General features: G+C 52.5%; 58 protein-coding genes and 3 pseudogenes. 44 read left to right on the plus strand and 17 right to left on the minus strand.

What is annotated here, in order from left to right; genetic code table 11:
• From QJ48_RS01710 to QJ48_RS01755, 10 genes are all read left to right on the plus strand, one after another.
• Positions 1-534 (plus strand): glycosyltransferase (locus QJ48_RS01710; RefSeq protein ID WP_157261471.1); only part of this gene is annotated, 534 nt, incomplete at its 5' end.
• A gap of 46 nt (positions 535-580) precedes the next feature.
• The gene (locus tag QJ48_RS01715) at positions 581-1,744 is read left to right on the plus strand and encodes a glycosyltransferase (protein WP_082420294.1); all 1,164 of its coding nucleotides are present in this window, start codon (positions 581-583) and stop codon (positions 1,742-1,744) included.
• A gap of 107 nt (positions 1,745-1,851) precedes the next feature.
• The gene (locus QJ48_RS01720; protein WP_054971941.1) at positions 1,852-2,115 is read left to right on the plus strand and encodes a hypothetical protein; all 264 of its coding nucleotides are present in this window, start codon (positions 1,852-1,854) and stop codon (positions 2,113-2,115) included.
• Between the two features lie 213 nt (positions 2,116-2,328).
• Positions 2,329-3,243, plus strand: a complete 915-nt coding sequence (locus tag QJ48_RS01725) for an SDR family oxidoreductase (protein WP_237762774.1) — start codon at positions 2,329-2,331, stop codon at positions 3,241-3,243.
• 66 nt (positions 3,244-3,309) lie between these two features.
• Positions 3,310-4,113 (plus strand): glycosyltransferase, encoded by an 804-nt coding sequence (locus tag QJ48_RS01730; RefSeq protein WP_054971942.1) that lies wholly within the window; start codon positions 3,310-3,312, stop codon positions 4,111-4,113.
• 8 nt (positions 4,114-4,121) lie between these two features.
• Positions 4,122-5,309, plus strand: coding sequence for a glycosyltransferase family A protein (locus tag QJ48_RS01735; protein ID WP_054971943.1), 1,188 nt, complete (start codon positions 4,122-4,124; stop codon positions 5,307-5,309).
• Positions 5,309-6,037 (plus strand): glycosyltransferase family 2 protein, encoded by a 729-nt coding sequence (locus QJ48_RS01740; RefSeq protein ID WP_054971944.1) that lies wholly within the window; start codon positions 5,309-5,311, stop codon positions 6,035-6,037. The genes QJ48_RS01735 and QJ48_RS01740 overlap by 1 nt, the downstream gene beginning before the upstream one ends.
• 96 nt (positions 6,038-6,133) lie before the next feature.
• Positions 6,134-6,424, plus strand: coding sequence for a hypothetical protein (locus QJ48_RS01745; RefSeq protein WP_054971945.1), 291 nt, complete (start codon positions 6,134-6,136; stop codon positions 6,422-6,424).
• Positions 6,425-6,461: 37 nt separating this feature from the next.
• Complete coding sequence (locus tag QJ48_RS01750; protein WP_054971946.1) at positions 6,462-6,785, plus strand: hypothetical protein; 324 nt, start codon at positions 6,462-6,464, stop codon at positions 6,783-6,785.
• Between the two features lie 17 nt (positions 6,786-6,802).
• Complete coding sequence (locus QJ48_RS01755) at positions 6,803-7,099, plus strand: hypothetical protein (protein ID WP_054971947.1); 297 nt, start codon at positions 6,803-6,805, stop codon at positions 7,097-7,099.
• Between the two features lie 36 nt (positions 7,100-7,135).
• Here the strand turns inward: QJ48_RS01755 and QJ48_RS01760 are convergent, their stop codons facing one another.
• Complete coding sequence (locus tag QJ48_RS01760; protein ID WP_054971948.1) at positions 7,136-8,173, minus strand: ketoacyl-ACP synthase III; 1,038 nt, start codon at positions 8,171-8,173, stop codon at positions 7,136-7,138.
• 113 nt (positions 8,174-8,286) lie between these two features.
• Between QJ48_RS01760 and QJ48_RS35485 the strand changes: the two are divergent.
• Positions 8,287-8,605: pseudogene (locus QJ48_RS35485) on the plus strand (amino acid permease); the annotation flags it as partial.
• 212 nt (positions 8,606-8,817) lie between these two features.
• Here QJ48_RS35485 and QJ48_RS37285 read toward each other — a convergent pair.
• Positions 8,818-9,396 (minus strand): hypothetical protein, encoded by a 579-nt coding sequence (locus tag QJ48_RS37285; RefSeq protein WP_054971949.1) that lies wholly within the window; start codon positions 9,394-9,396, stop codon positions 8,818-8,820.
• 248 nt (positions 9,397-9,644) lie between these two features.
• On the opposite strand from QJ48_RS37285, the gene QJ48_RS01770 reads away from it, so the two are divergent.
• From QJ48_RS01770 to QJ48_RS01780, 3 genes and pseudogenes are all read left to right on the plus strand, one after another.
• The gene (locus tag QJ48_RS01770) at positions 9,645-10,760 is read left to right on the plus strand and encodes a DegT/DnrJ/EryC1/StrS aminotransferase family protein (protein ID WP_193394377.1); all 1,116 of its coding nucleotides are present in this window, start codon (positions 9,645-9,647) and stop codon (positions 10,758-10,760) included.
• A gap of 232 nt (positions 10,761-10,992) precedes the next feature.
• Positions 10,993-11,470, plus strand: a pseudogene (locus QJ48_RS01775) (HAD family hydrolase).
• A 191-nt stretch (positions 11,471-11,661) separates the two neighbouring features.
• A complete protein-coding gene (locus tag QJ48_RS01780; RefSeq protein ID WP_054971951.1) occupies positions 11,662-12,171 on the plus strand; it encodes a hypothetical protein in 510 nt (169 codons plus the stop codon).
• A 93-nt stretch (positions 12,172-12,264) separates the two neighbouring features.
• Here the strand turns inward: QJ48_RS01780 and QJ48_RS01785 are convergent, their stop codons facing one another.
• On the minus strand, positions 12,265-13,626 hold the full coding sequence (locus QJ48_RS01785; RefSeq protein WP_054971952.1) for a hypothetical protein: 1,362 nt from the start codon (positions 13,624-13,626) through the stop codon (positions 12,265-12,267).
• A gap of 879 nt (positions 13,627-14,505) precedes the next feature.
• Between QJ48_RS01785 and QJ48_RS01790 the strand changes: the two genes are divergently transcribed.
• From QJ48_RS01790 to QJ48_RS01800, 3 genes are all read left to right on the plus strand, one after another.
• Positions 14,506-15,297 carry a DUF6973 domain-containing protein gene (locus QJ48_RS01790; RefSeq protein ID WP_054971953.1) on the plus strand — a complete coding sequence of 264 codons (792 nt, stop codon included), beginning with the start codon at positions 14,506-14,508 and terminating at the stop codon, positions 15,295-15,297.
• A 122-nt stretch (positions 15,298-15,419) separates the two neighbouring features.
• The gene (locus QJ48_RS01795; RefSeq protein WP_054971954.1) at positions 15,420-15,872 is read left to right on the plus strand and encodes a hypothetical protein; all 453 of its coding nucleotides are present in this window, start codon (positions 15,420-15,422) and stop codon (positions 15,870-15,872) included.
• Positions 15,873-16,236: 364 nt separating this feature from the next.
• On the plus strand, positions 16,237-17,286 hold the full coding sequence (locus QJ48_RS01800) for a hypothetical protein (RefSeq protein WP_054971955.1): 1,050 nt from the start codon (positions 16,237-16,239) through the stop codon (positions 17,284-17,286).
• Positions 17,287-17,587: 301 nt separating this feature from the next.
• On the opposite strand, the gene neuC is transcribed toward QJ48_RS01800, so the two are convergent.
• Positions 17,588-18,730 (minus strand): UDP-N-acetylglucosamine 2-epimerase, encoded by a 1,143-nt coding sequence (gene neuC / locus QJ48_RS01805; RefSeq protein WP_054971956.1) that lies wholly within the window; start codon positions 18,728-18,730, stop codon positions 17,588-17,590.
• Positions 18,731-18,738: 8 nt separating this feature from the next.
• Positions 18,739-19,851, minus strand: a complete 1,113-nt coding sequence (locus QJ48_RS01810) for a DegT/DnrJ/EryC1/StrS aminotransferase family protein (RefSeq protein WP_054971957.1) — start codon at positions 19,849-19,851, stop codon at positions 18,739-18,741.
• A gap of 168 nt (positions 19,852-20,019) precedes the next feature.
• Here QJ48_RS01810 and QJ48_RS01815 point away from each other — a divergent pair, with 168 nt between their 5' ends.
• The 8 genes from QJ48_RS01815 (at position 20,020) to QJ48_RS01850 (ending at position 29,910) form a co-directional block, all read left to right on the plus strand.
• Positions 20,020-21,072, plus strand: a complete 1,053-nt coding sequence (locus QJ48_RS01815) for a polysaccharide biosynthesis protein (protein ID WP_054971958.1) — start codon at positions 20,020-20,022, stop codon at positions 21,070-21,072.
• Positions 21,069-22,385 carry a glutamate-1-semialdehyde 2,1-aminomutase gene (locus tag QJ48_RS01820; RefSeq protein ID WP_054971959.1) on the plus strand — a complete coding sequence of 439 codons (1,317 nt, stop codon included), beginning with the start codon at positions 21,069-21,071 and terminating at the stop codon, positions 22,383-22,385. Before QJ48_RS01815 ends, QJ48_RS01820 begins: the two co-directional genes overlap by 4 nt.
• Positions 22,386-22,400: 15 nt before the next feature.
• Positions 22,401-23,372, plus strand: a complete 972-nt coding sequence (locus QJ48_RS01825; protein WP_063857997.1) for a Gfo/Idh/MocA family protein — start codon at positions 22,401-22,403, stop codon at positions 23,370-23,372.
• Between the two features lie 13 nt (positions 23,373-23,385).
• On the plus strand, positions 23,386-24,198 hold the full coding sequence (locus QJ48_RS01830; RefSeq protein ID WP_054971961.1) for a cytidylyltransferase domain-containing protein: 813 nt from the start codon (positions 23,386-23,388) through the stop codon (positions 24,196-24,198).
• A complete protein-coding gene (locus QJ48_RS01835) occupies positions 24,198-25,247 on the plus strand; it encodes an N-acetylneuraminate synthase family protein (RefSeq protein ID WP_054971962.1) in 1,050 nt (349 codons plus the stop codon). Before QJ48_RS01830 ends, QJ48_RS01835 begins: the two co-directional genes overlap by 1 nt.
• A gap of 51 nt (positions 25,248-25,298) precedes the next feature.
• A complete protein-coding gene (locus QJ48_RS01840) occupies positions 25,299-27,071 on the plus strand; it encodes a glycosyltransferase (RefSeq protein WP_054971963.1) in 1,773 nt (590 codons plus the stop codon).
• Positions 27,072-27,254: 183 nt separating this feature from the next.
• A complete protein-coding gene (locus QJ48_RS01845; RefSeq protein WP_054971964.1) occupies positions 27,255-28,766 on the plus strand; it encodes a hypothetical protein in 1,512 nt (503 codons plus the stop codon).
• Between the two features lie 136 nt (positions 28,767-28,902).
• Positions 28,903-29,910, plus strand: a complete 1,008-nt coding sequence (locus QJ48_RS01850; RefSeq protein WP_054971965.1) for an N-acetylneuraminate synthase family protein — start codon at positions 28,903-28,905, stop codon at positions 29,908-29,910.
• A gap of 5 nt (positions 29,911-29,915) precedes the next feature.
• On the opposite strand, the gene QJ48_RS01855 is transcribed toward QJ48_RS01850, so the two are convergent.
• Positions 29,916-31,403: a hypothetical protein gene (locus tag QJ48_RS01855; RefSeq protein WP_054971966.1), complete on the minus strand. Its 1,488-nt coding sequence runs from the start codon at positions 31,401-31,403 to the stop codon at positions 29,916-29,918.
• A gap of 245 nt (positions 31,404-31,648) precedes the next feature.
• Here QJ48_RS01855 and QJ48_RS01860 point away from each other — a divergent pair, with 245 nt between their 5' ends.
• The 11 genes and pseudogenes from QJ48_RS01860 (at position 31,649) to arsC (ending at position 39,579) form a co-directional block, all read left to right on the plus strand.
• The gene (locus QJ48_RS01860) at positions 31,649-31,834 is read left to right on the plus strand and encodes a hypothetical protein (protein WP_054971967.1); all 186 of its coding nucleotides are present in this window, start codon (positions 31,649-31,651) and stop codon (positions 31,832-31,834) included.
• A 104-nt stretch (positions 31,835-31,938) separates the two neighbouring features.
• Positions 31,939-32,745, plus strand: a complete 807-nt coding sequence (locus QJ48_RS01865) for a DUF2935 domain-containing protein (RefSeq protein WP_082420295.1) — start codon at positions 31,939-31,941, stop codon at positions 32,743-32,745.
• A gap of 339 nt (positions 32,746-33,084) precedes the next feature.
• Positions 33,085-33,696 (plus strand): DUF4304 domain-containing protein, encoded by a 612-nt coding sequence (locus tag QJ48_RS01870; protein ID WP_054971993.1) that lies wholly within the window; start codon positions 33,085-33,087, stop codon positions 33,694-33,696.
• 929 nt (positions 33,697-34,625) lie between these two features.
• Positions 34,626-34,724: a dihydroorotate dehydrogenase gene (locus QJ48_RS38430; protein WP_082420296.1), complete on the plus strand. Its 99-nt coding sequence runs from the start codon at positions 34,626-34,628 to the stop codon at positions 34,722-34,724.
• Between the two features lie 219 nt (positions 34,725-34,943).
• Positions 34,944-35,651: a thiamine pyrophosphate-binding protein gene (locus QJ48_RS01875; protein ID WP_237762775.1), complete on the plus strand. Its 708-nt coding sequence runs from the start codon at positions 34,944-34,946 to the stop codon at positions 35,649-35,651.
• Positions 35,652-35,663: 12 nt separating this feature from the next.
• A pseudogene (locus tag QJ48_RS01880) lies at positions 35,664-36,819 on the plus strand (2-aminoethylphosphonate aminotransferase).
• Entirely contained in the window at positions 36,800-36,958 is a 159-nt protein-coding gene (locus QJ48_RS38435) for a YheC/YheD family protein (RefSeq protein WP_237762779.1), read from the plus strand. Before QJ48_RS01880 ends, QJ48_RS38435 begins: the two are co-directional and overlap by 20 nt.
• Complete coding sequence (locus QJ48_RS38440; RefSeq protein ID WP_054971968.1) at positions 36,955-37,260, plus strand: YheC/YheD family protein; 306 nt, start codon at positions 36,955-36,957, stop codon at positions 37,258-37,260. Before QJ48_RS38435 ends, QJ48_RS38440 begins: the two co-directional genes overlap by 4 nt.
• Before the next feature lie 130 nt (positions 37,261-37,390).
• Positions 37,391-37,702, plus strand: coding sequence for a metalloregulator ArsR/SmtB family transcription factor (locus QJ48_RS01890; protein WP_054971969.1), 312 nt, complete (start codon positions 37,391-37,393; stop codon positions 37,700-37,702).
• A 13-nt stretch (positions 37,703-37,715) separates the two neighbouring features.
• A complete protein-coding gene (locus QJ48_RS01895) occupies positions 37,716-39,128 on the plus strand; it encodes an arsenic transporter (protein ID WP_054971970.1) in 1,413 nt (470 codons plus the stop codon).
• A 25-nt stretch (positions 39,129-39,153) separates the two neighbouring features.
• A complete protein-coding gene (gene arsC, locus QJ48_RS01900; RefSeq protein WP_054971971.1) occupies positions 39,154-39,579 on the plus strand; it encodes an arsenate reductase (thioredoxin) in 426 nt (141 codons plus the stop codon).
• Between the two features lie 62 nt (positions 39,580-39,641).
• On the opposite strand, the gene QJ48_RS36555 is transcribed toward arsC, so the two are convergent.
• The 3 genes from QJ48_RS36555 to QJ48_RS01905 all read right to left on the minus strand — a co-directional run bounded on the left by QJ48_RS36555 (position 39,642) and on the right by QJ48_RS01905 (position 40,379).
• Complete coding sequence (locus tag QJ48_RS36555) at positions 39,642-39,806, minus strand: hypothetical protein (RefSeq protein WP_157261472.1); 165 nt, start codon at positions 39,804-39,806, stop codon at positions 39,642-39,644.
• 34 nt (positions 39,807-39,840) lie between these two features.
• Positions 39,841-40,011: a hypothetical protein gene (locus tag QJ48_RS36560; RefSeq protein ID WP_157261473.1), complete on the minus strand. Its 171-nt coding sequence runs from the start codon at positions 40,009-40,011 to the stop codon at positions 39,841-39,843.
• Positions 40,012-40,097: 86 nt separating this feature from the next.
• Positions 40,098-40,379 carry a hypothetical protein gene (locus tag QJ48_RS01905; RefSeq protein ID WP_054971972.1) on the minus strand — a complete coding sequence of 94 codons (282 nt, stop codon included), beginning with the start codon at positions 40,377-40,379 and terminating at the stop codon, positions 40,098-40,100.
• A 235-nt stretch (positions 40,380-40,614) separates the two neighbouring features.
• Between QJ48_RS01905 and QJ48_RS36565 the strand changes: the two genes are divergently transcribed.
• Positions 40,615-40,761 (plus strand): hypothetical protein, encoded by a 147-nt coding sequence (locus QJ48_RS36565; RefSeq protein ID WP_157261474.1) that lies wholly within the window; start codon positions 40,615-40,617, stop codon positions 40,759-40,761.
• Positions 40,762-40,996: 235 nt separating this feature from the next.
• Here the strand turns inward: QJ48_RS36565 and QJ48_RS01910 are convergent, their stop codons facing one another.
• The 8 genes from QJ48_RS01910 to QJ48_RS01945 all read right to left on the minus strand — a co-directional run bounded on the left by QJ48_RS01910 (position 40,997) and on the right by QJ48_RS01945 (position 50,087).
• Positions 40,997-41,623, minus strand: coding sequence for a class I SAM-dependent methyltransferase (locus QJ48_RS01910; RefSeq protein WP_082420297.1), 627 nt, complete (start codon positions 41,621-41,623; stop codon positions 40,997-40,999).
• A 116-nt stretch (positions 41,624-41,739) separates the two neighbouring features.
• Entirely contained in the window at positions 41,740-42,378 is a 639-nt protein-coding gene (locus QJ48_RS01915; RefSeq protein ID WP_054971973.1) for an acetyltransferase, read from the minus strand.
• A gap of 32 nt (positions 42,379-42,410) precedes the next feature.
• Positions 42,411-44,123, minus strand: a complete 1,713-nt coding sequence (locus tag QJ48_RS01920) for a DUF4214 domain-containing protein (protein ID WP_054971974.1) — start codon at positions 44,121-44,123, stop codon at positions 42,411-42,413.
• A gap of 34 nt (positions 44,124-44,157) precedes the next feature.
• Positions 44,158-45,495, minus strand: a complete 1,338-nt coding sequence (locus QJ48_RS01925) for a glycosyltransferase family 4 protein (protein ID WP_054971975.1) — start codon at positions 45,493-45,495, stop codon at positions 44,158-44,160.
• A gap of 42 nt (positions 45,496-45,537) precedes the next feature.
• Complete coding sequence (locus QJ48_RS01930) at positions 45,538-46,491, minus strand: GDP-mannose 4,6-dehydratase (RefSeq protein WP_054971976.1); 954 nt, start codon at positions 46,489-46,491, stop codon at positions 45,538-45,540.
• Positions 46,492-46,514: 23 nt separating this feature from the next.
• The gene (locus QJ48_RS01935; RefSeq protein ID WP_054971977.1) at positions 46,515-47,522 is read right to left on the minus strand and encodes a mannose-1-phosphate guanylyltransferase; all 1,008 of its coding nucleotides are present in this window, start codon (positions 47,520-47,522) and stop codon (positions 46,515-46,517) included.
• A 103-nt stretch (positions 47,523-47,625) separates the two neighbouring features.
• Positions 47,626-48,792 (minus strand): glycosyltransferase family 1 protein, encoded by a 1,167-nt coding sequence (locus QJ48_RS01940; protein WP_054971978.1) that lies wholly within the window; start codon positions 48,790-48,792, stop codon positions 47,626-47,628.
• A gap of 254 nt (positions 48,793-49,046) precedes the next feature.
• A complete protein-coding gene (locus QJ48_RS01945; protein WP_054971979.1) occupies positions 49,047-50,087 on the minus strand; it encodes a YheC/YheD family protein in 1,041 nt (346 codons plus the stop codon).
• A 207-nt stretch (positions 50,088-50,294) separates the two neighbouring features.
• Between QJ48_RS01945 and QJ48_RS01950 the strand changes: the two genes are divergently transcribed.
• The 7 genes from QJ48_RS01950 to rbsB all read left to right on the plus strand — a co-directional run bounded on the left by QJ48_RS01950 (position 50,295) and on the right by rbsB (position 56,904).
• On the plus strand, positions 50,295-50,828 hold the full coding sequence (locus QJ48_RS01950; RefSeq protein ID WP_054971980.1) for a hypothetical protein: 534 nt from the start codon (positions 50,295-50,297) through the stop codon (positions 50,826-50,828).
• 306 nt (positions 50,829-51,134) lie between these two features.
• Positions 51,135-52,148 (plus strand): LacI family DNA-binding transcriptional regulator, encoded by a 1,014-nt coding sequence (locus tag QJ48_RS01955; protein WP_054971981.1) that lies wholly within the window; start codon positions 51,135-51,137, stop codon positions 52,146-52,148.
• The gene (gene rbsK / locus QJ48_RS01960; protein ID WP_054971982.1) at positions 52,135-53,049 is read left to right on the plus strand and encodes a ribokinase; all 915 of its coding nucleotides are present in this window, start codon (positions 52,135-52,137) and stop codon (positions 53,047-53,049) included. Before QJ48_RS01955 ends, rbsK begins: the two co-directional genes overlap by 14 nt.
• A gap of 17 nt (positions 53,050-53,066) precedes the next feature.
• Complete coding sequence (gene rbsD / locus QJ48_RS01965) at positions 53,067-53,462, plus strand: D-ribose pyranase (RefSeq protein ID WP_054971983.1); 396 nt, start codon at positions 53,067-53,069, stop codon at positions 53,460-53,462.
• Between the two features lie 16 nt (positions 53,463-53,478).
• Positions 53,479-55,005, plus strand: coding sequence for a sugar ABC transporter ATP-binding protein (locus QJ48_RS01970; protein WP_054971984.1), 1,527 nt, complete (start codon positions 53,479-53,481; stop codon positions 55,003-55,005).
• Positions 54,977-55,930: an ABC transporter permease gene (locus QJ48_RS01975; protein WP_054971985.1), complete on the plus strand. Its 954-nt coding sequence runs from the start codon at positions 54,977-54,979 to the stop codon at positions 55,928-55,930. Before QJ48_RS01970 ends, QJ48_RS01975 begins: the two co-directional genes overlap by 29 nt.
• A gap of 23 nt (positions 55,931-55,953) precedes the next feature.
• Positions 55,954-56,904, plus strand: a complete 951-nt coding sequence (gene rbsB / locus QJ48_RS01980; protein ID WP_054971986.1) for a ribose ABC transporter substrate-binding protein RbsB — start codon at positions 55,954-55,956, stop codon at positions 56,902-56,904.
• Positions 56,905-57,154: the final 250 nt, after the last annotated feature.

Raw genomic sequence — 57,154 nt, forward strand, 5'->3', positions numbered from 1 at the left:
ATTTGCTTTATCGGCATGGCGTTCTGGAACCGCGTCGAGCTGTTCGATCAAATCGCCGGGTACTTATCGGGCAAAAAGGTGATCGTCGGCGGCGGATTGTGGGAACGGATGCGGCTTTACCGGCTGATCAAGCCGAGCGTCCGCGCCGGATGGATTCCGATCGACGAAACGGTACGCTATTACAACGGAGCGAAGATCGTCATCAATCTGCACCGCGGCTGCCGACATCACGGAAGCGATAACCGCAACGTCCGGGGCCTCCCCGGTCAATCGATCAACCCGCGCACCTATGAAATGGCCGCATGCGGAACGATGCAGCTTACCGACATTCGCGACGATCTGACCCGTTATTATACGCCTGGCGTGGAGCTTGACGTCTTCCGGTCGGCAGGAGAGCTGATCGATAAGCTGGATTATTATTTGAAGCACGGTGCCGAGCGGCAGAGGATCGCATTGAACGGCTTGCGGCGGACGATGCAGGAGCATTCGTTCGTGACGCGGATCGGCCAGCTGCTAGGCTTGCTCGGCTACTGAAGGCGGCAAGCATCAAGCGGCCAAGCACAAGAAAGGAGGCAGGAGCATGGCCAGAAAAACAGCGCGTTTCAACGTAAAGCGTGCGGTAAAGCGGGTGCCGCGGGCCCGCCGCCGCACAGCTTGGCACAGCGGCTGGGAGAATGGGTTCCGGTTCGGCATGAGCGGCGGCTATCATTACGGCCGGTGCGATGCCGTCATGCGGCTGCTGCCGAACGAGCCGCTCGGCCGATGGGACGTCCGGGTCATGTATGTGACCTCGGGCAAAGGCGTCCCGTATTCCCCGCTTGACGAAGCGGTAATCGTTGCGCTGCAAGGGCTGGTGCGCGAGCTGATCGTCCTGCAGCCGACCCACGATTTGAAGACCGCGGCCGTCAAGATGCGGCCCGATATCGTGCTCGTGCTGGAAGGGTTGAACATTCCCGGCGAACGGATTGACGAGCTGCGGGCCGAAGGAATCCGCACGGCCATCTGGCTGACGGACGATCCGTATTATACCGATCTGACGGCGTCTCTCGTCATGCATTATGACGTCGTATTTACGCTGGAGCTTGCCTGCGTGGAGTTTTACCGCCGGCTCGGCTGCAAGCAGGTTCACTACCTGCCTTTTGGCTCCAACCCGGCGATCTTCCGGCCGAAGCCGGTTCCGAGCCAATTCCGGCACGATATCAGCTTCATCGGCTCCGCGTATTGGAACCGGGTTGCCTTTTTCAATCAGATGACGCCTTATTTGGCAAAGAGGGATACGTACATCGCGGGCATCTGGTGGGAGCGGCTGCGCCAGTTTCAAATGCTCAGGCCGAAGATTGCCCTGAACAATTGGATGGGGCCGGAGGAAACGGCCACGCATTACAACGGGACGAAAATCGTAATCAATTTGCACCGGGCAACGGACGATCCGAGCTATAACTTCAACAGCCATCAGGTCGGAGCCGTATCGCCGAATCCGCGCACGTTCGAGATTGCAGGCTGCGGGACGCTGCTGCTCACCGATGTCCGCAGCGACATTACCCGTTTCTATACGCCGGGACTGGAGATCGTCACCTATGCTTCGCCAAGCGAGCTGATGCACAAAATCGATTATTACCTGCACCATGAAGAAGAACGGCGGTTTATCGCGCTTAATGCGCTGCGTCGCACGATGCTGGAGCACACGTATCCCCACCGGATGGCGCAGATGATGCGCATTTTGTTCGAAGGCGCCACCGGCTGATGCGTTGACTTGACGTCCGCCGCGAAATAGGCGCTTTCGCTTCGTCCGTTTCCGCCGCCATCCGCATATGGTATAGGGACGTAAGCGGATGGGAGGAGGGACGGAGGATGGCCAGACGCACTGCGCGCAAGCGGGCGGGCCGAACCAGGCTGCGCCAGGTACGGAGGAGGAAACGAGGCATTCGGCCGCTCCGCAACCGGCGGCGGACCAGACGCCGTACGCTGAAGACGGGACGGCGGCGGAGGGTCGTAAGGCCAAGGCCGCGCGGCTACAAGCAGATTTATAATGACGCATTCGACAAAGCGTACAACGAAGGCTTTGCAGCGGGCTTTGCCAAAGGGCTCCAAGACGGCGGAGCGCCGCAAGGCTGAGCGGAAAACCGCAGGGGTCACTTGCCGAGGATTTCTCAAAGAGGAATGTCCCGGCATTCCGCTCTCGCGAAACCGGACAAGCCCTTCAAGGATGGGGACAAGCATGGAGCCGGTTCTTTAGGCGGCAGAATGGGTAAATGTCGTGCCGGACTGGTTATTTCCCTAATATATTATAAAGACCTGAGAGGATTGCAATCGGGGAGGCGGCAAAAGGTGGTGAGGCACCACGATGAGGAAAGGTGGCCGTACGGAGAGCGCGAGCCGATGAAAGTGCTCGTGATTGGCGGCGATGGAATGGCGGGACATATGCTGCTGCGGTATTTGGCGGCTAATACTTCGTATGAGGTGTTCTATACGACGGAGCATGGAAAAACAGACTGCGGGCGATCTTGGCCGCTCCCTGGGGCGGGTCTTTGCCTGGACGCGTCGGATAGCGTGATGGTCGATAAGCTGGTGGAGGCCGTGCGCCCCGATCTGATCGTCAATGCCCTCGGGATCATGTACGATGCGGCCCGGCTCAGAGAGCTTGAGGCCGTCCGGATTAACGGCCTGCTGCCCCACCAACTGGCTGATCTGGCTGACCGGCTGCGCGCCCGGCTCATCCAGATCAGCACGGACAGCGTGTTTCTGGGAGATCGCGGCCGCTACGAAGAACGCCACGTGCCCGACGGGACGACGGCGTATGCCAGAACGAAGGCGCTTGGCGAAGTGGTGCGGGCCCCCCATCTGACGATTCGCGCGTCGTTGATCGGACCGGAGCTGCAGGAGGAAGGCAGCGGGCTGCTTCCTTGGTTCCTGAGGCAGCGCGGGGAGGTCCGGGGATTCGTCCGCGTGCCGTGGAACGGGGTGACGACGTTGGAGCTGGCAAGATTTATCCATTATGCGGCGGAGCGGGGAAGCCGGTTAAGCGGCATCGTTCATTTGACCGCCGCGGAGAGCGTCAGCAAATACGAGCTGCTGGAGCGAATGAGGCGGATCTTCGATAAGCGCGATGTCCGAATCCGGCCCGACGATACCGTCGCGCTGGACCGTACGCTGCGCTCGACCCGCCCCGAGCTTGATTTCGCCGTTCCCGGCTACGACCGTATGCTTGAAGAACTGCGCGAATGGATGGAAGCGGCCCTGTAACGGAGAGGCGGCGGTTTTCTTTGGCGGGGGCATTGCGGAATCGTTTCATGGAGAGGAGGGAGACCTATGCGGCATATTCGCAAGTCTCGTCATCGGAGAGGCAGCGCCTTGGGGGGGGCTGCGGTGCGGGCGGCGAACGTCTCGGTCATTATTCCGGTCATCAACGAGCGGAGAAAGCTGCCTTCCGTGCTCCGGGAAGTGAGGAAGATCGGTGCGGGGAAGCTGGAAATCATCGTTGTGGCCAACGGCTCGACGGACGGCTCGAAGCAAATCGCCGAATCGATGGGCGCGAGGGTCGTCAGCTTCGCGGAGCCGCTCGGCCACGACGTCGGACGCAGCATCGGAGCCGGTCTTGCGAACGGGGAAATCCTGCTGTTCCTTGACGGCGATATGGTGATTCCCGCGCGCGATCTGAGGCGGTTCGTTCATGCGGTGCACAGCGGGGTGGATGTGGCTTTGAACCGCTATCTGGGACCGATCCGGACACGAAACGTCCATCCGGTCGTGCTGGCGAAGCATGCGCTGAACGCGGCGCTCGGCCGGACCGATCTACAGGGGACCTCAATGACGACGATTCCCCATGCGATCAGCCGCAGGGCGCTCGCAGCGGTCGGAGCGGGGGCGCTTGCGGTTCCCCCCAAGGCGCACGCGATGGCCGTGCAGAAAGGGCTTGTCGTGCGTCCGGTCCATCTCGTGCCGGTCGGACGCTTGAATCCGCGGCGCAAACGGCGCTGGACAACGCATGGCACCGATACGGTCGGTCAATTAATCGTAGGAGACCATCTGGAGGCAATTCGCTGGCTGACCGCGACGACGGGCGAGCGAGGAAGCCATACCGATTTGATGCGAAACCGCAACATGGCGAGGTGAATGGATCGATGAGGCAGCAACAGGCGATGTTGTTCGAGAAACCGGCGGTTCGTGGCCGTCTGGTCCGCAAGCCGCTGCCGGAAGAAGACGGCAAGGCGGTCATTGCGGCTGCGCCTGCGCGGAAGAAGCCTGCAGCGGCGGTCAAGCGCGCCCGGAAACGTGCCGCCGCCGCCCCTCGGCTGTTTCTGCCCAAGAAGCGGGCGGCGTCCAGGGCTTACGGCGGGGCCGCCTATCGGCTCGGCCTGCAGCTTGGCCGCGCGGACACCCCGTCTGAGCCGCGGGAGGGCGAGAGCGAGCAGCGGCGGCTGCTGAACCGCCGCTGGACGGCGAGGGTGAAGGAGCGGGGCTTGGCCGGTTATCCATGGACCCGCTATTATACTGCGGCAGCCGGTTATGTCCGCGGCTTCTTCGCAGGCATGGGCCGGCCGGCGCCGAACTGGATTCCGCTTCCGACGGAGCGTTCGGTGGCCGTTATCGTGACGGCCAAGAACGAGGAGCGCACGATCGCCGCCGTGCTGAAGGAGGCGGGCCGGCTGACGGACGAGACGTATGTCATCGTCAACGGCTCGAGCGACGAGACGTTCCGGCAAGCCAGAGCGGCTTCACGGGCTATCGTGCTGTCTTATCCGCAGGCGCTCGGTCACGACGTAGGAAGATCGGTCGGCGCCAAGCTGGCCCGGGCCGACATCCTGCTTTTCACGGACGGGGATATGCCGCTTCCCGCGGAGCAGCTCGTGCCCTTCGTTCACGGCATCGAACAAGGACTCGATGTGGCGCTCAACGACATTTATCCATATCTGGGGTCATTCGGCCGGCAGGATACCGTCACGATCATGAAGCGATTTTTAAACATGGCGCTGGACCGGCCGGATCTGAAGGCCAGCTCGCTCACGGCCGTACCGCACGCTTTGTCGCGGCGCGCGGTAGAGACGCTGGGCCTTGAACTGCTGTCGGTCCCGCCGAAAGCGCAGGCGCTTGCCTTGCTCCTGAAGCTCCGGGTCGGCAATGCGGGACAGGTTAACGTCATCCGGGGCAACAAGCGGCGCAAGCTGAACAGCGGGCGCGGCAATCCGGTGGCTTCCATGATCGTGGGAGACCATCTGGAAGCGTTGAAGCTGGCCGGCGACCGGATGGGCGAGCGGCTCGCGTATCCGGACGTGCTGCGCAAACGACGCTATATCGGAGGCGATGCCTGATGCAGACTGTCAGTATCATTATTCCGAATTATAACGGAGCCGAGTGGCTGGCTTTATGCCTGGAATCGATCCGCCGGCACGTCACCGTGCCTCACGAAGTGATTGTGGTCGATAACGGCTCCGCCGATTCGTCGCTGCGGCTGTGCCTGAAGCATGAAGTCAAGCTCGTCTCGCTGCCCGAGAACCGCGGTTTCCCCGCTGCGTGCAACTTCGGGCTGCGGCTCTCTTCAGGCGATGCGCTGATGCTGCTTAACAATGATACGCGGCTGACGGCCGGCGCGCTGGACAATATGATGCGCTGCCTGTACAGCAGCGGCGATGTCGGCATCGTCGGTCCCATGACGAACTATGCCAGCGGCAAGCAGCAGATCGAGGGGCCATTCACCTCGATCGCCGATATGGCGGCGCGGATGAACCGGCCGGACAGCGGAAAATGGCGGCAGGCGGAACGGATCGTCGGATTGTGCTTCCTGTTCAAGCGGGAGCTGATGGATCGAATAGGAGAGCTTGACGAGCGCTTTTCGCCGGGACATTTTGAAGACGACGACTACTGCTACCGCGCCCGGCAAGCGGGGTACCGGCTGCTGATCGCGGGGGATGCCTTCATCTATCACGAAGGCAGCGCAAGCTTCCGGTTCGAAAACGAGCACAAAATCAAAGCCCTGCTGGCAACGAACCGCCAGAAGTTCATCGACAAATGGGGCATCGATCCGCATTCTTTTATATGAACCGCTTGGGCGGATGCCGTGGACCAAGGGGCTGCGGACGCATAGGATACTAGAAAAGCGGAGCGCATACGGCCGGCGGGGGAGGTGGAGGGAACGATGCATCGGCAAGTGACCAGGATGATCCGGCATATGGCGGCGTCCCAGCAGGAAATGGCCAACATACTCGAAGCCAATCGGCATGTGGCCGTGCGCATGGCCCAATTGGTTCACGACATTCCGCCCAACAACCCTTCCTTTCGGGATATCGAGTCGCTGACGGAGCATTCCTTGAATGTCTCGAAAAGCATTGCGGTTTATTTAAGCGGGCTCGCCGATCTGGAGGAGGCGCTGGCGGAGCATATGGCGGTCATTGTCAAAATCGTTGAAATCCCGGACGACGAGGAGTGAATCCGCATCCCGTTGTCCGAAGGAAGAGGGGTTATACGTGAGCAGAATCGAAAGCTACCATAAAATGCTGCAAGCCGCTTCCCAATTCCAATACAACATCGCATTGATTCTGGAAGCCAAAGCGCTGGAGGCTGCGCGTTCGTGCCAATGGATATCCGGACATTTGTCCGGCGCCCACTTCGAGGACCATGGCGACCAAGTGAAGAAATTGCTGGAAGTGCACGATCAGATGATCGAAGTGATCGAAGGCATGACGAAGATGGAGATGGCGCTTGCCAAGCATCTGCACATCCTGCTCGTAGGCAGCGAGGCGGGTGGAACGGGCTCGGTAAATGGGGACGGAGGAAATTATTATTCGTGAGAAAGCGGCGACTCCCAATGAATTGGCATGAAGAGGAAAATAAAGTAAAGCTCCATATTCTTCATTCGCTCGCCCGCAGCCAGCGTGCGTTGGCCCGCATGATCGAAAGCATGGCCGATGTCGTGGAAGGCTCCGAGGAAGCGGCTCGCAGGCTTTTGGTGCATATTGAGACGATCAGCCGGTATCAGCGCCAAATCGCCGTGAAAATGGCCGGAGTTCGCATACGCCGCCGCTTGCGGCGCGGAATTCCGGGCAAGCCTTGGCTTGGCGAAGCGGTGAAGAAGACCGTCGTAAGAAAGAGAGTCCGTACCTAACCTCAAGGAGGAAGGACGGACTCTTTTTTTGCGTGTTTAGGCTATCGGAGACAGCGCCTTCCAGCGGAGCAGCAGCCCGCCGTAAACGAGCCCTCCGCCGAAGCCGAACAACAGAACGGTATCGCCGTCCTTCAGCTTCTGTTCCCGGGTAGCTTCTTCAAGCGCAAGCGGAATCGTCGCCGCGGACGTATTGCCGTACTTCTCGATCGTGTGCAGCGTTCGCTCCATAGGAATCCCCATCTTCTCGCATACGGAATCGATGATGCGGAGGTTGGCGCTATGCGGGACGAACCAGTCGATCCGATCGGTGGACAAGCCGGTTTGGCTCAGCAGGTCGTTAACGCCTTTCGGAATCGTTTGAACGGCGAATTTGTACACCTCGCGGCCGTTCTGGACAAGCTTGCCGTTCGCGTTCACCGGGTTCCCTTCCATATGATCGGCAAGCAGGGAGCGATAAATGTGCGCCCCGCCGGTACCGTCGGTACCGCCCGTATAGGCAATAAACTGAGGGCTGGAAGCGTCCGACTCGTCCCGTTCGAGCAGGACCGCTCCGGCACCGTCGCCGAACAGCACGCACGTCGTACGGTCCGTATAGTCGACGATCTTGGACAGGGCGTCGGCGCCGATGACGAGCGCCTTGCGGTGCAGGCCGGAAGCGATCATCCCGTTAGCCAGATGCAGGCCGTATACGAACCCGGCGCAGGCCGCGCTTAAATCGAAGGAGGTCGTCTGCTTCATGCCGAAATGCGCCTGAATCCGGCAGGCAGTGGCAGGGAAAGCGAAATCCGGCGTGCTGGTGCCGACGATCAGCAGATCGACATCCTCCAGCACGGCGCCGTAGCGGTCAACAAGCTGCTGTACCGCTCCGATGCACAAGTGGCTCGTATACTCTTCCGGCGCGCTGATGCGCCGTTCGCGGATGCCGGTGCGCTGCACGATCCATTCGTCGTTGGTCTCGACCATGCGCTCCAGATCGGCATTCGTCAGACGGCGTTCGGGAACGTAGCTGCCGATGGCGGTAATCCGGGAGCGGTAAAGGGTCGAAGAGGAAGCAGGTTGAACAGATGATTCCATTCGGGTTCACCTCGTTAAATGTAATGTAAAATAAATTGTCTGATATCAAGAGTTAGTATTAGTACCTGGTATTAAAAATAATACTTCGATTTCTAGCTTCTGTCAATTGGGCGCTACTTAATCTAAGAGGGGTGACCGAATCGGCTTCGATCTTGGCTTATCCGCCTCGGGCAGCTCTGCCTTAACGGGAGTGGAGGCATATCGAATGCCATTCCTAACTTCAAAGACCCGGCACCGAACAATGCGGCGAAAACGTTAATCGCAATGGGCTCCTTGCTGGCTTTGCTATTTTCGGGAATCGTCTGCCTGGCTTACTATTATGGAGTTGTCCTGCGGCCGGAAGTTACCGTCGTCTCGCAAATCGCCGAACAGACCTTCGGCCGAAATGTTATGTATTTTTTCATTCAAGGGACAACGGCCCTGTTACGGTTGTGATCCCACAGTTCTTCCCCAAGAAGGGATGGCATAATATTCTGCATAACCAGTCAAGCCTGCTGATTCGAGCACACCTGCTCTTTCGAAAAGATGTCATTGTTACGACCGTACCGTATCACTTGAAGAAATAGTACCACAAGCGCCAAATAAACACCCGCATCCATTCGGACGCGGGTGTTTGCGCTGCAAAGCAGGTGAACAGTTTTCGGTTAAGTGCCGACTACGGCGCTCAGTGCTCTGTAGTTTGCAGTCATCGTAACCCCGACGCCGAGAAGCGTGGTAGGGGTCACTCGAAGTGTATAGGAATGTGTACCGAGCGCAGGAGTATCTGTAAAGAGGATGCTTCCGGTGACATGACTCGGGCCTAAAAGGGCCGATACGGCGTCCAAGCTTGCGGTAATCGATACCGTCGCCAGCAAAGTTTGGTCTACTGTGCCGAAGTCCCTGTACAAGTTCACGGTGTACAGAGTGTTAAATGCGACGAGAGCCGTTGTTGCGATGCTAAAGTTGCCATTCACTTGCGCCGTATCGTTAAGCGCTGTAAATGTAACGCCGGGCAGCGTAATCAGGGTCGTTTCAACTCCGGCGGGAAGCCCCAGCGGAGCCGCAGTTTGAACGCCAGCCACATCCGTTGCCGGTCCAGCAAGTCCAGTAGGCCCCGTAGGTCCCGTAGGGCCCGTAGGTCCAGTAGGCCCGGTAGGCCCAGTAGGTCCGGTAGGTCCCGTAGGTCCAGTTTGGCCTGTTACACCAGTCAACCCGGTCAGGCCGGTCAGTCCTGTTTCACCCACGTGAATCACTCCTTTTCTGTAAGATACTAAATCATATGAGTGGACAATAGAAACCGCCACGGTACATGCCTTAGAGATAACTGCGTAATTATTGCTCTGAACTCTTGTCCTCCCTCCTCTACGAAAACCGTTTCTTCCTACCGCCTCCCATAGGTTTCCGTACAGGCGTTCCGAAGAGGAGTGCATATGATGAACAAATGGATATGCCGTGGTTTAGCACCATACCATCATTGAAGGAGGAAATCAATGTGGATAAATTTTATCCTGTTGCGCTGCCTGTCTTGAACGGCAATGAGAAGAAATACGTAATGGATTGCCTGGATTCGACGTGGATCTCCTCTAACGGATCATATATCAAGCGTTTCGAAGAAGAATTCGCCGCCTTCTGCCAGGTGAAGCACGCTATCGCCTGCAGCAACGGAACGACGGCGCTGCATCTGGCTTTGCTCGCGCACGGTGTGGGGCCGGGCGACGAGATTATCATCCCTACGTTAACATTCGTCGCCACGGCCAATGCCGTCACCTATTGCGGAGCGAAGCCGGTGTTCGTCGATTCGGAGCCGGAGACCTGGAACATCGATCCGAAGCGGATTGAAGAACGGATTACGCCGAGAACGAAAGGCATCGTCGCAGTCCATCTCTACGGGCATCCTGCCGACATGGACCCGATTCGGCAGCTTGCGCAGCAGTACGGCTTATTCGTCATGGAAGATGCGGCTGAAGCGTTGGGTGCCGAGTATAAGGGACAGCGTACTGGGGGACTGGGGGACAGCGCGATCTTCAGCTTGTTCGGCAACAAGATCATTACGACGGGCGAAGGCGGGGTATTGACGACGAACGACGCTGCGCTTGCGGAGCGGGCCCGGCTGCTTCGGGGACAGGGGATGGACCCGCAACGACGTTATTTCCACACCGTCATTGGGTACAATTACCGGATGACCAACATTCAAGCGGCCATCGGTTGTGCTCAGTTGCAGAACGCGGAATGGCATATCGCGCAGAGACTGCGGATCGCAGATCACTATACCAAGCATCTGCGGAATTGCAGCGCTCTTGCACTGCCTGTCCAGCAGGATTGGGCGAAGAACGTCTATTGGCTGTTCAGCGTCGTGCTGCGCGAAGGCTCGGAGGCCGAGCGCGATGAAGTCATCCGTCGGCTCCAGCTCCAAGGGATCGAGAGCCGGCCGTTCTTTTATCCGATGCACGTGCTGCCGCCTTACGAGAAGCTTCAATCCGCGTCGGAATTTCCGGTGGCTGGCCGGATTGCCGCTCAAGGCATCAATCTCCCGAGCTACGGCACGTTAACTGAAGCCGATGTGAGATATATTAGTTCCACGCTGCTAGAGATCGTTTCAAGTCTTTGACGCTTTTTAAAAGGAATCATACGCAGCGCCTAAAGAATAGTCCTGGACCAGTTCGCTGGGCAGGACTATTTTTTTCATGGCAAGCAGCTGGTTGAGGGTGAAAACTAACGAGTCATTTAATGGTAAAATACGAAGAGGACCCAAAATTTGAAAAATAACTAGTTTTCATCGATTACCGGATATGCAATCTGGCGGGGCGACTTTGATTTTTAGGTGAAAAGGAGTGGTTGTCTTGTCAATCGATGCGGTTCTCTTTGATCTGGATGGGACATTGTTAGATCGTGACTCATCCCTATTATTATTTGTGCGGGACCAGTACCATCGTTATCCGGAATTCCAGGTTGTAGAGAAAGAAATCTTTGTCCAACGTTTTATCGAACTTGATCATCACGGGCATGTATGACAATTTGAAGGCTTTGCAAATCGAACATTTATTCGATGAGGTATTGATATCGGAATGGGAAGGGTTACGGAAACCCGACAAGGCTATCTTTAATCTTGCTTTAGATCGACTTGGTGTAGCTGCAGAAAACGCTCTTTTCGTTGGAGATCATCCTGACAATGATATACGAGCCAGCCGTGCCGTTGGGATGAAGGCGGTTTGGAAACGAAGTCGCCAGTTTGAACCTGTTGTTGATGCTGATGCTGTAATCGACGATTTGGAGGAGTTAATCAATATTGTAATGCCAAACGAGAACCAATTAACTTAGGAGTTGCTTCATCATCCATGGCACCTCCTCTATCTTTCTTTTTTCATTAAAATTCGATTAGTTCAAGAATAAATGGTATACGGGTGCTTATCAAGTCCAATAATGCATCTGAGGGGAATTGCTTGGTATTTGTTGAACCGATTCGCGCCACGGTAACTCTCCTCTCGATTTTTTCTCTGGAGGGATGAGATGTGTACAAGTTCTCGCTGGCTGACATTGAGTCAGTCGTTAGCAGCGGCAAGGCCGTGATGGTGGCGGAGGATGGCATTGTCGTGGCCGCAGTACAGGAAGCTGTGATGGCAGGCAGGACCGCGACCTTCTACCTCACCCGTGCTCAGTTCACCGCAGTCAACTCGTGGTATTGGACTCCCCGGATGATCAGGGACACGGGACTTGAGCCGGTGTCGTACGAAGAAAAGGCTCGAATCCAGTCCGATTTGGGGATCGAGGAAACCAGACTTGCCTACTCCAACCGTATTGAATGTCAGTGTGGGCGCATGTACGGCGCATATGAGTTCATGCAGCAGGGAATCAGCGAGCATGGGCGGGAGGCCGTGCAATCGATCTTCAATCTGAAGGATGTGGCTGTCATTCGCGTTAATCCACGCCAAGAAGCAAATTGCCCCGAGTGCGGACAGATTTTGCGGGCACCGCACTACTACTGCTACTGGAGCTACGGATGCTGTAGGCAACCAATGTGACGGATATTGGGATGACCAGCCCTCTGAGGACCTGACACTAGGTCCTTTTTTTGTGCCATAACGTTACATAGGAGAAGAAATTGGAGAGCTGAACTAGTTTTCGATCCTCATTTCTTTCAGCATTTTTTGAATTCCTTGTTGTTCATTCGCGCCGTCGACTTCATACAACATGAGTAGAATCATTTTTCTTAGCCCTGAAGAATATTCCATTTTTTCGGCTAAATACAAGGCGGAAAGAAGATCCTTGATGCCACAGCTTCTTCTTCCATTTTTAAAATTGTAAATGGCCTTTTCACGCCAAAAGTAGAATAGTTGCGTTTCGAAGACCGGGGTCGAAGCAGAACGTGAGGGTGGAAGTTGTTTACAAAGTCTTTCCAGTACTGAGTCAACAGGAAAATCGTGTTTATTCGCTGACTCTAGGATATTTAGGGCACCGGGAAGAAAATCTATAGGATGTGCTTCTAAAAAATCTACATACTCAGAGAGGACTTTTGGATTTCCGATTTTAAGTTGCAGTGAATACATATTTCCTTTTCCCCAAACGCGAAACTTCTCAACCTCTTTTTTTCCAATCTCATCAAGAAACTCAAACCATCCGAGGTCAGAATATACCGAAACATATTTTTTTGCTTCTTCATACTGCTCTTGCATGGTTAGGGCAATCCCCTTTAAAAGAAATCCTTGCCCGTAATATACCACTAAATGCCGTTCCGTTTTTAAAGGTTCGAAAGCTTTTGTACTATATCGCTTTCTTAGCTGATCTTGATATACTTTGCCCGCCAATTCTCTTAATTCATCTGCATATCTTTCGACTTTTTTCCAGTTTTCCAACGTGTAATAAACATTGGTTATTTGCAACAAAGCATCTAACTGAAAATCTTCAGCTAAGCGATTGTAATATAGCTCAAAGCGGATAACCACTTCTTTATTTTCCTCTGCATTCGTCCCAAGTAAAGCGCGGAACAAACGATATTGGCTTATCGTGAATCGGTCATGAAAGCTGTCTCTTTCGTTCTCGATGACAAGGCGGTAAAAGTGAGCGGATTCGCTTTGTAGCCCTTTTTCAAAAAGCTGTTCCGCTACGTAAAAGAGAATTTCTATATTTTTGGGGTGTTCAAGTAATTTCGAAGCAGTTGAAGCTATGAGATCAAATCGCTCCAGTTCCGCGCATCGAGTAAGGAATGGAATCATGCGAGGACGTGATACCTTTTCAGCCGAAAAGCATTCTCCAAGATATAATTCGTAGAGCCATCCGGGAGGGTGATGAAAAGCTTTTGCCAGGGTGTCAAGTAGATTTATCGTTATGGGGCGTGGAGGTCTGCGGTTTAGAGTCTCACTCAGATATCCGAGATGAGTCCCTGTCAGTTTGCTTATTTTAGTAAGGGAATAGCCGTATTTTTTCATTTGTTCATCGATTTCGGAACGCAAACAGCGAATGGCAGCAAATTGTTCCATCAGAACCACCCTCTTTGAAAATATACGCTATCAAAAATATTACATATTAATCAATTAAATGCAAATTTATGGTATACCAAAATTCTTTAAAAATCTCATTTTCTTGTTTTTGGTGAAGTGATCTTATACTTCAACTGAACAAGGAGGTGAGAGATTTGAAGCAATGAGCAGTAAGAAGGATTAACAGGATGAAACGGCAGCTCGTGAAGTTGGTTTAGGAAAAAAGGTCGTTTCCAAACGAGGAGGTGGTCCGCTTAAGCCAATCGATATATCGTTATCAACGATTTTCTGAGAATTATGAACTAAGCACAGATCCAACTAGTGTCTCATCAGGCTACCTTAACCCGTTTTTGAAGGCGCAGTAGCTCTTTGGATTTTGCGTTCTTATTACGCCAACGAAGATATCTCTGAATGGCAATCAGCTAATTCATCGTGGTTCCGATAGAGCAAAGTGGCACTTGATGCGATTCAGCTATGACGAATAAGTTGGCGTAAAAACAAGATCTGTCGCAAACTCTCTTATTTTCATGATTTTATGGATGCTGAAATTGTCCAGCACAAAATAAAGCCGTTCCGAACGGTGGTACCGGCGATGAAGAACTTGAAGGAACAGTAAGATTGACGCTTACCCCTTTAGACAACTTTAGGCCTTTTCCCGTATAGGTCAAATGAGCTTCGTAGTGCGAATACCAGATTATCTTCTTGATAGCGAATTAGAACGGATAATGTCACTAAAATATACGGCCAAAGACACGTGTTAAAATATGTATAAATTTATATACCGTTAATTGGTAGATAAATTGTAAATTAAATCATTTAAAATGCTGACCAGCTTTCAATATAACTCTTTGAAAAGACGATTTCCGAGGAGGACCTATTTTGAGAAAATTGTTTAAATTTTCCGCGAATACTATTATTGCAGGGGCAATTGCATGCTCTGTCGTTCCTGCTGCTTCCGCTGCCGAGGGTCAAGCAGCTCCTGTAGCTTCCCAAGCTGAGGTTAAATTCGATCTCACTGTCGATCAAGTCATGGCGGATCCTAGATATAAAGACCTCAATATCACTGCTGAAGACGCTAGGCTGTACAAGAAAATTGAACTCATTAAAAAATCAGCGCCAACTGCTAGTGTTGCTGAAGTCTCCGAGAAATTGAGGCAAGACCATTTTGATGGCCAGAAAGTAGCTCCCAGTGCTTTATCCGACTACGAGATTATCAAACAGTGGAATGAATTGACACTAGCAGAACAGGCGCTCGCTGTTACGTCTCCTGCGGCAGCATTGGTTGTTAACGAATGCCGCAAGAAAGCCGTTATCTATTCAGATAATGGTAAGTACGGCTACATGCATGGAAATGGTACAAAAAAAGATGCTTTCAGGCACGCTATTTGGAACGCGCTTATGTGTAAATATATTAGTAAGATGAGTGCCGACGCTTGGGCTACCGCACATGAGCAGAAGTCGGAAGCTTATTTTAATGAATACACAGATGGTGTATCCAACCGAGAACACACGCGGATGGACTTACACAACAACCAAAAAGGACGGGACACTTGGAGTATTTTAACTGATAGTATTTTCTGGACTTCTGACCAAGACCTTATCAACAGAGTTTCGCAAAAAATTGATAACGGCGAAATGATTGTATTTCTCCCTGACAACTACAGGCCGTAGCTTATTATTGTTGTATTTTAACTAAAAAAATTTTATAGTTGTAAAAGTAAAGGGGTTTTGTTCAGGTTGTTCCTGAGCACTCCCCTTTTTATATCTCAGAAACAACGGGAGGGATTTACATAATGAAAAAACTTATTACCCACTACGAGATATTTTCCATGATACTCCTTATGATTCTTACTCTTACTTCAGGTTGCAGCGCCTTTACTTCCAAACCGTTGCCCCAATCAAGTTTCAACATCGTCGGAAAAGAACAATCATACGAGGCCAAGATTTTCAGTTATGCCTGGGGCTTAAAGACTGAGTACGGCAAGTCTTCCGCAGTAGGAACCCAGTATGATACCGTTACTGTGCCTGCCAAGTCAAAGTTAAAAATCTCCTTTAACCCACCTCCTAAAAAATACGGTAACGTACACGAGATTTTCGGAGAGGACATTACCGAAAGTAAAACTATCGAGGATTACAGCACAGGTATTACCGTACCTGATAAACCAGGAACATACACCTATAATTACAATGCCACATGGGATGAAGGAGGTGTGGCTTATGTTATTCGGATTAAGGTGGAGGGATAGTTTAATATTACCGGGCCCCGGTAGAGAGTCACTCTTCACCGCGTTATTAACTTACAAATAAAAATGAAATAACGAAAGAGTAATTCTTTTAGAATGCTGCGCTGTTTTAGGCGGCATTTTTCTCACATTTGTCCCGACGCTCGCTCTACTTGTCCGACAGCCAGTTAATAATCCTTTGGACTTTACAACCCTTCCAAAACAGGAAATAAATTACCCCTAGCCTGTTATCTCACCAACATCAAATTTCGATTTTTTATGATCCCTAAATGGTCAACTCGACTACTTTCTTAACAATATACGATAAAAAGCATTGTTTTTCATTTTCTTTATTGTTAAAATATAACTATTATGGGAGGTAAGAGAAGTGGATCTAAACCCTGATGTTAGCTGGTCGGAATCGGAAGCAGGTCTTTCCCATTACTTTTCCATGGCAGAGCATCTTTTTCATGCTGGGAAAAAGACAGAAGCGGTTCCCTTATATCGTTATGTGATTGAAAACGAGCAAGATGTTCAAAATCAGCAATACATCTTAAGTCAATTCCGTTTATTCCAGGCTCTTATCGGCATTGGATCAGAAGAAAATAAGGAAGCCTTGCTTCGCTTCGAATCTCACTACACATACTTGCCGGACGATATAAAGCTGGATGCTTTACTACAAATGGCTAATGTCTACTACACGATGGGAAACTGGGAAAAAGTCGAAAGTTACGCGGACGAATTAAGAGTGTTGGCAAAAAGCATTTACGATAAACATATAGAAGATAAAACAAAATACCCAAGTTTTTTACAAACGAAAAGACCTCTGGTAGTGTACTATGGACAAGGTTACCTTTTGAAAGGAATTGCTTTGACCATGCAAGATCGATGTGAAGAGGCAAAAGGCTATGTATTGGAATATTCCGATCTCGGATGGTTCGAATTTCTTGACGAAGTCGGTCGCAAGGAGGTTGAAAAATTCCGTATTTGGGGAAAAGCGAATATGTATTCGTTGGAATTGAAAACCGGAAATCAAACTATAATCCCTGAATACCTAAATTATTTAGAGGAAAATCCTAACGAACTTCTTCCTGGTGCGTTAAATCTGGTTGAGTCAGCGAATAAATATGGCTTTTCTGTCGATACAATACTAGATGATTTGTGTCAAAAGATTTCAATTATGGATTCTTCCATCACCTCTATTACCGGTACTCAATTGTTTCATTTTTGGTATGAAAAAGCTAGTTATAGTTTTAAAAAAGTTCAGTTGGTCAACGGGATCAACGACTTGTTGCAGGCTCTATACATAGCTCAAAAGATTCGGTATTATTCCGGGTTTGAAAGATGTGTTTCTCTATTTTCAAAACAGATTCAATATGCTTCTGAACAACAAAAGGCAATTTACCGTAACCTTTTGGAGGGAGTATCTGAACTATGAAAAAAACAATCTTATCTTTAGCTATAGCCTTAGTATTATTGAGCCTCTGGGCTGTTCCCACAGCACAACAGTCAATTATAAATACTTCCGATCATCATGGAGTAGGCAACTAAAGTTTGAAGCATGGGCTAGGAAGAAATTCAGAATCGATTTTAAACTCAACATTCAAATGAATCAAACACAAGCATTAAACAAAGGATTTGCTAAGCAATAAATTGGAGAAAATCCCTTTAATCTCTTTTCGTAAAAATAGGCCAACCAGAAACCCCTGGCTGGCCCATTTTTATCTCCTCTTAATCCCCTAATTCAACTTATTCCAAACGCCGGGTAGCGTATGAAGACGCGCGAGCTGCTCGGCCAATTCCTTCTCCGGCTGAGCCGTAAGGTCGTACGGGTTGCGGAGCCCCGGCAGGCGTCCCCGGCTTAATTGCGTGGCGATGGTTTGTTCAATCCGGGCGGCGTCGAAAGGGACGGATACGACGTTATCTGCCGCTTCCCGTCCGTGCTGGCGGTTGCCGATGTTGATGGCCGGGAGGCCAAAGAAGGGCGCTTCGATAATCGCGCTGCTGCTGTTGCCGATCATCAGGTCGACGTATCCCAGCAGAAATAAAAACTGATCGTCCGGAATCGATGGGAAGTAGCGGATGTGGGGATGCTCCCCGGCAAAAGCCAGCAGCTTCTCGCGAAACAAGTCGCCGCCCGAGTCGCTGTTCGGGCCAATCACATAGATCGCATGGCCGGCATGGGGGCTAAGTCCCTTCAATACAGTGGAAATTTGCTCTTCGTAGGAAAGCTGCTCCTTGGAGTCCGGATGGATACACAGCAGCAGCTTGCGCGACGGCGAGCTCAGCCCGTAGGCTTCGGTCCAGAGGCGCGCCGTCGCTTCATTTAATTGCTTGACCTGTTCGATTTGCCGTTTGCGCATCGAGCCGATCGGGATAATGCGCCAGTCCGCTTCCCCCATTTGAAGCAAAAAACGCTTGGCTTGAAGAGAAGCGACGAAGTGAAGGTGCGCCAGCTTACTGATGGCATGCCGCACCGCATCGTCTGCGGACCCGCTCTGTTCTCCGCCGTGCAGATGGACGATGCCGATATTTTGATAATGGGCGGCAATCGCGGCAGCCAGCATTTCGCCTCGGTCACCGAGCAGCAGCACGGCATCGGGCTTGCTTCGCTGTAGAATGTCGGAGAAGTGAAGCAAGCCGAGCCCCAGCGATTTGCTCATCGCTTCGCGCGAATCGCCCTTCATCAGAATGGACGGCGCAGCAATCACGGGGAAGGCGTCCTTATGAATTTCCGTGATCGTCTCCCCGTATTCGGAATGCAGGTGCATCCCCGTCACGATCAGCTCCAATTGAAATCTCGGATCGCTTCGGAGCTCCAGCAGCGCAGGGCGAATGATTCCGTAATCGGCGCGGGTTCCGGTCACATAAACGGTATGCAAGCTCCCACCTATCCTTTCTGCAGTGCCATGGCGAGCTGGCCGATCACGTATCGTTGTTCTTCCTCTGTCAACCGCGTATGGAACGGAATGGCGATCGTACGCTTAGCCATCCGTTCCGTCACGGGAAACGCGCCGGCTTCGAAGAGGAATTGCTTCCGATAGCACGGCTGCAAATGAATGGCCGGAAAGTAAGGCTTCGACTGGATGCCCTTGTCATGCAGGAAGCGGATGACCCCGGCCTGATCGGCGCCTTCCGGCAAAATGACGACAAAGACGAACCAACTGATTTTACATTCCTCAAGAACCTGGGGAAGGGTCACGGGAACCTGGTATTCCCGAAGCAGCTCTTTGTACCGCTCCGCCTTTTCCTGCCTCTTGCGCAATAGCCCGGACAGCCGCTCCATTTGGGCGACGCCAACGGCAGCTTGAAGATCGGACATCCGGTAATTGTAGCCGACCTGCGTATGCTCCAGCCAGCCGTCCTCCGGCGCCCTGCCCTGGTTGCGCAGGCTGTAGGCGGAGCTTGCGATATCCTCCCGCTGCGTGACCAGAATCCCTCCTTCGCCGGTCGTCACCTGCTTGTTGGCATAGAAGGCGAACACCCCCGCATCCCCGAACGTTCCGGCCTTTTTGCCTTTCCATTCGGCCCCCAAAGCTTCACAGGCATCTTCGATCACATGCAGGTTATGCTTTTGGGCAATTCGCATCAGTTCGTCCATATGACAGGTTTGGCCGAAGACGTGAACGGCTAAAATCGCCTTCGTGCGGGGGGTAATGGCGCTTTCGACTTGTTTTGTATCCATATTTAACGTGCGCGGGTCGATATCGACGAAGATGGGGACGGCCCCTTCGAACAACAAACAGTTGGAAGAAGCGATGAAGCTGTAAGGCGTCGTTATGACTTCATCGCCGGATTTCAGACCGAGCGCTTTCACCGCCACGTGCAAAGCGCTTGTTCCGCTGTTCATCGCGACGGCGTGCGGGATCTGCAATTGCTGCCGGAAGGCATCCTCAAATCTAGCAAGCTTTTCTCCGAAACTAAGCTGGCCCGAGTCTAGCACTTCGAGAACATATTGTTTTTCCAGATCGGTCAGATCCGGGCGGGCTAACGGCACAAACATAGTCGTTTCAATCCTTCCTAGTTGGCATTGATATGTTAGTGTATGTCAATCTATCAAAAAAGTTATCGAAAAATGCACATTTTTACCAAGTTTTCAAAGGTTCAACCGTTGTCCATGACCCTCTGGTTGTCCGGAACATATGAATGTTTGTAGAAAGGTGGAGAGTCAATGATAGCTACTAATGAGATGCTCTACTCTTTTTTTTCCAACCAATCGATATTGGTAACCGGCGGTACGGGCTCCATCGGTCGGGGGATTGTCGAAGCGCTTCTATCCTATCGGCCAAAGCGGATTGTCGTGTTCAGCAAAGACGACAGCAAGCAATATATGATGAAGCTCAGCTATGAAAATGATCCTATTGTTTCGTTTTGCTTGGGTGATATCCGGGACTACGAGAGTGTCGAGAACGCGACCGTGGGCATGGATATGGTGTTTCACACCGCGGCGTTAAAACAAGTTTCCGTATGCGAAAACTTTCCATATGAGACGGTAAAGACCAACATTATAGGAAGCGAAAATGTTATCCGCGCCGCCATCCGCAACGGAGTGAAGAAGGTAGTCAATATCAGCACGGATAAGGTGGTGAATACGTACAACGCGCTTGGAGCTTCGAAGCTTATCGCCGAGAAGCTGTTCGCCAGCGCCAACGCCCATTCTGCAAACCTGCAGACCCGGCTATGCACCATCCGGTTCGGCAATGTGATTGGAAGCCGGGGCTCGGTTCTGCCCATTTTTCTCGATCAGGTGAGCCAGGGGAAGCCGATCACGGTAACCAACCGCAAGATGACGCGTTTTTTCATCACCATTCCCGAAGCGGTGGACCGTATGATGAAGGCGGCTTACTACTGCCAAGGAGGAGAAACGTTCGTTCTGAAAATGCAGTCGTTCCGAATCGGCGAATTGGCGGATGCCGTCTGTGATTATTTCGGCGAGTCGGGCGTCAGACCGCGGATTCAGACGATCGGATTGCGGCCCGGCGAAAAATTCCACGAAGAGCTTATTTTTGACTGCGAACGCGAGCGGGTTCTTGAGGACGACGAATTGTATGCCGTCTTGCCGACGGAAGCCGATGCAACCGGGACGTATCTGCATTTCAATCCGGCGTTGATCCATACCTACCGCTCGAATCAAGGCGCTCACATTACGAAAGACGAGTTAAAAAGCATTGTCGCTCAAGAGCATCAAAAATATCGGGTTCGTCGTGGCGGTGGATCGGAATGAAGGCCGAACGTTTTCGGAGATCGGCAGATCTGGCCAAGAAAGCTGCCCGCCTCATTCCGGCAGGATGCCACACGTACAGCAAAGGAGCGGATCAGTTTCCGCAGCTCGCTCCCGGCTTTATTCAATCCGGCAGCGGCGCTTGGGTGACGGACGTCGATCATAACACGTTTCTGGATTGGGGCATGGGTTTGCGTTCCGTTTCGCTGGGCTATGATTATCCCCGCGTGACCCGGAAGGTGATGGAGCATGTGCGTCGCGGCAGCAATTTCACCAGACCGTCTCCGATCGAGATCGAGGTGGCAGAGCTGTTGACGGATATGATTCCGTCTGCGGATATGGTGAAGTTCGCCAAGAACGGCTCGGACGTGACGACGGCGGCGATCCGGCTCAGCCGGGCCTACACCGGACGCAAGCGGGTCGCTTATTGCAAGGAGCACCCCTTCTTCAGCTTTGACGATTGGTTTATCGGTACGACCCCATGCGATAACGGCATCCCGGATCAACTGTCGGAGCTGTCGGTTCCTTTTCACTACAACGATATTGCAAGCCTGGAACGTATTTTCGAGCAGTACCCTGACGATATCGCGGCCGTGATTATGGAGCCGGTGACCGGCGAGCGTCCCGCCGCCGACTTTTTGCAGCGGGTTCGTCAGCTTACGCAAAAGCACGGTGCGGTGCTTGTCTTTGACGAAATGATCACGGGCTTCCGGTTCGGACTGCCCGGGGCGCAAACGGCGTTCGGCGTCGAACCGGACCTGTCGACGTTCGGCAAAGCGATCGGCAACGGATTTTCCTGCGCGGTGCTGGCCGGGAAGCGGGAAATCATGGAACTGGGCGGACTCGATCATCCGTACGTCCGTACTTTCCTGATATCGGCGACCAACGCGGCGGAGACGCATGCCCTCGCTGCCGTCCAAGAAACGGTGCTGGAGTTCCGGGAGAAAGACGTCATCGACCATATCGAGCGTACCGGGAAGGAGCTGATGGCCGGTTGGCGGCAAGTGACAGCCATTCACGGGCTTGAGCGTTACTTGCAAATCGGGGGCTATCCCAACAGTCCGGTCATTATCTGCAAGGATGAGCAGGAGAATTCGTCCTTCGCTTTCCGCACCATTTTTCTTCAGGAAATGATTCGGGAGGGCGTGCTTATACCTTATGTCTCGATCAGCTACTCGCATGGCGGAAGCGAAGTGGCGAAGACCCTCGAAGCGTTGGATCAAACCTGCAAGGCATACAAGAAGGCGCTGGAGCAAGGGGCGCAATCCGTATTGGTCGGCCCGGCGGTGAAACCGGTCTTTCGTAAATTTAATTAAAAGGAAGCGATTCGCATGTTCTTAGTTATTGGTCTTGGGTCGATGGGGAAACGAAGAGTGCGGGATTTGCTCGCTCTGTCGGGACAACGTGTCATTGGCTTAGATCCCCGTCCGGACAGACGCTCGGAAGCGGAAGCGAAATTCGGCATCGAAACGTTCGACTCGGTCGAACGGGCGCTGCAGCTTGAACCGCGTGCGCTCATCATTTCCACGCCTCCCGATCAGCACATGCCCTATGCGCATCTGGCTGCGGATTTGGGGCTCCCGTTCTTTACGGAGGCGAGCGTGACGAAGGACGGCATTCCGGAGCTGGTTTCCAAGCTGCGGGAGAAGCCCGGACTTGTCGCCGCCCCCTCCTGTACGATGCGGTTTCATCCCGCAGTGGCTTTGCTCTCCGAGCTTGTCAACGACAAGGCGGCAGGCGGAAACTGCTTCTTTATGTACCATTCCGGGCAATACTTGCCCGATTGGCATCCCCACGAAGATTATCGCACGTTCTATGTCTCGCGCAAGGAGACGGGGGGCTGCCGGGAAATCGTGCCTTTCGAATGGGTCTGGCTCACTTCGCTGTTCGGGCCGGTCCGGGGCGGCTTTTCCCTGAAACGAAAAGTGACCACGCTGGAGACCGATATCGACGACGTGTACCAGATGGTCATGGAATTCGCAGACGGCACCTCGGGTCAAGTCACGGTCGATGTCGTGTCGCGCAAAGCGACGAGAGCCTTCTCCCTGCTTGGGGAGCAAGGGACGATCCAGTGGAATTTCTTCGATTCGGCGGTAGAGGTATACGACGGGACACGGCGAACGACTAGGCGGATTCCGGTCCTGAGCGGCAGCAGGCCGTTCCAGTATGAGGATATGTATGTGAATGAAATGAGGGCCTTCCTGGAAGCTATCGCAGGCGGGAAGCCGTTCCCTCACGATTATGAGCAGGATTTGGCTTTGTTGGAATGGCTCGAGCAATTCGAGCGCGGAAAGTTAAGCTGAAGGCGGTGGAACCATGAAAATCGGCATGCTGATCACGGCCCGAAATAAATCGACGCGGCTTCCGCTTAAGCTTTTGTACGAAATCGGGGGCAAACGGGTGATCGATCGGGTGATCGAAAGGTGCAAGGCCGTTTCGTTCGTCGATCAGGTCATCCTGTGCACCTCCCCGCATCCGCAGGACGCGCTTCTTGCGGAGACGGCTTTCAAGCATGGCATTTATTACTTTACGGGCGATCCGGAGGACGTGCTGCGGCGGCTGTACGATGCGGCGACTTTTTTTAGTCTGGATTATGTGCTGTCCATTACGGCGGACGATCCGTTCTTCTCGGTCGAATACGCCAACCGGCTTGCGAATCAGGCTAGGCTGACGACCCCGGACTATATGGCGGTCGAAGGGCTCCCGATCGGCGCAGGCTTATACGGGATTCGTTATGAGGCGCTGAAGACGGTGATCGAATTCAAGCATCGCACCGACACCGAGATATGGGGCTATTGGTTGAACCGCCCGGACCTGTTTGACGTTCACTTGTTTCAAGCGGAGGCGGGGGAAGCCCGGGACATCCGGCTTACTTTGGATACGGCGGACGATCTCGCTTTTTTACGTTCCTTGGCGGACCATTTGTGCCCGCAGGCAGGGATGAGCTACCGATCGCTGCTGGCTGCGGCCGACCGGATGCCTGCGGAGCTGTTCGTCAACCGTCATGTGCAGCAGCTGAAGCCGCCCGATGCGGTCATTGAGGATATCAACGAGCGTTATGCGAAGAATAGGGAACTGTTCGCCGCGATCAAGGAAGGCAATTATCTCAAACAACGGAGGAATCGCTGATGGCGCGATTAATTGACCTATTGGAGCAATTGCGGAATGGGACGAAGACATCGATGTATTGGATTGCGGAGCCCGCCTACGTTCACCAAGGGGAATACGATTACTTGCTGCGTTTGATTGATGCGCTGGCAGACAAGGGAGCGGACGCGGTCAAGTTCCATATTATGCTGAACCCGGACGAATACATGGTTCCGGAGCATCCGCTGTATAAGGAATTACAGAAGTGGCTGTTCACCCGCGAACAATGGCGGGAGCTGTTTGCGCGCTGCCGCAAGCATGGCATGGAAATCGTCGGGCTGGCCGACGAACTGCCTTCGCTGGAATTTCTCATCGAAGAAAATGCAGAGGCTATCGCCATCCATGCGACCAGCATCAACGACACGTATATGCTCAAGGGGCTTGCGCAAGCGCGGCAGCCGCTTTTCGTCGGGATCGGCGGGATCTCTTTTCCGGAGATCGAGTACATGCTGAAACTGCTCGGCGACAAGCGGAATCTCATGATGATGTACGGCATCCAGGAATATCCGACGCCCCTGGAGCACGTGCATTTGCAGAAGCTGCCTTTATATGAAGCGAAGTTTCAATGCCCGGTCGGCTATGCGGACCATACGGCTAGCCGGGAAGAGCTCGGCCGTTATCTGGCCTTCGCGACGGCTTACGGTCTCGGCGCGCGCTTGTTCGAGCAGCATGTGACGCTCGACCTGTCCGTCAAGCGGGAGGATGACGAGGCGGCCCTGGAGCCGGACGCATTTGCCGAGCTGCGAGGGCAGTTGGAGCTCGTCTCGCGCATGACCGGCTCTGCGGTTATGAATATCGGCACGGAGGAGCGGGCGTATTTCTCCGCCGTACGCAAGTGCCTCGTTGCAGGCCAGGATCTTCCGCAAGGAACCCTCCTCACGGAGCAGCATGTCAAATACAAGCGGACGCAAACGCAGGGCGATATGGATCAAAGAGATATTGTTCACTTGCTGGGCAAGACGCTGCAGCAGCCGGTCCGTAAAGGAGACGCATTCTGTTGGCGTCATCTTGGCGAGAACGGTCGGCCGTGATGCGGATGTCCGCATGACGGACGGCCCAACATCGTCGCAGGAGGGAAAAGCATGTTCGGTGGGGATGAATTCAATGCGCATTTGCTGCTTCGATACGGCTATACGCTCGATTTGTTCGAACGGTTCTCGCAGGTCGTCTATAAAGGAGTCGAGCTCCCGCTAACGCTATTGCGGCCGTACCATGTCTTGATCCGCGATTTCATCGACCGGAAACGGGAAGACGAATCGTTCGTCGAGCGGAAACGCGAACAATGGAGCTTTCGTTCGATGAAAGACGTGCAGCGGCAATTGCAGCGGCTGCCGCCACAGCGCGAAGACTGGGGCAAGGACGCCAGCCGGGACATGATTCTGCTGTGCGGCCAATACGTCGATTTTGCGCTGTCCGAGCTCAGCGACCGTCGGGTGCTGCTGCTGCATTCGAATCCGTACGATCTTCGGGCGCTTCGGGGGAAGTCTCTTCCTTCGACGTTCGAGGTGTACAGCTTGCACGAGCAGTTTTTGCGCAGCAGTGCTTCCCAGCAGGCCAGAACCGAGCTGTTTGCGTTAATCGATGAAGCGCTGGCCGATCGACGGGGGACCACAGAGCATGAAATCTTCTCCATGCCGCGATTTCCCGAATGGATGCGCAGCTATATCGGGCAAGGAATCGTTTTGGTTGATTTGCTGGAAGGGGTGCTGAAGCAGTACCCGGTCGGGGTGATCCTGGATCATTCGGAGCTGATCTATCCCGGGAGCATTTTGTCTCTTCAGGCGCGTTCGTACGGGCTGCCGTTCATCAATGTGCAGAACCATTTGACCAGCGACGCCTCGATGATTCCGACGAGAGCAACGCATTATGCGGTATGGGGGCCGAGCATGGCGCAATGGCTTGTCGAACGCGGAATCGATGAAAGCTCCATCGTGCAGGTGGGCAGCCTGCGGCTGGAGCATAACGAAAGACGGATCCAAAAAACGCGCGAGCAGCTGTTCCGCGAATGCTGCGCGAAGCCGGCCCCTTTTGTTCTGGTCTACACGACAGAAAGCTATCCGGAAAGCATCAATTTTACCGTCATGAGATGGATGAGAAAGCTGGTCCGGATGCTGCCGGACGTTCAAGTGATCGTCAAGCCGCATCCGAGCGACAAGCTGTCATACGAATCGTTCGTCTCCGAACGCATTCACCTGGTGCCGTCCGGCTTTGATCTGCAGGATATCCTGAACGCGTCGGATTGTGTAGCGACCATTTCTTCGACGACGGCCATCGAAGGGGCCATGCTGAAGAAAGGCATCATCGTGCTGCAGCCCGAGCTCCCGTACGATTACCATATCAATTACAATGGCTATCCGTATTTTCTGGACAGGGGGCATGCGGGTCCCGTGGTGCATTCCGCCCGGGAGCTGGTGGATTGTATCGCCGCTCTGCTCTCCCGGGAAGGGGAGAGGGAAGCGGTCGTGCAAGCCGGACAGCAGTTTTTGACGCAGATGGTGTTCACGGATGACCGGACGCCGAGCCAGAGGATGGGCGAGCTGGTGAAGAGTCTGTTGGATAACGAATGCCGTCAGGCCTATATCCGAACTGAAGAACCGCATCGTGCATCAACAAATGAAAGCCTATTGCCGGGCGTGGAGGGGAATCGAATGGCTGACTTGAAGACGATCCACATTTGCTTAAAGGATTTTTTGATCATGGAGCTTCACACCTTGAATGTCGCGGAGGAAGTGACCAACCTGCTTGCCGCCAAGGTGAGGGAAGATCGAATCATCACCAACCGGGACATTAAGCTCGTTAAAAATTTGCGAATATTGGTCGATTCGTACACGAATACGATTGAAAATCAAAAATAAACGGGGGGTACCGGTATGAATCAGAGACAACGCAGGCTGCTTCGCCAACTTCGGTTATTAAGAAGAAGCATTCGAAGAAATAGAAGGCTGTTGATTCGCTTGATCCGCGATTTGGAGAATGGGGAAAGCTGCTAGTTCTCTCATTGGAAAGGAAAGTACTCATCAAGACAGGAGGCGGAACCGATGTATGGCGGAGAGGAATGGAACCCGCATTTGCTTCTGCGTTACGGCTACACGCTGGACTTCTTCGAAGCTTTCGCTCCGCTTCGGATGCATGGAATCGAGCTGCCCTTGGCGCTGATACGTCCGTATCATCATTTCATCCGCGATACGGTCGACCGGCGAAGAACGGACAAAGCTTACGTTCGAGAAAAAAGCAGCTTGTGGAACATGCACTCCATGTCCGATGTCCAGACGCGATTGCGGCGTCTCCCCGGGCAAGTGGGAAGCTTCGGGGCTGAGTCGGGCCGCGATACGGTATTGCTGTGCGGCAATTACGTCGATTTTGCATTGCGGCATTTAACCCCGCACAAAGTCATTTTGCTTTCCCACTATTTGTACGAGCGCAGATATTTGAAAAACAAAAAGCTGCCCGCGCAGTTTGAGGTCTATCCGCTGGGCAATAAGCTGCTGTTCGGTAGCACCTCCAAGCGGGTGCGAAAAGAGACCAAAGAGCTGCTGCGGTCGTTCGATCGGCTGCACACCGCTTTCCGCCGGCAAGCGGGACAGCATGAGGTGCTCGCCCGGGGGGCGTTTCGCCGCTGGATGCACGAGGAAATTCCATTTATCGTGGAATTGATCGATGCGCTGCACGAACTGCTCCGTACCCGGCCGATCAAGCTGATCGTCGAGCATACGGAGCTGCCGCCCCGGCAAAGCATTCTTTCGCTGCTCGCCCGCATTCACGGCCTGCCGTTTCTTCATGTGCAGCATCATTTATCCAGCGACGCTTCCATGGTGCCGGCCCGGGCGAGCCATTATGCCGTCTGGGGCCGGCATATGAGAGAATGGCTGATTCGCCGAGGGATTCCTCCTGCGGCCATCACGGAAACCGGCAGCGTCAGACTGGAGCTGAGCCGCAGGCCGGTCGTTCATACCCGCGACGACCTGCTTGCTTGCTGTGGATGGGAAGCGGGCGCGCCGATCCTCGTATTGATGACGGAGCAGTATGACGCCTCTGTCAACTATAGCGTCGCTGCATGGCTGCAGGAGACCGTGCGGAGTCTGCCGGTTTACGCGATGATCAAGCCGCATCCCGACGATCGGTTGAGCTACGATGCGTTTGTTTCGGAGCGTCTGGCAATCGCTCCGCCCTTTTTTCATTTAGATGAGATCCTGTATGCGGCCGATCTGGTGCTGACCATATCGTCAACGACGGCGGTCGAAGCGGCGATGGCGGAAAAAGGAGTTATCGTGCTGCAGCCGGATATGGCGTACGATTACCATTTGAACTATAACGGCTATGTGCGGCATTTGGCGAAGGCGGAAGCGGGGGAAATCGTAACTTCCGGAAGCGGGCTGACCGCGTGCTTGCGGACATGGCTGGAAGACGAATCGTTTCGCAGCGCGTTGCTGGATAAAGGCCGGTCGTTTCTGCGGAAGACGTTAACCGGCGGGGAGCCGTCGCCCGGGGCAGCCGTTTACGAGCTTGTCCGGCGGCTGCTTCAGTCAAGTGGAAAGGAGCAAGCGCGATGATTGGAATTATCGGGGCCGGGGGGCATGCCAATGTCACTGCAGCATCGACAATATTCCCGACCATAGCGTCGCGGTCGGCGTACCCGCGCGGATTATTAAACGGTCATCAAATTAAACGACAGGAGAGTTATGTAGGATGAACCTATGGAATCGTCTGTCCCAACAAGCGGAACAGCCGTATATCATTGCGGAAATTGCCGCCAATCATAACGGTGACATGGCTCTCGCCGAACGAATGGTCGAGCAGGCGAAGGAAGCCGGTTGCGATTGCGTGAAGTTCCAATCCTGGACGAAAACGAGCCTGATGGTCAAGTCAGGCTATGATCCGGAGCTGGAACGCACGCTGGACCAATACAGCATGACGGAAGAGAAGCTTCGGGCGATGAAGAGCCTGTGCGATCATATCGGGATAGATTTTGCGTGCACTCCGTTTTCCCGCAGCGAAGTCGATTTGCTTGTGCGGATCGGAGTGCCGTTTCTCAAACTTTCCTCCACGGAAGTGACCAATCTTCCCCTGCTGCAGCACGCCGGCAGTACAGGTCTTCCTCTGGTCATGTCGACCGGTATGGGAACGGAAGAGGAAATTCGCGAAGCCGTCCAGGCCGTGGAAGAAACCGGAAATACAAGAATAGTGCTGCTGCATTGCGTATCGGTATACCCGCCGAAGGACGAGTATGTCAATTTAAACAATATCGACTCGCTGCGCGAACGGTTCGGCTATCCGACAGGCTTCTCCGACCATACGCTGGGGACCGCCATTCCGCTTGCCGCGGTCGCCAAAGGCGCATGCGTGATTGAGAAGCACTTTACGCTGGATCAGAGCTTGCCCGGCTGGGACCATAAAGTGTCCGCCACCCCGGAGCAGATGAAGGAGATTGTAGACGGCGCCCGGCGTATTAAAGCGGCATTGGGCAATTATGAGCGGCAGCTCAGCGCGGAGGAGCAGGATAACCGGCGCATCTTTCGCAGAAGCATCGTGGCGTCAAGGGACATTCCCGCCGGGAAAATGATCGAAGCCGACGATCTGGATGCGAAGCGGCCCGGAACGGGTCTGTCTCCCTCGTTGATGAAGCACATTATCGGGAGAACGGCATCCAGAACGATCGGCTGCGACGAGCTTCTAAGCGAAAAGGATTTCGCGTGAGCGAACTATTCGCCGTCGGTCCATTTCGTTCCCATCCATTCCCGCACTAAGCGGTAAAGGCGCTGCGAAGGTTTCGGCTGCTTGACCGTCAATGATTGCCGCAGGAAGCGTTTCGCCTGGATGGCAAGCCTCTTTCTGGTCTTGTCATCGTGCATCAGGCCGGTCAAGCATTGCCGCAAATCGTCTGCGGAATGAACGACAGCTCCGGCATGGGCTTTGGCCAAATGCTTCGGATAGCTGTTGTTATGAAGGATGTAGTGGTAGCTTATGGAGGGCTGAAGAACAAGTAAAGGCTTCTCCAGCATCGCCGCCACCAAGGCCGTTTCCGATACGACCGTAGCCGCACAATCGCTCGCATGCAGCAAATCCTGCAGCGAATACCCGTCCGGCATCAGCCGGATATGAGAGTCTGAATGTTCATGATAAGGATAACGGTCATCCGGATGTATCTTAATCACCACCAGCACCGGCAACTCTTGTCCGGCTTGAGAAAACCAGCGCATGATCTGTTCGTTGGTTTCCACGGAATAAGGCGAGCTTGTAAAAGCTACGATCCAGCGAGCATCCGGTATGCCCAGATCGTTCAGCAAGTCTTGTTTCGTCTTCAGATCTCCCCCCGGTATATCTTCGAAGCGCAAGCTGCCGATGCATGCGATTTTATCGGGGGAGATCCCAATCTTCGTCATCCAGTTTCTGGTGTGCGGGCCGTATACGGCGTAACGGGAGGCGCGGGACGGGATAATATTTACATCGCTCAAGAGTCTGCTTTGCACCTGAATAAATGGAAGCTTGTATTTTAAAGCAAGCAGCGAAAGGACATTGCCAGGGTAAATCAGCTCCGAGTGATCGAGAAAGAGGCCGACGGGATGCTCCCGTATAATGCGTTCACCGACGTTGATTAAGCATATGGCATCTCTCGCCTGGGCGTAGAGCCAGTTCCCGAATTTTTCACTTCCGAATACCGGATGGTCCTTATGCTTTGATACCAGGTCGTGAACCTGAAGCCATACGGGTTGGCAGAACTTAAATTGACGAATCTCCTCGACATAAGCTTTCTGGAAATAGAAAGGTGTAAATCCGGGGGGGAGCGTTTTGCCTTGAACGGCGGCCTGGTCGTGGCCGTTGCTGATGAGGACCAGCGCTTTTCGATCGGGGAACACCTTGAGCGCCGTATCGAGAAATTGGCCGCAGAAGGCAATGGCATCGCGCTTCGGGTCCAGTGAATAGTCGCTAACCGTCTCGGGCATGTGCTGCAGCCGGTCGTAATACTCGTGCATGTACTGCACTTGTCTGTTCATCCGCTGCTGCGCTACGATATCGGGCTGCTGCAAATGGGTGTCTACCGTTTCTCTTATATGGTAGTAATAAGCACCAAGCATGAGCAATGGAAGTTCGATTCCTTCATAGACGAGCGATTGAAAGGCGGTAAACAAATCATCCGTATAGCCGTACCGCAGCAGCATATGGTCATTTATATGAATCTCGCTGTACATGGTTTTAGCTTCCCTTCCTTTCATTTCTCTCATTGGCCGTACAATATAATGTATGTCCCAGCAATAGCCAGTGCTACCTGGCATGCGTTCATCTTTCGCACGAGTTGGAAATTGATTCATAGAATGGTTAAAAAGTAAATCATAAGTAATGAAGGGAGGCCGGCGTTGAATAAATACGAGATTCAAGCGGAGGAATTTTTCAGTAGTATGAATGCCGAACCGGAATTCAGATCGTTCAAGAAGCGATGGAGCAATTGATTGAAAAGTATGAATTGGCCGATAAGAGCGTTTTATGCATTGCGCCCGGGAACGGGATTGAGGAATACTGGTTTCATCGGCACGGCTGCGAGCTTACGTTTGTGGACATCGATCAATACGGATCGATCGAACCGGTTCTGAAGCATTACGCTGCGGAGCGGATATTGACTTAATGTGTACGATCGGATGGACGGAATCCGGTAAATAATTGATCTTAAAAACGAATCGACCGCATAGGCATTATTATAGAAGCAATTAAGTGCCGGGAGGAATGCCCATGTCGGATCTGTTCGTTGTTCGTTCGCTAGAAGAAATAAGGTTCTGGTCCCGTATTATGAAGGAACATTCCTTGTTTCTCAGGCTGGGGTTCAGATGTGAAGATACTCAGTTGATTTATGAAGCCAATCAATTTTTTGCGGTATTTGAACAAATTGAACTAAGATCGCACGCTTATGAAGCGAATACAGATCCGCAGACGATTAGTCAATTTAATGAGGAAGTTTACACGGCGGTTAGCTATATTTGGGCTTTTAAAAGAAAAGTGTTGGGGTTAATCCTGAGCTGTCAGTTGCCCGGGGCCAATAACTTCCCGCTATTGGTCGATCATATAAGCCGCGAAGCAAACTATTTTAGAAATCGGTTGGCCGAGCTGAATGCCGGAAGGCTGGAACCGCTGCCCGATGCCATTATCGACGAAAACGTATTTTTCTTGAAAATCATGGCCGACCATGCCAAATTTATCGGTCATTTACTTGATCCGTCAGAACGAAAGCTGGTGGAGCAAGCGCGAGAATTTAGCCATGATTTTGACCAGCTTGTCTTTCAAGCCGTAGATTTAAGCTCCATGCGCCCCCAATCCCAGACGGTTCCTCTGCTGAGCCAATTTGTCGATCAGAATAAAGTATCCGTCAAATCTTTGCGCGACTTTAAGAAGACAGCGCGCGATTTGATAAACGACTGTCGTATAAAAAGCATTATTCATCCGTTATTGGCTGATCATGTATTTAGAGAAGCCGAGCATTTTCTTGTCATTCTAGATATGTTTGAACAGTTTTTGAGAGGCCAGGATGGCTTCGAATCATAATGACGACAGGCAATGAACCGGGTTAACCGATGTTCCTGGTTACTTAGGAGCATCAGGGGACCCGAAAAATGACAATAGGATGCCCGGGAAGCGAGAAATTCGATCACAACCTCCACCAACGTATGCTGGTGGAGGTTATTTGTATGTTTTCAAAGCGATGGCACGGCACATAAGGAGGCTGGCCAGACATTATCAAAGAAACAGTCTATCTTGAACAGCTTCGGAAGTCTACCGGATAAATGCTATAATATGGACAAAACATATATTCTTAAGGAATGCGAGCAGTATGTATTTAGAAGGAGCAATAAAAAAATCTATAATAATCTTCCAGGAGGGATCATGTTGCAGCAGCTCTTTAGCGATATGATTAAGCAGGACGTAAAGCCGTTCCTTTCCAAGCGTGGCTTCGCAAAGAAGACTTTGAATTTCAGTAAGATAACAGAAAGCCTCATCTATATGTTCAATTTCCAAAAATCCTCTGGCAATTCAGCGGACAATGTAATGTTTTATGTGAACTGCGGTATTTATGCAGCGGAGTTGGCACAGATACAATCGAGAGAGATTCTGACAGCACCCCAAGAAGCGCAGTGTCACTTCAGAGCAAGAATTGGGGAAATTGTTGAGTCTGTTCCAGATCGATTTTCAATCACTCCTGATACGAATATGGATGATTTAAGAAAAACGCTGCTAAGTGGATTAGAAGAGGTTATTCATTTCTATGATACTATGACCAGTGCCAGATCCATTATTGATTATTATACTTCAGGTCCATTTTTACATCTGGGTGAAGAGAGCTTTCATTTGCTATTGCAATCCAATGATGTAGCAGCGGCTAAACATTATTTGAAGGCTTTGCAGGAAAAGTATGGAACAGAACGGCGATGGACCATATTCGAAAATAAATACAAGGCCATCTTTAATAAATACGGAGTGGAAATTGATAAGCTATAAGTCAGCAAAGTGAACGTAAGTGAGAAGTGATGTGGTGGCAAAAAAACTTGATGATACCTTACCCCGCAACGAATTTTTTTGGTAGGTGCAAGATAATCCGGGCACTAACTCCCTTCTACGCCAGTTAGTGCAATTTCCAAATACGGGATTGTATTTCCTGTGATGACGAAATCCGCTGAGTAGTACCTTTTGCCGCAGGAAGCACACTTGAGAGAACGAAAGACAAGCTCAGAATAGCAGTAATAAGTATTTCCCAAATTTTTAAATACCCATTTTGAAATGCCGCCCTCGCTCTGGAAACGCATAACGAAGAAATTGCAAGATAGAGATAAATTTGAAATATAATGGTATTTAAGATTTTAGTGCCTCTGAGCGAACAAATGTGGGAAATGGATCTCCGCAATATTTCAGGATACACCGACTCAAAGTCATTTTCTGGTGGAGGTGCTATTGAGTTCCTGTCAATGCTAAAGCCTCTTCACCGCTTTTTCATCAAAGCACGATCAATTTAGAAGTTGGAGCCTTCTTTAAGCGGAAGGCTCCTTTTCAGCATATTTGACGCATACTTAATTTCTTCCCACTAGGTAAATGCCGTGTTTTTTCTGGATAGGTCCCCATAGATTGATCTCATAAACTCGAACTGGGGGCGGTCCTCATGGAGCCAACAACCGACTTGGAAAAACTCAGGTTGAAATAATGGGATCGATACTTATCCTTACAGGACAGGAGCAAAATATGAACGATTAGCGAAGCAGCAATTTTTCACACGGTAGGGATGCGAGCACAACGAAATCTGGGTTTATATAATTGCATGACATTTTCTCCCTATCAACCGTCCAAACAATATGTTCACTCCCGAATACAATAAAATCGTGGGTGCTCAGGAGGCTTCAAGCCGATACCCAAAAATGTTAAAGGAGTGTTGACTGGTGAGCAGCGTCGGAGGTTTCGGTGGTTTTACTTCCACAGGTGTTATTCTGGTTCTTTTTATTTTGTTGGTGATTGTTAGTCGCAGTTTTGGGATCTAACATCAATAATGAGTTTACGTTGAAGGGGTCGCCGTTGGCGGCTCTTTTTTTTGGGGGTTAACTATGATCAGAACACATATTCATATTGTTTTAAGCCAGTCGAGGATATCGTTCCCTTGTAGGCACACCATAGGCAAGTGATGTCTGAGAGTTGTGGGACAAAAATTTTTGAGATATAGGTTTACACCGTGGATCAACACGAGGTTATTTGGGCAGGAAATGAAAAATCTGGGATTTCAGCTGTTTAGCGGTGTTCCGTGCTCTTTTCTGAAAAATTTAATCAATTATGCCATCAACGAATGCGAATATGTTGCAGCAGCGAATGAAGGGGATGCGGTCGCCATTGCATCCGGTGCCTATGTGGGGGGAAAGAAGTCGGTTGTGCTCATGCAAAATTCGGGTCTGACCAACGCCGTATCCCCATTGACCTCCCTTACCTATCCGTTCCGGATTCCGCTGCTTGGATTTGTCAGTCTCCGCGGGGAGCCGGGTATTCCCGATGAGCCTCAGCATGAACTGATGGGCAGAATCACAACCGGGCTGCTGGATTTGATGCAAGTGGAATGGCAGTATTTATCTAACGATTTGGAAGAGGCCAAGCGTCAACTGGTACAGGCTGATGCGCATATCGCGAATAACCGTTCTTTTTTCTTTGTCGTTCGAAAAGGGACGTTCGAGGAAGAGGTGCTGCGAAAACAACAATCGTCCATTGCCGCTTCCTGCGGCTACACGAAGTCGCTATATATTCATAATTTAGAAGAATTGGAAGCCGCCTTGAGCGATTGGAAGCAAACCAAAGGATTGACTTTTCTATATATGAAAATATCTAAAAACGCCAAGGGGCAGCTTGGACGTCCCCACATGAAGCCTTACGAAGTAAAAGAACGACTGCAGCGGTTTTTGAAACAGGGTTTTATCGGACAGTAGGGAAGAGGGAATATGATGCGGGCTGTGAAGAGGAATATCTTGCTTAATCCCGGTCCAGCGACAACAAGCGATAGCGTGAAGCTCTCGCAGGTGGTACCGGATATTTGTCCCCGCGAACCGGAATTCGGCGATTTGATGGCCTATATCTCCGCAGAGCTAACCCGATTGGTCGCTGATCCGGATCATTATACGACGGTTTTGTTCGGCGGCTCCGGCACGGCGGCGATTGAATCCATGATCAGCTCGGTCCTGGCGGAACAAGATGTTGTCCTCGTCATCAATAATGGGGCGTACGGGAAACGGATATGTGAGATTGCGGAAGCTTACGGGCTGCATTATTTGGAATTTAAAAGCCCTTCCGATGATGCGATTGATTTGGATGCTCTGGAAGGGTTCATACAAGCCTCCGGCCGCGCGATTTCGCATCTTGCCGTCGTGCATCACGAGACGACCACCGGTCTGCTTAACGATATTAAGGCCATTGGCGAATTATGCAGCCGGTATCGAATCGACATGATCGTGGATGCCATGAGTTCTTTTGCCGCTGTTCCGATTCGAATGAAGGAAATGAATATCCGTTATTTGGCCGCAAGCTCCAATAAAAATCTTCAGGGCATGGCGGGAGTTTCCTTTATCGTAGCGGAAAAAAACAAATTGGAGAGCTTGAAGCACAAGAAGCCGAGAAATTATTATTTGAATCTTTATGCCCAATACAAGTATTTTTCAGAACAGCGGCAAATGCGGTTTACGCCGCCTGTGCAGACCCTGTATGCGCTAAAACAAGCGATTGAGGAATTAAAGCAGGAAGGCGTGGAAGAACGCTATGAAAGGTATGTAAATTCGTGGACCACGCTCATTAACGGCATCACCCGGCTAGGTTTAACTTACCTCGTCCCCGACAAATATCACGCCAAAATCGTCACTTCCATCCTCGAACCGGATTGCGCCGCCTTTCATTTTCAAGAGATGCACGATTATTTTTACAGCGAAGGGATCACCATTTACCCCGGTAAACTAAGATCGATTGAATACTTTCAGGATCGCAACGATGGGGGATATTGCTTATCAAGATATCGAAGTGTTCCTGGAACGGCTTGAGTACTATCTCCAATGCATCGGTTTTGTAAAACGGGAGGAGGAGACGGGTGATGTCAGCGACAAAAAATAAGTGGCTGAAATATTGGTTCTTGAAAAAATATAAACCGTTGGCCCCCTACGTGCCGGAAACGAGAATGCTGACGAAACTTGCTTTTTGGAATCTTGTTTCCAAATATCGACAAGTCATAAAGGAAGGTTACTTCCAGTGAAGACGGCCATTCAAAAATCTACTATAAGACATCTTTCTCCACAAAGCTTGCAGTCGAAGATCGACCGAATTTCTTTAATGTCGGCCAGGCGCTTAAGAGCCCTGTTTCCAGAACATCGTATATACGGATTGGATGTGGGACTGGACCTGAAAGGCCATCCGTGGATCATTGAAGCCAATCTGTTTCCGTCCATGTCCCATTTTCTTAAACTGAAAGATCGAACCATGTATCGGCGAATTATGGCCTATAAAAAATCTGTGCGGACACAACAAGTCGTAAACCGTGGGCCTCTCTACTATTAATTAGTAGAGGGGTTTCACCATGTCTATAGGATGTTTACATTTTTTTTATTATATAATCAATTGATTATATAATTGAATTGATATATATTTATTTTGTAATTTCTTTAATTCAGGGCGAGAGAGGGGTTCCATGGAACAAATCAATGAAATGGCCATCAGCTTCAAGCTGCTTGGCGACAAGACACGTCTAACGATTCTTGCTTTATTGAAAGAGCGGGCCCTGTGCGTTTGCGACCTCGTGGAGCTGTTGGAAACGTCGCAGCCCAATGCAAGCCAGCATTTGCGCAAATTAAGAGCCGCCGGGCTTGTAAATGAAACGCGCAAAGGGCAATGGATTTATTATTCCTCAAATCTCGAACATAAGCCTTATCTTCAAGCGGTTTTGGACTTCGTTCCATCGTTTAAAGATAAAATCGGGCAGCTCAAAAACGTTTGCGAATAGGATGGAGGAGTATATGGCTGTCACTGCGTTTCTTATCTTTTTGGTTACTCTAACGTTCGTCATCTGGCAGCCCAAGGGATTGAATATCGGCTGGTCGGCAAGTGCGGGAGCCGTCCTTGCTTTGATCTTCGGCGTGGTGAGCTTCGCGGATGTTGCCGCCGTAACCGGCATCGTATGGAATGCCACCTTGACATTTGTAGCCATTATTTTAATTTCATTGGTGCTCGATGAAGTCGGCTTTTTTGAGTGGGCGGCGTTACATATGGCGCGGCTCGCACGAGGCAACGGCATGCTCATGTTTATAAGTATCATTCTGCTCGGATCGGCGGTTGCTGCCTTGTTTGCCAATGATGGCGCAGCCTTGATCATGACGCCGATTGTGCTGGCTATGGTCCGGGCGCTTCAGTTTGAGGACAAAATGGTTTTGCCGTTTGTTATGGCGAGCGGATTCATTGCCGATACGGCTTCCTTGCCATTGGTCGTGAGCAACCTGGTCAATATCGTATCTGCCGATTATTTCGGCATCGGCTTTGCGGAATATGCAGGCCGTATGCTCGTTCCTAATTTCTTTTCCATTCTGGCGAGTCTTCTTGTGCTGTACCTGTATTTTCGCAAAAGTATCCCAAGGAGTTATGATGCCGCCCGGCTCAAAAGGCCAAGCGAAGCCATTAAGGATAGGAGACTGTTTCAATGGTCTTGGGTCATTTTGCTGGCGCTGCTTATCGCTTATTTCGTAAGCGGGTTGTTCTCCGTTCCCGTATCGGCTATTGCGGGGATCGCCGCTATCGCCTTTCTTGCAGCCGCGAGAAAAAGCCCGGCCATTCATACCTGGAAGCTTGTTAAAGAGGCTCCCTGGTCGATTGTTGTCTTCTCCATCGGCATGTATGTGGTTGTTTATGGATTGCGAAATGCCGGGTTAACCGATGCGCTGGGCAGCGTCATCCAAGCAGTGGCAGACAATGGACTGTTCGCGGCTGCCGTAGGAACAGGGTTCATCGCGGCTGTCCTATCGTCGATTATGAACAACTTGCCGACGGTCATGATCGACGCGCTGGCCATTAAGGGGACAGAAACCGAGGGCTTCATTCGTGAGGCGTTAATTTATGCGAATGTGATCGGTTCCGATTTGGGACCCAAAATTACGCCGATCGGCTCCCTGGCTACCCTGCTGTGGCTGCATGTATTATCTGCGAAAAACATGAAAATCGGCTGGGGCTATTATTTTAAAATCGGTATTATTTTAACCGTTCCTACTTTGTTTATTACGCTCACAAGTCTTTATTTATGGCTTTATCTGCTCCAAGCTACTCACGCGAATGTATGGATCTCTACGATAACGATTGCCATGGTTCTGGTTGTTATAGCGATGATCGTGAAAGCGGTGTTGGGGAGCAAGCTGAGTAAAGGCAGACAACAAGGCGTTTAATTCGAAATTCAGGGGAGATATCGCGATGAGGAACAAACCATTGGTTTACTTTTTGTGCACAGGTAATTCGTGCAGAAGCCAGATGGCGGACGGTTTTTTGAAAGCTCTGGGACATGATCGATACGAAGTGAAGAGTGCCGGGCTTGAAGCACATGGGTTGAATCCCCGGGCGGTTCAAGTTATGAAGGAAGCCGGCGTGAATATTAGCGGCAACACGTCGGATGTGATTGATCCGGAGATGTTAAACCGGGCCGACTATGTGATTACGCTATGTGGGCATGCGGATGAGCATTGCCCTGCGATCTTGAACAAGAACGTGATCAAGTGGCATTGGGGGTTTGATGACCCGGCCAAAGCAACCGGTACGGAAGAGGAAATTATGGCCCAGTTCCGTAACGTTCGCGATTCGATCAAGCATCGGATTGAACAGTTCGTGCAAAAAGGGGTTTAGTCCATTGTAAAATGAAAGGGGCCCCGGGTGATCGGGGCCCGAGCATTACTTGTTTGCTCCTGTTAGCTATTAAATTTGTTTTGCCGTTGTTGTTGCTGCTGCTTTTGCAGAGCCTCTGCCACGGCTTTGGAGACGGCTTCTGTATCCACCTTTACTTTTACAAAAGAATTTCCGCTGTTTTTAATGAAGTTTTTGTCATAGCCCGAAGAATGATTGGATTTGCCCATTGCAATCTTCACCTTTCTTTTATGATAGCTGCGATTAGTACCATTTGTTTTGCCGTTGTTGTTGCTGCTGCTTTTGCAGGGCTTCTGCTACGGCTTTGGAGACGGCTTCTGTCTCAACTTTTACTTTTACGTAGGAGTTTCCGCTGTTTTTAATGAAGTTTTTAAAAGAATATCCGGAATTTGAATGGCCTTTGCGGGTAGTCATTGGAAATCACCGCCTTTCTTAATCATAGCATATGAAGCTTTATGCCATTGTGAGACTGATAGATGCTCATATTTTCATAGACTTTTTTAGTTCACAGGATAAATTTGATAGTCATAGCGTATCGATTTGTTGCTGATTTGAGCGATTTTTCCTTTGGCGGAGGTCCGCCAAGCACGTTCAGGTGCGGTAATTTGCTGCAGGTTAAGGGAACCTTTAAATTTGGCCAAAAAAGAGTTCAGTTCCGCTGGACTTAGTTTTCCCGAGCCGTAGAAACAGAGAACCATGGCATAGGCGATAGGGGTCGTATCAACGATAACCGTCACATGCGAGTTGCCGCTATGGCTGACGGTTTGTTCCACTCTACTCATATTTGCTCTCCTCCTCTCTCGTTGGTCTATTTATTCTATGATCCATAAATAAGATTTGAACGTGGTATATATCTGAATATAGTTTAATTCCGCTAGACTTTTATCGACTCTATTGCGATCTTTCAATGTCTCCCAAACCCAAATATTGATCGAATGATTTTGTCGAATCCGTCGTAAACTACTCATGGTTAAGGGCATTAACCCATCATGTTCTTAAGGAGCGATCATATCAATCATGAATGGAAAAATGTTTGGAACATGGACAACGGTGTCGCTTCTGGCGCTAGCCGCAGGCGGAGCTGTCGCCTACGGCGTGGCAAGACGCAACGGCAGCCGCAGAAACGTATTGCAAGGCGCGCGGGGATTTCGGTTATTCCGATAATGGGTTTGACCTCACCTATTCCGGTGAGGTCAGGCTGTTTGAGAAACCCAAGAAGTAGAAAATTTCAAAACAAATAGAGGTGGGGTATATCCCGTAAGAGTTTACGTCCGCCTTTGAAACCCGTGAAAATACCGTCTAATCAAATTCACGGGTTTCAAGAGCGGCTGGAGGGATATACCCCACCGGCGTATGCTGAAAAATTTATACGCGAAGCGGGTTTCTCAACAAGCTCACCTCACCTATTTTCTGTGAGGTTTTTTTGCAGTTTAGGCTTGGCCGAAAAAAATAGCTCGTGATACAAGAAGCATTTGCGGAACCGGTCCAGAACCGTACAGTTATAATCGTGGTCTTGAAACAATTGCAGGTACTGTGCCTCGTTACGAATATATTCCCCTTTGTCGTACCATTTCATAAACGTGTTGCATAAAGGTTTACTCTTGCACAAACAAGGCTCCATCACGATGATCGTTCCGTCCGGTTTCAGCACACGTTGAAACTCCTTCAAGTATTTCGAGATTTCGTCCGAAGAAATATGATGCAGCACGGCGATAATCAGTATGTAATCGACCGATTCGTGCGGATACGGAATCGCATTATTTTCGAGTACTTGAAATTGATGATCGGGATACAATCGCTGGGCATACTGAATTCTCCCGGCATCCGGGTCCATTCCAACATAATACAACGGATGGAACATGGAACAGTTAGCCCCGGTACCCGAGCCGAAATCTAACACGGATTTACCGTCAAATGCAAAATTCGATTGGACGCGATCATGAATATATTTTTTGGTAACCCATTTCGGACGGACAAACCAATGATACAGGCGCGGCGCAAATGAAACTGTAATGGAATTCACCATCTTTCAATGTAGTCATGAAGTATAATTTAACCTGATGGATTGAAAAAAATCCAAGAAGAAAATACCTTGCGCAAAAAGACGCCCTCATCCTGCAAAGGATAGGAGGCGTCTTCGCCTTAGTTTCTCTGCTTTATGACCCGCGCCGGAACGCCGACGGCCGTACAATCGTCCGGAATGTCGCGGACAACGGCCGCTCCGGCTCCGACGACGGACCATGCTCCGATCCGGATGCCGTCGATCACCTTCGTTCCCGTGCCGAGGAAGGTGCCCGTTCCGACCGTCACGTTCCCGGACAAGGTCGACCCCGGCGCGATATGGCATGCGGTGCCGATCCGGCATTCGTGATCAACCGACGCGTTCGTATTAATGACGGCGTAATCGCCGATATGCGCTTCGGCGTGAATCACGGCGCCGGCCATAACGACAATTCCGCTTCCGAGCGTCGCCGATTCGGCAATAAAGGCGCGCGGGCTGATGGCATTGACGAGCCCGAAGCCGGCCTGGGCCGTTTGCCGGCACAGCTTCTCCCGCAGCCGGTTGTCTCCGATGGCGACAAAGGCGTGCCGGACGCCCTCCTCGTACAGGCGCGGCAGTACCGAATCGTCGCCAAGGATAGGAATGCCCGACACTTCGGTACCTGGCGCTTTGGTTGTGCAGCCTGCCAGTTCCACCGTAGGGTCGGACTTTAAAATATCGATGACGACTTTGGCGTGACCTCCGGCGCCGATAACGACCACTTTGCGTATTGTCGTCATTACGGACCTCCTTGCGATTCAGCGGATTCCGATCACCGGTGAATGAGGCTTTGAAATAGCCGGTAATATTCTTGCGCCACGTCGGACCACGTACGCTGCAGCGTTCCCCGTAGGGCGGCTTTCTCTTGGAAAACCAAGGAATGGCGGTTCCGGTAGAGCTGCGCGATGGCGGCGGTCATTTCGGGCACCGAGTAAGGATCGAACGTGACGAACGCATTCATATCGCCGATGACTTCTCTGGCGACCTCGATCCGGCTGATCGCTACCGGCGTATCGACGGTCAGAGATTCGAGAATCGGGAAGGGACAGCTTCCTTCGAAAAGCGTAGGCACGATCGTTCCCGCTGCATACTTATACAGCGAAGGCATGTCGCCGGACGGGAGTCTTAAGTAAACGATGCTGTTCAAAGCTTCATGATCCCGGCACTGTCCGAGCACGGCGGCGATTTCGTGCTCCAGCGGTCTGTGGCGGTAATGATCCGTCAGAACGAGCTTCAGCTTGGAAGCCCGGCCTTCGGGGGACTGCCTGTAATTCAGAAAAGCCTCCAGCAGCCGGTCATGATTTTTATGCGCCCGGATGATGGAAGGGAACACGAGATACTCCCCGTACAATTGATGCTTGCTGCGAAAAGTTTCTTCGGCCAGCAATCCCAGATTGCGGTATTCCTCCACGGGGGCGGCCAATCGGATCACCTGCGTTTTATGAAGCGGGAGCTGCAAGTAGCCGAGGCCCTCATAATTTTGAACGTATGCCGAGTTGAAGACCACTTTAACCGCTTTGTTCGCCATGGCATGAACGATCGCGTCCAAGCCTTGAACTAATTCCGGATGCTTGCGGACGTACAGCTCCCGAAAATGCGTGTACACGAGGTCGTGAATGCATAAAACGACCGGACGCTCAAGCTGCAAGGCCATATCCATTCCTACATAAGGCACGCACCAGACGTCAACCGGGAGATGTTGGTTCAACCAGGGTACGCTTGGAAAATGATGCATAAACAGCCTGTTCGGATAGAGCGTGGCGAAGGCTTGGAACAATTTCTCCACTTCCGAAAAATTATGCTCCGTCGTCGCGACGTGGATCATAACGTCCGGAGCGTTCAACAGCAAGCCTTCTGTCAATCGGACGACAAAGCGCCCGATGCCTTCCCCGTCCAGATGGATTTTCGGCTGGTACCCGAGAAACATACCGATATGCTTAATGGATGACGCATGAGGCAGCAGAGGCGCAGCTAACGGCGGCACGGTATGAATCTTCTCCTGAAACTCCCCGGATTCGATAAACCTGCAGAGCAGACGGATCCGGGGCAAGCCGAGCGAGAGATGGTGAATGTGGCTGTGAAGTCCCGGCACATCGGGCTGGCGCAGCAGCAAGTCTTGATATAAGCAATAGACGAATTCCACATCCGTCACATGATGAATGCGGTGAAACGTACCGATGAACGTCGTATGGGGATATTTCGCCGGAGACTGGGACGGGCTGTACAGACGTTCGGCTTCGCCGCTTTGCAGGAAATAGAGCAAGAAGTTGGTTTTCGGCACGCCGGCGTTCAGCCCGTTCAAATGCGAATGAAATCCTTCCGGATCGGCGTCCCGGAAAAAGAACTGCCGGTACAGTTCCCAGATGAACGCCTCTCCTTCCAGCAGCAGCAGATTGCGCAAAATGTCTATAAAGCGGAGCGTCGGCGCTTGCTTCAGCTTTTCCGCAAAGCGGGCGCTGCCCAATCTTAAGTTGATCATGTCCATACGACAACCTCCCTTACCATGAATTATCTTGCCGTTACAGCAAGCCGAGATGGGCCAGGCGCTGCTCGATCAAGCGGCCGACGGCAGAGGGCGAATACCGGCTGCGGATCGTCTGCTGTCCGGCAGCCGCGATTCGGCTTCGCCACCCGGCATCCCGTACCAGATTGCGCATATGCCCGGCCGCCTGGCCGATGTCGGGATCGGCCCACACTTGATGGGCGCCGTAAGGCCCGTGATCCGTTCCTACTTGTACGAGTTTATACCCCACCGTACAGGAGTTTTCCGGGGTCATGAAATCCGTATTCCCCGACCAGTGCGTGCCGATCACCGGCTTGCCGAGATACATGGCTTCCGCCAAGCCGAGACCGAAGCCCTCGGCACGGTGCAGCGAGACGAAGCTGTCGGTGCAGGCGATCAGGGCGTTCACTTCATGACGCGGAAGCGTGCGATCCATGATCATAATTTGGGGGAAGCCGGCTGTCACGCGATGCAGAAGGGCCATATCGTCCGGCTTCACCCCCGCATTGTTCACTTTGACGACGAGACCGGCCGACGGATCGTCCCTCCCGAAAGCCGCCTTGAACGCTTCAATGACGGCGAGGGGGTTTTTCCGTTCCTGGAAGCTCTGCGTGTCGTACATGGAGCAGAACAGAAACCGGTTGTCCGGCAAGCCGAAGTAGGTCCGGTTCATCGCCGCATCGTAAGCTACCTCGATGCCGTGCGGGATATGGATGACGGGAATCGGAGACCTTTTGGCTATATTGGCCGCCACATAGGTGGAGGGCGCCCACACCTCCTGCAAGAATTGGAAGCCTTCGGCGTAAAAGTCGGGAAGCTCCGGAAGCTCCCAATGCCAGAAGCCGATATTGTAGCGCCCGTGCAGAAGGGAAGCGCCGAAGTGGTCGACGACATGCTTCAGCGTGTTCCCGTTAACGTGGAAAATGTTCACGTTATAGGCAGGTGCCTGCATTTCTTTATGCGTCCACGTCATATCTTCGTTGCGGTAATCTCCGTATACAGGGCAGTTCAATATCCCGAACGGAATGTTCGTCGCCTGCAGCGCCCGGGCAGCTAACCGGCCGGATTCGCCGATGCCGGTCTCCGCGCGGATTAACCCGACCAAATTCACCCCGATAGCGGGAGGGGCTGCAGCGGATGGCGAAGGGGAAACGGCCTTGGTCTCCTTAGGCCGGCGGGTACGCAAGGACGGGAGCCGCTTTTTCCGCTTGCGGCTTACGCTTTTTCGATGCCGGCGAAGACCTGCACGGCTTTTCTGGAGCGCCTTCTTGCGCTTCGGCCTCTTGGAGGCTTTGGACAAGGTCCGCTTGTGGCTCCGGGAGCCCGAAGCGCGCCGGGATTTCTTCTTTCGCATGTCTTTCATCTCCAGACTGGAATGGATCTGCAGGCCGCCGCCTTACGGGAAAGAGCGCCAATAATTCAGAAGATCTTTGAGCGTCTGGTCCAATGGAATTTCCGGTTTCCAGCCGGTCGTCTCATGGAATTTCCGATAGTCTCCCAGCAATATTTCCACATCCGACGGACGCAGACGGGCCGGATCGATCTTGATTTCGATTTTTATCTTGCTGAGCGCAAGCAGCTTCTGAAGCATCTCTTCGATCGTGATGCAGGAGCCGGAAGCGATGTTGTACGTTTCCCCGGGTACGCCTTTCTCCAGCGCCAGCCAATACGCGCGTACGACATCCCGGACGTCCGTAAAGTCCCGCTTGGCTTGCAGATTGCCGACATAAAGCACCGGGGGCTGCTTGCCTTTTTCGATATCGGCAATTTGCTTGGAGAAATTCGAAGTGACGAAGTTTTCTCCCCGGCGCGGTCCCGTGTGATTGAAGGTCCGGGTGATGACGGTGTGCAGACCGTAGCTTTTGTAATATTGATAGCCCAAAAACTCCTGCGTTACTTTGCTGACGGCATACGGGCTGAGCGGCCGAAGCGGGTTCGTTTCCTTAATAGGCACCTCGTAGGCTTCGACGTGGCCGTATTCCTCGCTGGAGCAGGCGATTTGAATTTTGCAGTCGGGCTTGATCCGCCGGACGGCTTCCATGATGTTGATTTGGCTGGCGGCATTGTTGTAGATCGTATCGATCGGAGAGTTCCAGGAGGTCGGCACGAAGCTTTGGGCGGCCAGATGGAAAATCCGGTCGGGCTTCACGCTTGCGATCAGGGCCTCGACGGAAAAAGGATCGCGCAGCTCGCATTCGACCAATTCGACCAATTGAAGATCCTTTAAGTGCTTGATGTGATCCAGTCGGCTTCGCTGGCGGATCGTCCCTACGACATCATGCTCCTGCAGCAGATATTCCGCCATATGGCTTCCGACAAAGCCGGAAATCCCCGTAATAAGCACCTTCATAAGTTCGTTATCCTCCTTTAACGTTACATAAATTTCTGAGCGTCCCGGATATGCTGTTCGTGGGCTTTGTTGCATACGAGCAGGCCGTCGGGGGTCGTGACAATGATTAAATCTTTGACTCCGATGACGACGGTCTTCAGGTTCTCCGTATAGACAATGCTGTTGCTCGTATAGAGAGGGGAGGCGTCTCCCATCACGATGTTTCCTTGGTCATCCGGTTGATGAACGCGTTCCAGCGAGGTCCATGAGCCGATATCGTCCCATTCGAAATGAACGGGGATCGTATAGATCGACGAAGCTTTCTCCAAGATGGCGTAATCCACGGATATTTTGGGCAAACGCGAATAGACGTCTTTCCACTGCCCGCCGCATCCTTCGAGCAGCGTCCACATATCCTTTTGGCTGCGGCTCATATAGTGGGCGATGGTCGAGGGCTTCCAAATGAAAATGCCGCTGTTCCAGTACACGTTCTTTTGCTCGATCAATTGCTTGGCCCGCTCCAGGGGGGGCTTCTCGATAAAGGCTTTCGCCGCAAGCGCCGGCCCCTCGGCCGTCGGCTCTTCCGTCACGATATAGCCGTATCCGGTTTCCGGCCGGGTCGGCGCGATTCCCAAGGTAACGATAGAATGGCCTGACCTGGCGACGGTCTCCGCTTGCTTCAACGCCTCCCACAAGCTGTTTCCTTCCGGGATATATTGATCGGACGGGGTCGTCACCAGAACGTCGTCTTCCCCTTTTTGCAAAAAATGCAGCGCCGACAAAGCGATGCAAGGAGCCGTATCCTTCGGTTCGGGCTCTATAATGAGGTGTTCCTGCTTCAGCTCGGGAATCTGCTCGTGAACAATGCTGGCGTATTGCTTTGTCGTCACGACATAGATGGACGTACCCGGCACATACTGGAGAAATCTGCGGTACGTTTGCTGCAGCATGGTTTCTTCGGAGGTTAGGGAGAGGAATTGCTTCGGCTTCGATTTGACGCTGCGCGGCCAAAATCTCGTTCCTTGTCCGCCGGCCATGATCATGATTTTCATCGGTCTCATCCTCCTTATGCAGTTAATCATTCCGCCTCCGATTAATATATTGGGGCGGGCCGGTTCATCGGAACGTCGACTGTCCCCCGTACAATCGTACAAATTACAAGGAATACCCGCGATAACGGTAATGGGCGGAATGGAATACAGCCAAGTAATTCCTGGCAATATCGTCCCAGGAAACCGTAGGGTCGTTCATGCCCAGGACAGCGGATTGCTTGTAGCGCGCGTAGTTGTCAGCCAAGCTCTCCATCGCGCGGGTCATATCGTCCGGCGATTCGGGGTTAAACCAGGCTACTTCCGCGCTCCGTCTCACCAGATGCTCACGCATGACCGGGATGTCCGAGCATAAGACCGGCGTTCCCATGCTGAGCGCCTCCTCCACCGGATAGCTGCCTCCTCCCTCGGAAAGACTTGGCATAATCAGGGCGTAGGCGTTTTTGATTAGCGGAGCGACCAACTGGTCCTGCACCAGCCCGAGCGGGAAGACGTCTCTATCGATCTGGAGCCCCAATCTTTTGATCAGCGAGACCAAGGTCGGAATCGAAGCCAGTTCCGGCCAGTGGGGCGGAACGCTTCTTAGCATCTCCGTATTGTAGCCGATCAGAAAAAGCGGGTGCTGGCTTCGGCGGGAGAAGCGCGAGTAGGCGAGAAGCAGATTGTAGTGGTTTTTGTGCGGAGAGGTGTTGGCCGGATAAATGAAGTAGGGGAACGGGTAGCTCTGGGCGAGTGCGGAATCCAGCGCCGGCTTCTCGAAATATTTGGACGGTGAAATCGCATGCTGAATCAGAAAGGCGGATTGGCAGACCGGACCGAAATGCGCGACGAGTCTCGACTTCACATACTCGGAAGAAACGACGACGTGCGTGCTTCGTTCCAGCCAGCCCTTGGCTTTCTCCCAATGCTCGCGAACAACCGATCCCGGCGTGAACGGCGGCACGTAATCGAAGATGGTGGCATCGTGGAACGTAATGACGGTCGGCTTGTGAAAGTCGACGAACGCCGGGCCGTGCGGCCAAAATACGTACACGACGTCGCAATCGGCAATGCACGAATGATTCGGGGTGTTCCGAATGTCCTCTTCGCTGTATACAATGCTCACTTTGGGATGCAGCTGCGTATTGACTCTGTCTTTAAAACCGGTCTGAGCCGACAGGACGACCCGGACAAATTGCACGTCAGGCTGCCGGGCAAGCGCCGTCGCCAAATTCGTCAGCAGCCTGCCCCCGCCTCCGATGGAGAACATGTAGCTCCATATCAATATTTTCATTCCGTGATCTCTCCTTGAGCGCAAAGTTTGTCAGGTTTGTGTATTCGTATGTACTAACATATGGGATAGGCCACTTCATCGGCACGACGTATGTCCCAGCCGGAATAATTTTGTCGGGACCCTAATTTTCGTACAAATGAAAACCTGCCATCGATGGATGACAGGCCGCAGGAGTTGACGAAAAAATTTTCATCGCACAGAACAGGCGAATAACCTTGCCAAGCTTTTACCCATATACTGGACCCATGTAATGGTCAATGGGTGTGCAAATAGGCTGCGTATTGCAGCGGACGCTTATAAACCTCGTCTTGGCCGGAGATCTGGTCGTAGATCTCTTTTTGCGGCTTGCCGTTCACCTCGATGATCCACAGCCGCTCGCCGTTGTCCAGCGCAAAATCGACGCTAAGCTCGCCCAGATGAAGGCCTGTGCCCGACTCTACGGTTTGCGCGGCTCTCAGACTGATGTCGCGTATCGTTTGAAGGAAGGCGTCGGCCTTCTCCTGCGGGTACAAATGGCGAAGCACTTCTTCGGACAAACAAACTTGGGCGCAGATGCTCGTATTAAAGCAGCCCTTGTGAGCGATCCGGCTAACGACGTTCGTTACGGACCATCCCCCTGACTCGTCTTTTTGAACAAGCGCCCGGATATCGAAAACTTGTTCATTCCATTGCTGCAATTCGACTCCTTGTTGGATGAGGTAATGGGTGGACCCAAGAAGCTTGTTAAGCTTCTTTTGACTTTCCGGGACGTCTGCAGCGATAAATTCCGGTAAAAAATAATGCTGGCTAATATGAATTTCCCCCGACTCCTTCGCCTCCACACGGTATACCCCTTTCCCTTGATGACCGTTGCAAGGCTTCACATACAGTACTTTATGAGTTTTCTGCAGCTGTGCCGCGGTCTCCCGGTCATAAGGAGCGGTTTCGGGCAAATAAGGAGCGAGCGTTTGGCTTAATAGCTTGTAGATCTCGTATTTGTCGAATCGATTTTGCTGATTGAAGCATTTGTTGCTCCCGATGAGGGTCTTCAGTCTTTGGTGGGTCGTCTTTTTCGTATTGTAGCAGCGGTTATATATCACTTCGGGGAAAGGAAACCGGTGCTGTACCCACTTCCAGTTCGAATGATGGAGGCCGAGGATGCTTTTCCGCTTCCAATCGATCTCGGACGGTGTGAAACAGAATAGTCTCATATGGTCCGCTTTGCAGGCAAGATATTTGCTCAGGACGTACTTCCTTTGCTTGGAGTTCGCGACCATGATGCCGAAGGTTTTGACGGTACCGCTTTTCTTCTTCATACGCTTTCTCCTTTATCGTTTTAAAGTGAGTTGTAAACAAGGTATGTAGACGCATGGAAAATGAATGGACAACAACACAATCTGATCGAAAACAGGCATGTGCAGGAGACAGCAAAAAAAAATCGGGATGACATGGGCACTCGCCCTGTCTAAAGGCGTATGCCGTGAGTACATTGTTTGTGAAATCAAAAAGGAGAGTGAACACGTATGGGTAGAATACCGGGCCCTCCAGGGCCTCCAGGACCACAGGGTCCACAAGGACCACAAGGACCGCAAGGTCCGGCGAGGATCACCGCATTTGCTTTTCTGTGCAGTACGGTAGACCAGAATGTTGCCGCAGCGGCAGCTCCGGGTGGGCAAGGCGGGGTCGTTACCTTCAACAATTCGCTGATCAATGGAACGGCGATTACTTTCACCCCGACCTCAACCATCAACATTCTGGAAACCGGCATTTATCATATCAATTGGGAGGTGTTCCCGACTGCAGGGAATAGCGCGTTCGGATTGTTCTTCGATCCGGACGGCGCCGGTCCGGTTCCGGCTAGCCTGGTCCTGTGCAGCAATTACGGCACCAATGCAGGAAACCAGCCTTATACGGGGCAGGTCGTCGCTAACTTGACGGCCGGCGGCGTGCTGACGTTGAACCGGATTGACAATACGGGCAACGTGGTATTGCAAAGCACCATCGGAGGCGGCACGCCGGTCGTAAGCGCATCGCTTTATATCGAGAAGCTAACCTGACGGGTGGATTGAGAATCGCGCCAGAGCCCATCGATACCCGCAAGGAAGAGCATAAGCGGCGTTCCCGCGTAGAGCAGGGCGCCGCTTAGGCCGCCGAGCAGCAGCAGAGGAGTCGGGCCGGCCGTTCGGCAATCTGTCACAAAAAAGAGGTTGATTCCTTTCCCGCAGAGTGCTATATTTTATGTGTAACCGGTACCATATACTTAATCAGGTTAGAATCTTTATTACTTATAAAATGCAATAGCATCATTTGGAATTTTTTTTAATCCATATGTAACCGGTACCACATGGCAGGGGTGAGGAAGTATGGCAACCATTCGGGATGTAGCCAAGCTGGCGGGCGTGTCCGTTGCGACGATTTCCCGGTATTTGAACAAAAGCGGCTATGTGAACGTGGAAACGGAGCAGAAAATCAAAAAAGCCATCGAAGCGCTGAACTACGAGCCGAATGCGGTGGCCCGGGGATTGGCCGGAAAGAAGACGAACACCATCGCCTTGATTCTCCCGGATATTTCCAACCCCTTCTTTCCGGAGCTGGCCCGGGCCGTCGAGGATGTCGCCTCGATGTACGGGTATACGGTGATTTTGTGCAACTCCGACGACGAAGGGGTCAAGGAGAAGTCCTATATTGAGGTGTTGAAGAAAAAATATATCGACGGCATTATTTTTGCTTCCAATACGCTGGATTCCGCGGATGTCGAGCAGATGACCAAGAAAGGCATCCCCGTCGTCTGCCTCGACCGGGTCCCACCGAAGCAGTCGTGCAGCGTGGTCCGCTCCAAAAACCGGGAAGGCGCGAAGCTGGCCGTCGAGCATCTTCTGAGCATGGGCTGCCGGAAAATCGCCCATATCTACGGTCCGCAGGAATTCATTACGGCCAAAGAGCGGTTGGTCGGGTATGAGGAAGCGGTGAAGCATTTGGACTGGTACTCGCCGACGTTCACAATTCAGGGAGACTTCCGGATCGAAGGCGGAATCCGGGCGACGGAGCTGCTGCTGGAACGCCATCCCGATGTGGACGCCATTTTTGCCGGGAACGACCTGATGGCGGTAGGCGCGCTCAAGGCGCTTCACCGGATGGGCGTGCAAGTGCCCGGACAAGTGGCGGTATGCGGCTTTGACGGCATCGGTATGACGGAGATTACGCAGCCGGAGCTGACGACGGTCGCCCAGCCGATCTATGAGATGGGCGCGCTCGTCTCGCGGATTTTGATCAAAAAAATCGAAGGCACGCTGGAAGCGGACCAGACGTACGAGCTGGACGTCACGCTCGTGCCCAGAGAGTCGACCTTAAGGAGGAACGGACATGAAAGCTCCTAAAATCGTTGTTATCGGAAGCTTGAATATGGATATTGTCATCGAAGCGGACCGGTATCCGCAGCAGGGGGAGACGATGCTCGGACAAGGCATTCGTTTTCTTCCGGGAGGAAAGGGAGCGAACCAGGCCGTGGCGGCGGCTCGGCTCGGTGCGGCCGTAACGATGGTCGGCGCGGTCGGTACAGACGGCTTCGGACAAGAGCTTGTGCAAGCGCTGCAAGCCGAGAACGTGGGCACGGATACGGTGCGGTTCGCGGAGCAAGCGGCTACGGGAGTCGCAAGCATTTACGTTTGTCAGGGGGATAACAGCATTGTCGTCCTGCCGGGCGCGAATCATAAGCTGCTGCCTGCGCATATCGACGCTTGCCGGGAAGTCATCGCCGCGGCGGACATCGTGCTGCTTCAGATGGAAATTCCCGTCGATACCGTCGCACATGCGGCCCGGCTCGCGAAGGCTTGCGGGCGGACGGTCGTATTGAACCCCGCCCCGGCGCAGAAGCTGCCGGAGGAATTGCTGCGTAGCGTCGACTACATTACTCCGAACCGGACAGAGCTGGCCTTGCTGACCGGGCGTTCGGCGGAAGGCGGCGAATTGGAAGCCGCGATGCGGGAGCTGGCCGGCATGGGCGCCCGGCACGTCATTACGACGCTCGGCGCGGAAGGGTCCGCCTTTATGGCGCAGGAGGGCACGCTGACCCGCGTTCCCGGTTATGTCATGGAGGTCGTGGATACGACCGGAGCCGGCGATTCGTTTAACGCAGGGCTGGCTTATTCGCTCGCTTTGGGGCGAAGCTTGGAGGAAGCCGTATCGTTCGCGGCCAAGGTTTCGGCGCTCGCCGTGACGAAATTCGGCGCACAGCCGGGGATGCCGACGCTTCGGGAAGTGCTCGATTTTAACGGGTGAGCGGAGGAGAAACCATCATGAAAAAAATCGGAATCATCAACAGCGAAATTTCCGAAGTCATCAGCAAATTGGGCCATACGGATACGATCGTTATTTGCGACAGCGGACTGCCGATTCCCGACCATGTGCGGCGGATCGATTTGGCTTTGAAGCAGGGCGTGCCTTCCCTGCTGGAGACGCTGTCCACCGTGCTTGAAGAAATGGAAGTGGGGGCCGCGTTCGTTGCGGACGAAATGGAGCGGGCCAGCCCGCAGTTCAAGCGGGAGCTGGAAGCCGTCATGAAGGGCATCCCGGTTCGAACGGTCAGTCACGAGCAATTGAAAAGGCTTACGCACGAAGCGAAAGCGGTTATTCGGACAGGCGAATTTACACCTTATGCGAACATCGTTCTGCAGGCCGGCGTGATCTTTTAAGAAAGGAGTGGCCGTCATGACGACATACCTGCTGGAAATGAACGACATCAGCAAGAGCTTCCCGGGCGTCCGAGTGCTGGATCAGGTGACGTTCAACCTGACTGGCGGGGAAGTGCACGCGCTGATGGGGGAGAACGGCGCGGGAAAATCTACGCTCATGAAAATTCTCGGCGGCATTCACCGCAGAGACGGCGGCACCGTGATCCTGAAGGGGACGCCATGCGAGATCGCTTCCCCTTCCATGGCGCAAAGCCTGGGCATTGCCATGATTCATCAGGAATTGAACTTAATCCCGCATCTGACGGTGATGGAAAATATTTTTCTGGGGCGGGAATTTACCTACGGCCGGAGCGGGATGATCAACTGGGGCAAAATGAGGCAGGAATCGGTTCGCTTCTTGTCCCAGCTCGGCCTGTCCATCGATCCCGGCATCATCGCAGGCGAGCTTTCCGTCGGACAGCAGCAAATGATCGAGATTGCTAAAGCGCTTTCCATGAATGCGGAAATTCTCGTGCTCGACGAGCCGACGGCGGCGCTGACCGACCGTGAGATCGAAGCGCTCTTTACGGTGATCGAATCGCTCAAAACCAAGGGCGTCGGGATGATCTACATCTCCCACCGGATGGAGGAAATTTTCCGTATCTGCGACCGGGTCACCGTCATGAGAGACGGGCATACGGTAGGGACGGACCGCGTTGCAGATACGAATATCGACAAGCTGGTCAAAATGATGGTAGGGCGGGAAATCAAAGACCGCTTTCCGAAAATCGACGTTGCCGTCGGCGAGCCCAAGCTGGAGGTCAAGGGGCTGTCGCTGCCGGGCAAGCTGCAAGACATTTCTTTCGCCGTACGCAGCGGGGAAATTGTCGGCATCGCCGGTCTGATGGGGGCCGGCCGGACCGAGCTGGCCAAAGCCTTGTTCGGGGTGACGCCGGCCCGCCAAGGGGAAATCCGCGTCGACGGCCGGCCCGTCGCCATCCGCAAGCCGGTCGATGCGATCCGCGCGGGCATCGCGCTGGTCACGGAGGACCGCAAGGACGAAGGGCTGTTGTTGAACTTGTCCGTGAAGGACAACATTTCGCTGCCGAATTTGAAGGACGTTTCCTCATACGGGTTTGTCAGCCGCAGCAAAGAAACCGGCATCTCGGATCGGCTCATCTCGCAACTGCTGATCAAGACCCCGAACGGCGAGCAGAAGGTCGGTTCCTTGAGCGGCGGAAATCAGCAGAAGGTCGTGATCGGCAAATGGCTCGAAACGAATCCGCAGGTGTTTATTTTGGACGAGCCGACCCGCGGGGTGGACATCGGCGCCAAGAAGGAGATCTACGATTTGATGAACCAATTGGTTTCCAGAGGCGTAGCCATCCTGATGATTTCGTCGGAGCTCCCGGAGGTTCTCGGCATGAGCGACCGCATCCTGGTGATGCACGAAGGCCGGATTGCCGGAGAGTTCGCCAGAGGGGAAGCCACGCAGGAAAAAATTATGCACTGCGCGACAGGAGGAGGAAAACATCATGCAAACGGAAGCGAAAGCAGGCGGTAAGCGGGCAGGCAAAGCGTTCAGCCTGGGTCCGCTGCTCGGACTCGCCTTAATCGTCGTCGTTTTATCGGTGATCAACAGCGACTTTTTGACCGTCACCAACATTTTCAACGTGCTTCGGCAAATTTCCATCAACGCCTTGATTGCGTTCGGGATGACGTTCGTTATTCTGACCGGAGGGATCGACCTTTCCGTCGGAGCGGTTCTGGCGCTGTCCAGCGCGTTTACGGCGGGCATGATGGCCTCCGGTATGAATCCGTGGCTGGCTATTCTGATCGGCCTTGGCTGCGGGGCGGTGTTCGGAGCCGTCAACGGCCTGCTGATCACCAAAGGGAAGGTGGCCCCCTTCATCGCCACCTTGGCGACGATGACCGTCTACCGCGGCTTGACGCTCGTCTATACGCAGGGCCGGCCGATTACGGGGCTGCACGAAGATTTCGCCATCATCGGGAAAGGGTATTTTCTCGATATTCCGATGCCGATTGTCTGGATGGTCCTGACCTTTGTCATCCTGTTCATTATATTGAAATACACGACCTTCGGGCGGCGCGTCTACGCGCTGGGAAGCAACGAGGAAGCGACTTGGCTTTCCGGGATCAATACTTCCAGAATCAAAATCATGGTTTATTCGGTAAGCGGATTATTGGCAGCTTTAAGCGGAATTATACTCACCTCCAGACTTAACTCCGCGCAGCCGACGGCAGGCACCTCTTACGAGCTTGATGCGATTGCCGCGGTTGTCCTCGGAGGAACCAGCTTATCCGGCGGACGGGGCTGGCTGGTGGGGACGCTGATCGGCGCCATGATCATAGGCGTATTGGACAACGGTCTGAACCTGCTGAACGTTTCATCCTTTTATCAGCTGGTTGTGAAGGGCGCCGTCATTCTGGTTGCGGTGCTGCTGGACCGGTCCAAAGCCGCAAAATAAAAAAAGCAAAGGGGAAAAGTAACATGAAAAAAATGTACACGGTTCTGTCGCTGCTGCTGGTATTCCTCATGGTGGCCGCCGGCTGCTCCACCAAGTCCAATCTGGAGGGCGGAGCCAAGACGGCCGAGCCGAAAAAAGAGGGAGGCGCAGCTTCCGGCAAAACAACGATCGGTCTCTCCATTTCCACGCTCAACAACCCGTTCTTCGTGACGTTGAAAGAAGGCGCCGAGAAAGCGGCGAAGGAAGCCGGAGCCGAGCTGGTCGTTGTCGACGCGCAGAACGATACCTCGAAGCAAATCAGCGGCATCGAGGACCTGATTCAGAAAAAAGTAAACGTCATCCTCATCAACCCAACCGACAGCGTAGCGGTCATTACGGCGGTGGAGGCGGCCAACAAAGCCAACATTCCGGTCATCACCATCGACCGCGCGGCGAACGGCGGTCAAGTCGTTTCGCACATCGCATCCGACAACGTCAAGGGCGGGCAAATGGCTGGCGACTTCATTCTTAAAGCGATCGGCGGCAAAGGGAACCTTGTCGAACTGCAAGGCATCGCCGGAACCTCGGCAGCCCGCGACCGCGGCAAAGGCTTCCATAATGCCGTAGACGGCAAAGACGGCGTGAAAATGGCCGCTTCCCAGCCGGCCGATTTCGACCGCGCGAAAGGGCTGTCCGTTATGGAAAACATCCTGCAAGGGAATAAAGACATTGCAGCCGTATTCGCCCACAACGACGAAATGGCGCTAGGCGCCCTGCAAGCGATCCAGGCCTCCGGCAAAAACATCGTCGTGGTCGGTTTCGATGCAACCGACGACGCGGTGAAAGCCGTAAACGAAGGCAAAATGGCCGCTACGGTAGCGCAAAAGCCGGCAGCCATCGGCGACGTGGCCGTAAAAACGGCCGTGAAGGTAACGAAAGGCGAGAAAGTGGAAGCTTCGATCCCTGTCGATCTTGAGCTGATTACGAAAAAGTAAGCCAGAGCGTTTAGCTAAAAGAAACGCTTTATACGGAAAGAGGACGATCCCCGGAGCGGAGCAAGAAGCCGCGGGATTGTCCTCTTTTTTAATATCATGATTGTTTCGTAAGCGATGGCACGGCACATAAGGGGGCAGAAGAAATTTAGCTCTTGAAGTTCATTTTCGTTGAAAAGCTGTATTCGAGCGCTCTGAATGTTGGATAAAACACATACTTCATGGGTATCTGATTTTGAATCTCAAATATAAA

Origin of the sequence: Paenibacillus sp. A3 (genome assembly GCF_001399685.1) — a bacterium.
GTDB lineage: Bacteria > Bacillota > Bacilli > Paenibacillales > NBRC-103111 > Paenibacillus_G.

Bases quoted from the DNA above. Each gene is read 5' to 3' on its own strand.
- QJ48_RS01715 (WP_082420294.1), top strand. From the start codon at position 581: ATGGCCAGAAAAACAGCGCGTTTCAACGTAAAGCGTGCGGTAAAGCGG.
- QJ48_RS01720 (WP_054971941.1), top strand. From the start codon at position 1,852: ATGGCCAGACGCACTGCGCGCAAGCGGGCGGGCCGAACCAGGCTGCGC.
- QJ48_RS01730 (WP_054971942.1), top strand. From the start codon at position 3,310: ATGCGGCATATTCGCAAGTCTCGTCATCGGAGAGGCAGCGCCTTGGGG.
- QJ48_RS01735 (WP_054971943.1), top strand. From the start codon at position 4,122: ATGAGGCAGCAACAGGCGATGTTGTTCGAGAAACCGGCGGTTCGTGGC.
- QJ48_RS01740 (WP_054971944.1), top strand. From the start codon at position 5,309: ATGCAGACTGTCAGTATCATTATTCCGAATTATAACGGAGCCGAGTGG.
- QJ48_RS01745 (WP_054971945.1), top strand. From the start codon at position 6,134: ATGCATCGGCAAGTGACCAGGATGATCCGGCATATGGCGGCGTCCCAG.
- QJ48_RS01755 (WP_054971947.1), top strand. From the start codon at position 6,803: ATGAATTGGCATGAAGAGGAAAATAAAGTAAAGCTCCATATTCTTCAT.
- QJ48_RS01760 (WP_054971948.1), bottom strand. From the start codon at position 8,173: ATGGAATCATCTGTTCAACCTGCTTCCTCTTCGACCCTTTACCGCTCC.
- QJ48_RS01785 (WP_054971952.1), bottom strand. From the start codon at position 13,626: ATGGAACAATTTGCTGCCATTCGCTGTTTGCGTTCCGAAATCGATGAA.
- QJ48_RS01795 (WP_054971954.1), top strand. From the start codon at position 15,420: ATGAAAAAACTTATTACCCACTACGAGATATTTTCCATGATACTCCTT.
- QJ48_RS01810 (WP_054971957.1), bottom strand. From the start codon at position 19,851: ATGTTTGTGCCGTTAGCCCGCCCGGATCTGACCGATCTGGAAAAACAA.
- QJ48_RS01815 (WP_054971958.1), top strand. From the start codon at position 20,020: ATGATAGCTACTAATGAGATGCTCTACTCTTTTTTTTCCAACCAATCG.
- QJ48_RS01820 (WP_054971959.1), top strand. From the start codon at position 21,069: ATGAAGGCCGAACGTTTTCGGAGATCGGCAGATCTGGCCAAGAAAGCT.
- QJ48_RS01825 (WP_063857997.1), top strand. From the start codon at position 22,401: ATGTTCTTAGTTATTGGTCTTGGGTCGATGGGGAAACGAAGAGTGCGG.
- QJ48_RS01830 (WP_054971961.1), top strand. From the start codon at position 23,386: ATGAAAATCGGCATGCTGATCACGGCCCGAAATAAATCGACGCGGCTT.
- QJ48_RS01835 (WP_054971962.1), top strand. From the start codon at position 24,198: ATGGCGCGATTAATTGACCTATTGGAGCAATTGCGGAATGGGACGAAG.
- QJ48_RS01840 (WP_054971963.1), top strand. From the start codon at position 25,299: ATGTTCGGTGGGGATGAATTCAATGCGCATTTGCTGCTTCGATACGGC.
- QJ48_RS01845 (WP_054971964.1), top strand. From the start codon at position 27,255: ATGTATGGCGGAGAGGAATGGAACCCGCATTTGCTTCTGCGTTACGGC.
- QJ48_RS01850 (WP_054971965.1), top strand. From the start codon at position 28,903: ATGAACCTATGGAATCGTCTGTCCCAACAAGCGGAACAGCCGTATATC.
- QJ48_RS01855 (WP_054971966.1), bottom strand. From the start codon at position 31,403: ATGTACAGCGAGATTCATATAAATGACCATATGCTGCTGCGGTACGGC.
- QJ48_RS01860 (WP_054971967.1), top strand. From the start codon at position 31,649: ATGGAGCAATTGATTGAAAAGTATGAATTGGCCGATAAGAGCGTTTTA.
- QJ48_RS01865 (WP_082420295.1), top strand. From the start codon at position 31,939: ATGTCGGATCTGTTCGTTGTTCGTTCGCTAGAAGAAATAAGGTTCTGG.
- QJ48_RS01870 (WP_054971993.1), top strand. From the start codon at position 33,085: ATGTTGCAGCAGCTCTTTAGCGATATGATTAAGCAGGACGTAAAGCCG.
- QJ48_RS01875 (WP_237762775.1), top strand. From the start codon at position 34,944: ATGAAAAATCTGGGATTTCAGCTGTTTAGCGGTGTTCCGTGCTCTTTT.
- QJ48_RS38435 (WP_237762779.1), top strand. From the start codon at position 36,800: ATGTCAGCGACAAAAAATAAGTGGCTGAAATATTGGTTCTTGAAAAAA.
- QJ48_RS01890 (WP_054971969.1), top strand. From the start codon at position 37,391: ATGGAACAAATCAATGAAATGGCCATCAGCTTCAAGCTGCTTGGCGAC.
- QJ48_RS01895 (WP_054971970.1), top strand. From the start codon at position 37,716: ATGGCTGTCACTGCGTTTCTTATCTTTTTGGTTACTCTAACGTTCGTC.
- arsC (WP_054971971.1), top strand. From the start codon at position 39,154: ATGAGGAACAAACCATTGGTTTACTTTTTGTGCACAGGTAATTCGTGC.
- QJ48_RS36555 (WP_157261472.1), bottom strand. From the start codon at position 39,806: ATGGGCAAATCCAATCATTCTTCGGGCTATGACAAAAACTTCATTAAA.
- QJ48_RS36560 (WP_157261473.1), bottom strand. From the start codon at position 40,011: ATGACTACCCGCAAAGGCCATTCAAATTCCGGATATTCTTTTAAAAAC.
- QJ48_RS01905 (WP_054971972.1), bottom strand. From the start codon at position 40,379: ATGAGTAGAGTGGAACAAACCGTCAGCCATAGCGGCAACTCGCATGTG.
- QJ48_RS36565 (WP_157261474.1), top strand. From the start codon at position 40,615: ATGAATGGAAAAATGTTTGGAACATGGACAACGGTGTCGCTTCTGGCG.
- QJ48_RS01910 (WP_082420297.1), bottom strand. From the start codon at position 41,623: ATGGTGAATTCCATTACAGTTTCATTTGCGCCGCGCCTGTATCATTGG.
- QJ48_RS01915 (WP_054971973.1), bottom strand. From the start codon at position 42,378: ATGACGACAATACGCAAAGTGGTCGTTATCGGCGCCGGAGGTCACGCC.
- QJ48_RS01920 (WP_054971974.1), bottom strand. From the start codon at position 44,123: ATGGACATGATCAACTTAAGATTGGGCAGCGCCCGCTTTGCGGAAAAG.
- QJ48_RS01925 (WP_054971975.1), bottom strand. From the start codon at position 45,495: ATGCGAAAGAAGAAATCCCGGCGCGCTTCGGGCTCCCGGAGCCACAAG.
- QJ48_RS01930 (WP_054971976.1), bottom strand. From the start codon at position 46,491: ATGAAGGTGCTTATTACGGGGATTTCCGGCTTTGTCGGAAGCCATATG.
- QJ48_RS01935 (WP_054971977.1), bottom strand. From the start codon at position 47,522: ATGAAAATCATGATCATGGCCGGCGGACAAGGAACGAGATTTTGGCCG.
- QJ48_RS01940 (WP_054971978.1), bottom strand. From the start codon at position 48,792: ATGAAAATATTGATATGGAGCTACATGTTCTCCATCGGAGGCGGGGGC.
- QJ48_RS01945 (WP_054971979.1), bottom strand. From the start codon at position 50,087: ATGAAGAAGAAAAGCGGTACCGTCAAAACCTTCGGCATCATGGTCGCG.
- QJ48_RS01950 (WP_054971980.1), top strand. From the start codon at position 50,295: ATGGGTAGAATACCGGGCCCTCCAGGGCCTCCAGGACCACAGGGTCCA.
- QJ48_RS01955 (WP_054971981.1), top strand. From the start codon at position 51,135: ATGGCAACCATTCGGGATGTAGCCAAGCTGGCGGGCGTGTCCGTTGCG.
- rbsK (WP_054971982.1), top strand. From the start codon at position 52,135: ATGAAAGCTCCTAAAATCGTTGTTATCGGAAGCTTGAATATGGATATT.
- rbsD (WP_054971983.1), top strand. From the start codon at position 53,067: ATGAAAAAAATCGGAATCATCAACAGCGAAATTTCCGAAGTCATCAGC.
- QJ48_RS01970 (WP_054971984.1), top strand. From the start codon at position 53,479: ATGACGACATACCTGCTGGAAATGAACGACATCAGCAAGAGCTTCCCG.
- QJ48_RS01975 (WP_054971985.1), top strand. From the start codon at position 54,977: ATGCAAACGGAAGCGAAAGCAGGCGGTAAGCGGGCAGGCAAAGCGTTC.
- rbsB (WP_054971986.1), top strand. From the start codon at position 55,954: ATGAAAAAAATGTACACGGTTCTGTCGCTGCTGCTGGTATTCCTCATG.